Origin of the sequence: Bradyrhizobium barranii subsp. apii, from assembly GCF_011516635.5 — a bacterium.
In the GTDB taxonomy this organism is placed as follows: domain Bacteria; phylum Pseudomonadota; class Alphaproteobacteria; order Rhizobiales; family Xanthobacteraceae; genus Bradyrhizobium; species Bradyrhizobium barranii.
The window spans coordinates 57,672-115,342 of record NZ_CP096257.1 but is presented as its reverse complement, the minus strand read 5'-3'; the positions used below and the strand labels follow the sequence as shown (position 1 = coordinate 115,342).

The window sequence follows — 57,671 nt, the reverse complement described above, 5'->3', positions numbered from 1 at the left end:
GACGCCGGGGCACAGATCCAGCCAGTGGACGAGGTCGTCGCCATCGACGACGGATATTTCCTTCCAGATGCCCTCCGCGATCTTCTGCCGGCGCCATGTCTCCTTTTTCGGCCATCTTTGCGGCGTCACGAACACGTACGTGGTGTTCTTGCGGTCTATCGTCGTCGGTCCTTTCGAGCGCTTTTCATAATCCTCGTTCGCCTTCTCCGCGATACGGGTCCGCTGCGTTCCGACCTCCCAGACGGACACTCCATCGGAGACCTTGCCTCGACCGGTTGCGATGCTGCAGATGCCGTCCCACCCTGCGAACAGGACGCTGTCGCCGGCCGGAAACCGGAAATCGGCGGCGGGCCCGACCGTCGCAAGGATGAGCCGGCCGACCATTTCCGGAAGCCGCTCCTGTCCGTCGCGGCTCGAACCCCAGTTCGCGAGGTCCTGCGCTTCGATCCAGCGGAAGGGGTCGCCGGCCAGTAATTGGGGCGGGGCTGGCGCCGTCTCGACCGCGACGGAGCCGTCCGGCGCGAACCGGACGCCAAAACCCGCCATGGCACGCTCGACAGCTTGAGAATGCTCCCCGAGCGAACCCAGGAGACCCTGTTCGAAGTCGGAAAGCGTCCAGAAGTTGACGCCGGAGGCAACCGAGACGTCCTTGAGCGACTGCGCGGTCAAGGCACGTGCCGAGAGCAGGTTAATCCGGTTTATCGGGCTCTTCGTCATCGGCGCCTTTCGGATGAGGATTTCGGAAGGACGCACCCTCCGATGTCGGCTTGTCCGGCCGATTTGGTGATTGCGGGCCGCGTCGCAAGAGACGTCTCTTGCGATGACGGCCGGCGCTCGTCCCGATGGTCCTAACGCCCACGGCATCTTCATCCGAAAAAGATTCCGCCGCCACTCCATTGGTCGGACTCTCCGGTCTTCTTTTCGGAAACGATCGGTTGACGCCGCGGATATAGAGAAGGCTGGTCTTGTTAGCTTGATCGAGCATGAGATTTTCCAGATCATCCGAGGCGGAGGTGGCGCTCTAGGAAGGCGTAAATAGACATTCGCCTTACGGCTTTCGGTTGCGCCCGCAACGGTGAAGGTGGCCACCAGTCATCAGTTAACGATGACCAGTGATCCCAAGCTATCAAGGAATTAGATCTGTCAGCCAAGGCCGCGAGAATCATCGCGCGGTGCCACAGTCCGATGCTTGGAACGTCGCCAAAACCCTCATTTGGCGCCTTGGTCCCCGGGAAGTGCCGTTGCGATGGCAAGGGACAAGAGCCATTGCCAGCCGAGGATGAAACCGAGATTGGGGTGCCCCGTTGAATTGTCGCTGCAATTGCGACACTGCGATTGCTAATGACCATTGCCTGATTCCTCTCGACCCGATGACTAAACGCCCGCCGTCGCAAGCTGGAATATGCGAAACAGGACAAAGCCGCCGGCGGCGATAAGGTAGCCACGCAATACGGTCATCCAGATGCGGGAGGCGAGCGAAAGGCGCGCCGCGGAAACTGTTCCAAAGGCGGCATCCGCCAATTTTCACTGGCGCCGTTTGCGGTCGGGAATGCCGCCGCGGTTTTCCCAGGCCCCGTTCCTCGACGTAGCTGACCGTCTCGCTCACTGGCCTGCCGCGCAAAGCGGCAGTGGAAGTGAGCGATGTTCAAGAAACTCGCAGAATTCCGGCTTGTTCAGTCACGGCGCACCGTGCCGGGGCCGCGCGAAGCCATCATTCATCCCAATGACAACCTGCCGGGTTTTCGCCGCCCGGCGGCAACAGGCAAGCGTCGGCCTCGATCCCCGGCGCTGGCCTGTCATTGGTTCGACCGCAAGGGTCGGCTCGAATGTCACTGGCTGGTCGAGATGGACGCTGTGCCGATCGATGATTTCGATGAGCATGAGCATTGCATGACAGGCGGCGTTTCCAGAAGCCGGATGCGGAAATTCTTCAAATCACAAACCTCGGGAGGAGTTCGCTCACTTTTCTACGCGAAACTCTGGGGTTGCCATCATCCCTCGGAGTGCGGGGCGACGCCATTAGCGACGATTGAAACGACCAAGGCGGCCCGCATGCGAGGTACGTGGCGTTAGACTGGAGATACTGAGGGACGACCGTGTGGCAATCTCTACTCGATCACCGCCAACGAGGCGGCTATTCGCCGCCTCCTCGCCATCGAAGCCCTTCTCGCGCTCCTTGATCTTCTTGCGCACGCGCACCTTCACCTCCTTGGCGGGGTTCTCGGCGAGCAGTCCCTGATCGACGGCGAACTGGAACATGGCCTTGGTCGAGGCGAGGTAGACGTCCCGGACCGTGATGTTCTTCATGCCGCCTTCGAGCAGCGCGTCCTTCGAGGCGACGATGTCGGCGCGGGCGATCGTTGCGGCGTCGTCGTGACCGAGATGAGCGATCAGCCGGTCGACGGTAAGCGGCAAAGAAACCCCGTCTGGCGGAGTGGTAAGCGATCGGCTATCGGCTGCTGAGTTTGTGAGCCGATGTGAGGTTCTATGTCTGCGCCTAGTTCTGGAACTAGAACCTTCCATATGATCGAAGCGGTCGCCGACCGTCTCGAGGGAGCGCCGCGGCAGCTTCGCCGACGCTGGTCGGACGAGTTCAAGGCGCAAATTGTGACAGAGGCGCTGGAGCCTGGCGCGAGCGTCTCGGCGATCGCCCGCCGGATCGGCATTCACCCGTCGCAGCTGTTCGCTTGGCGCCGTGATGCTCGGGCCGAGCGGCATTATCGCTCGCGGCACTCGAGTTGCGAGGGCGTGGTGGCGTCTGTGGCAGGCACAGTGATTGAGATTGCCATTGGCGAGGTCGTCGTGCGTGCCGGCGTGGACGTCGACGAGGCGCACTTGCAGCGAGTGATCCGGGCGGTGCGTTCGGCATGATTCCCTCGGGCGTGAAGGTGTTCCTCGCCAGCCATCCAGTCGACTTCCGCAAGGGTATCGATGGCCTGGTTGCGCTTGTGCGCGATGCGGGCTCAGATCCGTTCGACGGTGCGCTTTATGTCTTCCGGGCCAAAAGAGCCCAACACTCGACATTCTGCATACAGTCTTCGAAGCGCGACAATTGCGTATCCGTGGCATCCGCTTTTTGGGCGGACGCTTCAGGTGGCACCGTTCCGACGCGGCAAGGAGCTGAAATGCATCTACACAGAGGAGCGGCGTGGGTTTAGCCGCGAAGTTCCCAATTGGATGCTCGACGAAAGCTACTGCGCCGGCATGGCGCTAGGACCGCCGCAGGTCAGTATTGAGGGGCTGAACGAATTTGCTGCTGTTCTGAAGCTTCTGGGCGCGACTCAGGCGTCGGGCGCACAATCCCGTCCTTCTTTGAAGAGGGAGAAAGGACGTGCGGAGAAAAAGCCAATATCGCGAGCCGATGCAACTGGGTCTGGATCTGGGTCTTCGGATTCCCCAGAACCCGCTGGGCGCCAATCCCAAAGGTCTGATCGAGGCGCTCGCCGATCTGTTGCTGGAAGCGGCTGGCGTCGAACCCGCTCAGATGTCGGGAGGTGACCATGAGTGTCAAGATCACACGTGATCACCTCGACCGCGCCGCCGTCGTCTATGTTCGCCAATCGACAATGTCCCAAGTTATGGGGAATCTCGAAAGCCAGCGGCGGCAATATGACTTGGCGCAGGCCGCGGAAACCGCCGGATTTAAGTCGGTGGCGGTAATTGACGATGATCTTGGCCGCTCAGGCTCTGGCAGCACTCAACGGCCCGGATTTGAGCGGCTTGTGGCGATGGTTTGTTCGGGTAACGTCGGTGCCGTTTATTGCATTGAGGCGTCGCGGCTGGCGCGCAATGGACGCGACTGGCATCACTTGATCGACCTATGCGCCCTCGCGGGCGCGTTGGTCATTGATCCCGACGGCGCCTATGATCCGCGGCTTGTCAACGACCGCCTGCTTCTCGGACTGAAGGGAACGATGTCGGAGTATGAGCTGAGCCTGCTTCGCCAACGTGGAATCGCCGCTCGGGACTCTAAGGCCAAGCGCGGCGAGTACCGCTTCATGCTTCCACCTGGATTTTGTTGGAGTGAACTCGGCAAGATCGAAATGGATCCCGACGAACATGTGGCGGGATTGGTTCGACTCGTCTTCACGAAGTTCCGCGAGCTCGGTAGCGCCCGGCAGGTCTTTCTTTGGCTGCGTGCTGCCGACATCAAAATGCCTGTGGTTCTAAAAAACGTTCAAATCTACAAGCTCAGCTGGAAGGCGCCGGCCTATCACACGGTGATGCAGATCCTGCACAATCCGCTCTATGCTGGCGCCTATGCGTTTGGCCGAATCGCCCAGAAGACACGGATCGTGGACGGTCGCGCCCGCAAGGTCAGCGGGTTCAAAAAGCCGCGGGAGGAATGGAATGTTCTCCTGCGCGACAATCATCCCGGCTATGTCAGCTGGCAGGAGTATGAGGACAATCAGAGGCTGCTGCTGGAAAACGCCCACATGAAGAAGAACTGCTCGCGAAAATCGGCGCGCGGGGGACGCGCACTTCTGACCGGATTGATGCGGCGCGGCCATTGCGGGCGGATGATGCGTGTGTTCTACGGCCAGGCCAAGGGGAATGCCCATCGTTATCAATGCCGCGGCGATGACGCCCATGTCGGCGCTGGCCTATGTATCGGCATCGGCGGGGTGCGGGTCGATCGTGCGGTCGCGCTGCAAATCCTTGAGGCCGTCTCCGATCGGGCTGTTGAAGCAGCGATATTGGCGTCCGACCAGGTTGAGCGCTCAAGACAAGAGATCATCACGGCCGTCGAACGGGAGCTTGAAGTCGTACGCTACGAAGCGTCTCTTGCTGCACGCCGATACGAGCTTGTGGATCCGGCCAAGCGCCACGTTGCCCGCGAACTCGAGGCGCGCTGGAATGGCGCATTGGAGCGGGTTGCCGAGCTTGAAGGTCGTATAAAGGAGCTGCGCACCGCATCGGCGGAAAGTCCCAAGATCGACCGCGCCCTGCTTCTGCAACTTGCGCATGATCTTCCGCGGGTTTGGAATGCACCGTCCACGGACACGCGCACCAAGCAGCGGCTGGTTCACATTGTGGTCCGAGAGATTGTTTGCGATCTCGATAGGAACACCAATGAGGCGGTTCTGCTCATCCACTGGACCGGCGGCCGGCACACGGAGGTTCGCGTTGCTCGCGTTAAGACGGGCCGATATCCGGGCGACATGGCACCGACTGCCGTTGACGCACTTCGTAAACTCGCTGGTCATTGGCCTGATCGAGAGCTCGCCGTGTCGCTCAATCGGATGCGCTGCAAGACCGGCGACGGCGAGACCTGGACGACTGTTCGCGTGCGGGAAATGCGCGAACGCCTGGGCTTGCCGGAATACGACCCCGCATCGTCCGACGGCAAAATGATCAGCCTTGCGAAGGCTGCGGCACACTTTGGAATTTGCGTCGGATCAGCAAAGAGCTTGGTGCTGAAGGACATCTTGCCGGCCACACAAGCAATCAAGGGCTCGCAATGGTTGGTTCCTGTCGACGCGCTGAGCTCGGAAACAGTACGTATAGCGGTGCAGCGCGTGATCGAGCGTCGGCCGAGAAACTACATTGATTATCAATATGATAGAATGATCCGCCTACCCGGTATCTGACAAAGGGACGTACAATGAAACGAGCTGTGCCGACAGAATAAAGATCGTATGGTGGGATGGCTCCGGCGTGTGCCTCTATTTAAAACGTCTCGAAAAGGCGAAGTTCTGCTGGCCGCGGATCGGGCATCATCGGGTGCAGATGAATCCTGCGCAGTTGATGGCACTGGTGGATGGAATGGACTGGAAGCGGGTCCGGACCGTGGCGGTCAAGCCGCCGGAGATTGTTGGGTAAAAGCGCTGCGGCGAAGTGAATCAGTGAGCTGAAAAGGCAAGAGAACCGGGGCAAAATGTGCTCTGGTCGGGCCAATGACGCCGCCCGATCTCAACCCCCCGAATGACGTAGAGACGCTGAGAGCCATGGTGCTTGCCCTGGCCGAGAGGGCGGCCCGCGCCGATGCTCTGGAGAGCGAAGTCGCCGATCTCAGGGTGCGCAACGCCGATGCCGATGCGCGTATCGAGCGGCTGACGCAGATCCTGAAGGCCTTCGACCGCGCCCGGTTCGGCCGACGATCGGAAAAGCTCGGCTCTGCGAACGGCAACGATGAACAGCAGGCCTTTGTCTTCGAGGAAATTGAGACCGGCATCGCTGCAATCAAGGCCCAGGTCAGCAAGGGCCGTGAGCAAGCGGATGGCAAGCGTGCACCGCGTCGGCGCAAGGGCTTTGCGCCCCATCTGGAACGGATCGAAACCGTCATTGAGCCGGAAGACCTTGCTGAGCATGCCGGCAAGCAGAAGGTGGTGATCGGCGAGGACGTGTCGGAGCGTCTGGATGTGGTGCCAGCGAAGTTCCGTGTGATCGTCACGCGCCGTCCCAAGTATGCCTTCAAGAACGCGGACGGCGTAATCCAGGCGCCGGCTCCGGCCCATATCATTGAAGGAGGCATTCCGACGGAAGCGCTTCTGGCCAGATCGCGGTCGCCAAATACGCCGATGGCATGCCGCTCTACCGGCAGGAGGCGATCTACGCGCGCGATCATGTCGAGCTCGACCGCCAGCTGATGGCGCAATGGATGGGCAAGCTCGGCTTCGAGCTCGAGATCATGGCCGACTACATCTTCAGCGAGGTCAAGAAGGCCGAACGGGTCTTTGCCGACGAAACCACCCTGCCGACGCTCGCTCCCGGCTCCGGATCGACGAAAACGGCCTACTTATGGGCCTATGCCAGAGATGACCGCACCTTTGGCCGCAGCGGTCCCCCGATGGTGGCTTATCGCTTCGAAGACAGCCGCTCCGGCGAATGCGCGGTCCGCCATCTCAATGGTTATCGGGGCATCCTGCAAGTGGATGGCTATGCCGCCTATAACAAGTTGGCGCGCGCCGATCGCGGCAATGACGGCATCACATTGGCTGGCTGCTGGTCACACAGCAGACGCAAGTTCTACGAACTGCATGTTGCAGGAAGCTCGAAAGTGGCAACGACGACGGTCGAGCGGATGGCAAAGCTCTGGCAGGTCGAGAAGACCGTGCGCGGTCAAAGTCCCCACGCACGCGTTGCCGCGCGTCAGCAAGCCTCCGCGGCGGTCGTCGCAGATCTCTTTGATCTCTGGCAGCAGACCTTGCGGCGGATCTCCGGCAAATCAAAACTGGCCGAGGCAATCCGCTATGCCGTCTCGCGCCGTGCCATCTTCGAGCGCTTCCTGACCGACGGCCGCATTGAGCTCGACTCCAACATCGTCGAACGCGCCATCAGGCCACAAACAATTACGAGAAAGAATAGCCTCTTCGCTGGCAGCGACGGCGGCGGACGAACCTGGGCGACCATCGCGACACTGCTGCAGACAGCGAAGATGAACAACGTCGATCCGTTCGCCTGGCTCACCCTCACGCTTCAGCGCATCGCCAACGGCTGGCCGAGCAGCCAGATCGAGGCGCTTATGCCATGGAACCACGCCGCGTGAACGGCCTCAGCTTGCCGCTTACGGTCGACGACCGGCGACCACCGCTTGACTGTGGCCGGCGAGAGCTGGGCTTCCTTGCCATAGGATTTGAAGAGGGTGCGCAGCGGCACCGGCGCCTTGTCGCTGGCGGCGACCGCGGTCGGACTGGCAAGAGAACGATCCGCCTTCGAAGGATCCGTCGGCGAAGAAACGGCGCCCGCCGGGATCGTGGCGGCCGGCCCCGCGTCCGAGGCGGACTTGCACTGGAGGGGCGCGAGAACGTGGCCCTCGCCGTCGATGATCGCGGCGTCGATCCCCGACCACGCGCGCTCGATCTTCGCTAATTCCTCGAGGCAACGGATAAGCGCGAGCTTGCGGTCGGTCGTGCCCAGCGAGAGTTTGATCTCGCGTTTGCCGACGATATGCTTAAACCGTTCGGGGACTCTCTTCCTGATCTGGAAGATGCCGCTATCCGGGTCTCGCCGTAGACATTCGAGCCGCATGTGTGCCGACCGTGTGTACCGACGGTCGGTCCGGAAACTCCTTGAGATTCAAGGAGCCCGCTGTTTTCTAGGGGTTTTCGAGGGGGGTGGCGGATAGGGAGGGATTCCGCACCGGCCAGAACCGAAACGTCGAAAACTCAGTAAAATAAGGCTCGCCGAATAGCCGGCTCTTCGACTGTGTACCACCCTTGTGTACCACCAGATGACGCACGCGGCTTCATTTTTCTGACCGAAATTCCGGCCTTGACGGGCTCGCCGCTTCCTCGTGGCCAGGTTTTCCGTTGCGAGCCTTCAACTCGGCCTCGGCCTGCTTGAGCAAACAGCCTCGACCTCAGCTCTTGACAGGGATCGCGCGCCCGCCCTCGCAAAGGCTCGTGCGGCGATCGCGGCCGAGAGCGCGAATTCGACCGATCCATTCTCCCGCGACCATTTGAATGTCGCATCCCCGGCCATTCCGCCTTTGTGGATTTCGACGCGGTAGAGCTGGTTCTCGCGGCTGCGGAACTGGCCGTCGGCCGGGATCGCGCAGGGGTCGAGATTGCGCGCGTCGAAGCGGGCGCGGGCGCGCATCAGCGGCCCGATCTGCTCCCATGTGTCGAAGAAGCGCTGCGCATCCGCGCAGGCCTTCTGATCCGGCGCGCCGGCTCCGAACACGTCGGCAAGTTGCCGCGCGGAATCTTCCAGCGCCTTGACGAAATCGCCGAGTTGGCCGTCCCTGTAGACGAAAGGTCGCTTGCATCCGCCGATGCCGATGGCGGCGCCCGTTTCGGACGTCGCGTCGACGATGCTGTCGGCGATGCAGATGTCGGCCGGCAGGCCGGCGATGACGCCGAGGATTACGTCGATCGTGCCGACGATGCTGTGCTCGACGCGAAGCCACAGGCGCGATCCGTCGATGACAATGCTCGGATCGTTGGGACGCAGCGGCTCGCAATCGTGGGCCAGCGCCCAGCCGGGCACAGCGTGCAGTGACGCAGCACGACTTCGCACAGGTCGCCCGCCGCTTCGCCGTCGCCATCCTCGCGCGGGGCGAAGTGCAGGCCGCGACCGGCGACCATCACACCGTCCATGACGAAACGGCTGCCGTTCCCGCCGCTGACCCGCAGCGCATCCTGCTGGCCGGCTTCGACGTCGCTGAGCCAAAGGACCGGACGTGTTCGCGGCGCCGCGACCAGCCAGATCGACTCCCCCGCCTTCAGTTCGATATTGAGCTGGTGGTGGACGCTCGTCCGCTGACGACACGACAGATCCACGAGCGGCTCGAAGGAACGTCCGAGGACTACAACTTCGACGCTGCGCATCGGATGCTGGTCAAGCGCCTGCAGGGATCACGCGTCATCTACCGTTGGCGGCCCAAGACATGGTGGATCCTCGGCAGTAACCGAGGCTGTTGAGTCAAGGGCCGCGTACGGCACTGGCCAAGCGGCGGAGGAACTCCCCCAAGCATATCGCAAGGGCGCTCGGCATCCTGAAGAACCGGGTGCGAGATGCAGCTCACCGAAGTTGTGGGACGAGTTGAAGGCACCTCCCGACTTCACATACGACTGGATGGCTCACGCGATGCGGGTCTATCTCCGCGCATGCCCGCATCACCGTGACGATCTCCGCAGGTTTCGTGGAAGTCAATCGGATCGCGGGGCCGCCGTCGGCCAACTCAATCCATCCGACACATTTGAGGAGCGCGAGGAGCATGAGCGGTATCGATCCGTACGGCTCAATTGCAGATTCGTCGGCAGCCTCGAGATGGGCGCCCAAGCGAAGAAAAACGTTGTACAAGAATAACGCGGCAGCTCGCGCTTCGTCGAGCAGTTCGGCGGCGAACCCAAACGAAACTATGCCGGTCAATCCAGAGCGCGTGGCTTCAAGTTTAAGGCAAGAAGGGCTCGACACACCGTCGGGAAAGAGAACCCTTCTTGCCCGGGGTCACGACCAAGTGAGCGGCCTTTTTCAACCAGGATAGAACATTTCAAATCTGTCATACCCGCGCCGAATTTCCCCGAGCAAGCTTTTCTTCATTTTCTTCCAACCGAATGTCGTTATGTATCTTATCAATCTCCGATCCAAGCATGGCCCATATTTGGAAAAAATAGCTTCGGCTTCTTCATTCGTCGCAGCTGCGCCAAGCATTGCAAGAAACAAATCTGCGTAGCCTAAGCGCCCGGCTACAAATACACGTTCGTACAATTCAAGGCGCATTGCGCTGATTCCTTGATACATCTCAGCGATCGCTTCATGAAGGACATCGGGTCGAATTGAGGTCAAGTCCGCGGCCTTATTTTGGACCAGCTTTTTGATCACCTCCCGAAACGCCCGTGCTTGTTCACTATCTTTGATCAGTCGCCTGATCTGTTCATGCTCCAAAATCTCCGATACCATACCTTCCACCGGCCGATTGCCTCCTAACGAAGCGATAACGTCAACAATTAACTGGGAAGCAACCACCGCAAGTTCTTCGGAGTCGTGGTTCGAACTATAGTTTCCATCTTGCTTGCGCTGAGCGACTAACTGATCAAGTCGCTGCGAAATCATCCATATCAGGGATCTTCCAGACGCATCGGAGGGGAGATCGCGGTCGCTCGAAAGCAACTGGCGCCCCATCGCCACAAATGGTTCTGCAGGCTCAAGCTTCATTTTTGAAGCAAATCTAATTACCTGCCATGTCGCGGGATTAAACGCAGCCGTCAGATCGGCCAGCAGATTACGGCACTTTGCCCCGCTATCGGCGCTTCCTGCAAGGACATGATCTCGGGCGGCTTCTTTGAAATGATATGCAGCCTCCGTAACCACGTCTCTGCGCTGGCTTCGCATGAATGGCAAGCCGGGGCTGCCCAAACCCAATAGGGAAGTTGCAAAGGATCTACCTGCCCGTTCATGCAGAGAGGCTCTTTCGCGTAGATTCGCAGGATGTCAATCGGCGTTCGACTGGGACCCCCTATCGGCATCCAAAAGGGACCCCTTTGATCGGCGTGCTCTGCTGGTAGCGCTCGGGTCGTCGGAGCTGGTCGGGGTTGCGGAGACGGCGCGAGCGCGGGTTGTTTGAACATCGTCGCGGCTTTTGAATCGCCAGCTGTCGTTGCCGGTCTCGACGATGTCGCAGTGATGGGTCAATCGGTCGAGTAGCGCGGTGGTCATTTTGGCATCACCGAACACACTGGGCCATTCGCCGAACGCAAGATTGGTGGTGACAATGATGGAGGTGCGCTCGTAGAGCCGGCTGATGAGATGGAACAGGAGCTGACCGCCGGATTGCGCGAACGGCAGATAGCCCAGCTCGTCGAGAACGATGAAGTCCATGCGGGTCAGATGCTCGGCGAGCCGTCCCTGCCGACCGTTGCGGGTCTCGGTCTCGAGCCGGTTGACGAGGTCGACTACGTTGTAGAAGCGTCCTCTGGCGCCATCGCGGATGCAACTTCTGGCGATGGCAATGGCCAGGTGGGTTTTGCCTGTACCGGTGCCGCCAACCAGCACGACGTTGCGTTGTTGGGCGATGAAGCCGCCGCCAGCGAGATCATTGACGAGAGTCTGATTGATCGGCGTGCCGTCGAACTGGAAGTCGGCGATGTCCTTGGCGAGCGGCAGCTTGGCAATGGTGAGCTGGTATTTGATCGACCTGGCTTGCTTCTCGTTGATCTCGGCGTTGAGCAGGTCGCCGACAATGCGTTGAGGCTCGTGCTGGCGCTTGACGGCAGTTGCCATGATCTCGTCGAAGGCAGCCTTCATGCCGTAGAGCTTAAGTTCGCCCATGAGGTCGAAGATTTGGGTTCGTTCCATCAGATGGTCCTCCGGAGGTTGTCGTAGCGGGCACAATCGGCGATCGGTGCATGACGGAGCGTCAGTGCGGCCGGCGTCATGATGTTGGCCGGTGGGGCGGGTTCACGTTGACGGGCCAGGATATTGAGAACGACATCGGCGGAATGGACGCTGTGACTGAGCGCTTCGGCACAAGCCGCTTCCACCGCGGACAGACCGTCAGTCAGCACCGCGGTGAGGATGTCGACCATCTGCCGATTGCCATCGTCGGTGCTGGCCAGCTTGCGCCGGATCCGCTCGATCGCGGCCGGCAGCACCCAGTCTTTGAAGGGAGCACCGTTGTGCATATTTCAGTGATCGTGAGCAGCGATTTCGCGCGATCATGAGCGCCGAATTCAGACGATCGTGAGCAGCCTCGCTCCGGCCGAGGCGGTGATAGGGTCAGCGTTCTGGCTGCTCGTCAAGGGTGATGGTTTTGGCGTTGCGTTTTCGCATGCTTTCGCCAGCAAGCTGGAGGCGGTGAGCGTTGTGGACGAGGCGATCCAGAATCGCGTCGCCTAGCGTGGGATCTCCGATAACTTCGTGCCATGTGTCCACAGGGAGTTGGCTGGTTACGATGGTGGAGGAGCGGCCATGGCGATCGTCAAGGATTTCCAGTAGATCGCGCCGCTCGGCAGCGGTGAGCACCGACAATCCCCAATCATCCAAAATCAGAACCTGGGCGCGGCCAAGGGTTTTGAGCAAGCGGGCATAACGTCCATCGCCCCGCGCGAGCCCCAACGCTTCGAACAATCTTGGGACGCGGTGATAGAGGACCGAGCGATTATCTCGGCAGGCCTTGTGGCCGAGGGCACAGGCTAACCAACTTTTGCCCAATCCGGTCGCCCCGGTTATGAGCAAATTCTCGTGGCGATCGATCCAGTCGCCGCTGGCGAGCTTGGCGAAGACGGCCCGGTCGATACCCCGCGGCGTGCGCAAATCGACGTCCTCCACGCAGGCATTCTGGCGGAGCGAGGCCAGCTTGAGGCGCGTGGTGAGCCGCCTGGTGTCGCGTTCCGCCGCTTCCCGGTCGACCAGCAGGCCGATGCGATCTTCGAACGGCAAGGCTTCGAGATCAGGCGATCGTCGCTGCTCCTCGAAGGCCTTGGCCATGCCGCTCAAGCCGAGCTCGATCAGGCGTTCGTGGGTGGGATGGTTGAGCATACAGGTCTCCTTGGCTTCAGTGAAAATAATCGCGGCCGCGGATGTTGCCGTGGCGCAGGGGTTGGTGTTCGGAGGGCTCGTCGAGAAAGGTACGATCCAGACCGTTCTGGAGGATGGAGCGGATCGAGGCGACGGATCGCGCCTTGATCAGAATGCCGCGCCGGCAGGCCGCTTCGACGCGCTCCGCGCTGTAGCTTTTGACCAGTGACAGAATGCCGAGGCAGGTGCGAAAGCCTTGCTCGGGATGCGGCCGGGCCGCGATCACGGCCTGGAAGAAGGCGGCGGTCGACGGACCGATCCGCTCGCCGGCGACGATCACTCCGGCGGGCGTCCATTGACCGTAGCGCCGATGGGCGCTGGGCATATGGTCGGCGATGGTGGTGTGGCCCCGCCGGTTGGGCGCGCGGGCGTGGCTGGCGATCCTGCGGCCGTTGTGGAAGATCTCGACCGTTCTGTCATCGATGCGTGCGTCGACAAGCTCACGGATGAGCCGATACGGCGCGGAATACCAGTGTCCATCGATCTCGATATGATAGTCGGGGCCGATCCGGCATCGCTTCCAGCGTGCGAAAGCGTAAGCCTGGTCCGGCAGCTTTGTAAGCTTGGGCTTGTCGAGCTCGGCGAACAGTTCGGCGCGACTGGCGCCAAAGTCGCGCATCTGCCTTGCATTGAGTTCGACGACGAGTGTTTTGATGGCTGCGTTCAGCTCCGCCAACGAAAAGAAGCGTTGGTTGCGCAGCCGCGCCAGAATCCATCGCTGGGCGACTTGCACCGCAACTTCGACCTTTGCCTTATCTTTTGGGCGCCGCGGCCGGGCTGCGAGAATGGCCGTGCCGTAATGGCTCGCCATCTCGGCATAGGTTCGGTTGAGGCCGGGATCGTGGCGGTCGGGATTGGTGACGGCGGCCTTGAGATTGTCGCAGACTACGAATGTCGGCACGCCGCCGAGGAAGGCGAAAAGATTGATGTGGACCCGGATCCAGTCGGCGAGCCCCTCGCTTGGACAGGCCTCGGCATAGGTATAGTTGGAGGCGCCCATCGCCGCGACGAACAGCTTCATCGACTGCACTTCCCCGTTTGAGGGATCGATGACGTCGATGGTGTCGCCGGCGAAATCCACGAAAACCTTCTCGCCGCCCAGATGCGTCTGCCGCATCGAAGGCCGGGCTCGCCCCTTCCAGGCCTCGTACGTCGTGCAGAACCAGGTGTAGCCGAAGCCATCGGGATGGGTGGCGCGATACTCGTCCCACAGCAGCCGACGGGTCACGTTGCGTCGGCGCAGCTCCTTGTCGACATAGCCCCAGTCGGGAACGGCCCGCTGGGGGCTCTGCGACGCAGGCCTCGGCGCCGGGAAAAGCAGCAGCTCCAGGTCCTCGTCGCTCATTCCGGCCGGCAACGGCCACTTCAGCCCGGCAGCCCCGGCTCGGCGTAGATAGCTGTGCACGGCGCCGTTGCTGATGCCCAAGGTGCGCGCGATGGCTCGCTCCGGCAAGCCTTGAACATGTTTTAAGCGGAGAACCTCTTTGATCCGGCGCATCGACAATCTCTGGGTGGGCATCGGCCTTCCTCGTTCACTGACGAGGCAGTTCCTAAGCCGGTTGAGTTGTCGGCCGAAGCGGGCTGAGTTGCTGAAAAGCTGCTCACGATCCCGCGAAATCCGTGCTCACGATCGTCTGAAATCTCTGCTCACGATCCCCTGAAATCCGTGCTCACGATCCCGCGAAACATGCAGTTGCGCAAGGCGCCGGGTTTGCGGGCGAGCACCGGCACATAATGCCAGGGGTCGTAGACGGTATCGCCGCGGCCAAAGGATCGCGGGTGCTCGGCAACGATACGTCCATCCTGACGGATCACGATGCGATCGGCATAGGCTTGAACCTCGACCGGTCGTCCGACTGCACTGGCTGCGACCGAGTACTTGTTGTTGTCGAAGCGCACCAGGCAGGTCTTCGAGACCGATGCTGTCACCGCATGGAAGCCGTCGAAGCGGCCGGCATAGGGAACGAGTTTGGGGCGTTCGGCTTCGAACACGTCCCAGATCGTCTGATCGACCAGCTCCGGATGGCGATGAGCCTTGGCGTAGGCGATGCACTTGTCGAGCAGCCAGGCGTTTAACTCGTCGAGGTTTTTGAACCGCAGCCGCGGCGTGAAGAAGCGCTCCCGGACCAGCCCGACCTGGTTCTCGACCTGCCCCTTCTCCCAGCCCGACGCTGGCGTACAGGCGACCGGATCGACCAGATAGTGGCTGCACATCTGCAGGAAGCGGCGATTGTAGAGACGGCCTTTACCGACAAAGATCGTCTCCACCGCGGTCTTCATGTTGTCGTAGATGCCGCGGGTGCAGGTGCCTTTGAACAGGGCGAATGCCCGGTCGTGGGCGTCGAACACCATCTCCTGCGTCTCCCGCGGATAGGCCCGCACGAACAGCATGCGACTGTGACAGAGCCGAACATGAGCAGCCTTCACCATCACCGTGGTGCCGCTCAGCAGGACCACCTCGTGGCTCCAGTCGAACTGGTAGGCTTCGCCTGGTGCAAAGCTCAGCGGCACATAAGCCGACGCTGTCGAGGTGCCGCGTTCCTTGGTCCACCGTCGGGCGTATCGACGAACCGCATCATAGCCGCCGGCATAACCCAGGCCGCGGAGTTCCTCGAATAGCCGGATCAGCGTCAGCCGTTCCCGCGCCGCCTTGCTCTCATTCCCTGCCAGCAACCGATCAAGCTCGGCACTCCAGGCACCCATCTTCGGGAGCGGCTGCGTCTCGCGCTCGTACCGGAACTCCGTCGCTTGAGAACGAATGACCTTGCGAACCACCTTCCGCGATACGCCAAGTTCTCGGCAGATCGCCTTGATCGGACGACCATCAACAAAGTAGGCGCGACGGATCTTACCAATCGTCTCCACCACCAGCATCCCAACCTCGGCTTCCATGACTCGATGGAAGCCACTGTGGACCCTTATCCCGGGGTCCCGATTGGATGCCGATCACCCCGAAACGGGGGTCCTTATTCCATGCCGAAACACATCGCAGGAAGCGGGGCCTTGCGGGTAAGTACCCAACTATCGGTCATGGGAGTGTATCTAGCAGCGCCTTTCTCTTGAAGGCCCCTAAGAAGCATCTTCGTGGCAGCTCCACGCCATTTTGTTTCGCTCACAACAGCCGATGCCTGCTGTTGTGTGAACTCCATCCTAAAAATCGAGAGTTCGGTCTGCGCCTTGTCAAACTCGGACAATTGCAAATTTCTTTCGGTTTCAAGGCGCTCTTGCACCAAAATAATTCTGCAACGACCGACGTATTCCGACCATTCTCGCCGACGGCCTTTATCGGAAAGGTCATCTCGAATCTCCTTCAGAAGTGTCGCCAAATTCGCCTCGGCAACCGGTTGCTCGGGGCTGCTGATTGCTTCTGGCTTGCTTATGAGGATCGTCAAGTCCGGCGCCTGACCAAACAAAGTTTCTGGACAATGCCGACCGGGCTGCAGCATATCGGTGAGAGATTTTTTTAGCTCGTCGGAGTCTTCAGCGTTGACCTTAGCTAGGTGACTTACGGGGTATCGAAGGGCCTCGCCAAGACTGAGCACGGCGTGCGATCCCGTCTCGAATTCCGTCAATCGCATGAAGAACTGACTAAGGCCGGGAGGCGCGGGATTGAGACTCGCAATCTCCCGACTGCACCACCGCAAATATGACGCGAGCTCGGTGATTGTGATCCAATCCGGCAAATCGTCGACGACTTCGGCCTGCTCGAACCAGTCTCTAATGCTGCCTCTCGACGCTTGATCGAGCGTTAGGGAAAAGGAGGCGTCCGGGCATCGTACCGAACGATAGCGTCGCCAGGAATTGGGAAAAGCTATATCCCAAACGTTGGAAAGCACCCCGCTCTCAAACATGTGAATTCGCTGGCTCTCTGCAGAATCCCGCGCCACGACGTCGCCAAAGCCGTTCTCCGTAGGCGCGTCCGATTCTTTCAGTTCGCCGGCGCGAGGAACGATCAAAGCGTCATATCCCTCGCCCAAGAAAACGTGGCTGATTTTCGCGTCGAGCCCCTCTTTGTGTACTTGCCCGATTTCAGGACCACGACGATTGTCAACCGGCCCATCCGCCGGCGTTACCAAATCGCCAATAATTGCGATCTTTGGCATCTGCCGGTTCATGATCGCGGCCGCGAAGGCGGTCGCGAACAGGGCCGATGCGCTTCTTCCGGCTGCAGGAATTGGATCGTGGTCTCTAAAGACGTGCGAGAGCACCGAATCGCAGGCGCCCAGATCAACCGATAGTGCGACCGACTTGATATATTGAACGCCTTCATCGCCAAGATGCCGGTTGTGGTTCAACAGCAAGGCTCGGGCGTGGTTCGCCCATTCGGTTGCGAAAGCACGCCAGCTATCCTTCGCCGGATTGTCCTCGGCCGTTTGGAGCTGATGATAGACCGGTACAGGTGCGATCAGGACGCGACCGTCAATGACCCTGCAACTTCCATCTCCATGGATCGATGTGGGATTCGCTTCGGCAAAAATCGGAAGAGCAAGAGCAGCTTCATGTCTAATTGTGTCCATAACAACGAGGGGCCAAGCAAACAAGCGATCCAGGGCCTCGCACTCGATGGCCCTGCATAACCTTCGCCACCGGCTATTGTCTTCGGTCATAGATAGCCAAACGCCGATTGACTCAATGATGCCCACCGGCCCTCGCTCGCGTATTGAAGCTCGCAATTGAAGGAACGCATTGCTAAATCTAACGAAGTCCTCGGGAGCCTTTCTTCGCAGATTTTTCGGAAGGCCATTCGGTTGAACCATGTTACCGATCCACCAAAGCGCTCGACTTGGGCAGAGCTGACCAAGCTCCACTGCAGCTAGAAACGATCGAGCCCACTGACGATACTTACCGAGGTCGCGCTCAACTGACCTCCGCGCTCCTTCGATTTCAAAAGAAAAATCAGCTGCATACGGAGTTCCCGACAAGGAAGCGAGCAGGCGGCTGCCAAGTGGCGAGCAGTCTAGCATTCCGTTGTGTCCGAAACGACTTTGGTCGCTGCGCAGCCAGTGCACGCACCGGTCTGCCAAATCAGTTCCGACGGTCGATTTCTGCTGAAGCAGGCTGAGCGCTACCGTCGAGCGGTGCCAAGGCAGCCATGCGGCGCTGCGCTCCAGAGCAGTCCAGTCGCGCAATGGCTCAAGATTATCTTCCATGGATCCTGCTCACATGGATTTCGATACCGTCCTTCCCGAGCAGCGCGACCGCCTCGAACGCCGCCCTCGCTTTTTTCCATCTCAGTCCGATGACGACCCAAACGATGGGCGAATCGAAGGCCCTGAGTTCATTTATGATGGCGACGTCCGACATCTCCTTCAGCGGGTAATCAACGCCATCTATCCTGGCCTTGGCGAATTCCAGGATCAGCTGTTCGGAACTTACGTCTCTTTGTGTCACCAGAAGCACCTCGCCGCCGCGTCTCAGACGCAATTGCGCGGCCGACATGCTGCGCCCGTCAGCGAAAATCGTCCCGGAGATCGCTACTTGCTGCGCCAGCTTTGCAGAACCTAGCTTGCCCTTTGCAACCAATCTGACGGGCTCGTGACGCCGGACCGCGCCAGCGACACGCGAAGCGCCGGCCGCGTCGATGACAGAAAGACTGGAAAGCACGTCAACGTGTCTATTTTGACGCGTTAGGCGACCGCTATCGAGAATGGTGCTGTAACGTTGATCGAGACCACCGCGAGTGCGCGCCCCCCGCGTCATGAGCCATGAGAAGAAGGCACCCACTTGAACTTGGTTCGCGAGGTTGGTCCGCCAGTGCGCTAGTTCCACGGCAGCGAGCCCGCGATGAATTTCGTCCGGACCGTCAGCCGCCAGCGCAACCAGCAGATCGCCTTGGAGCCGGTTGGCTTCGAAAAAATAGACGGCGCCGACTCGGCGAGCCTGCTGCAGATGTTCAATGGCTCCATCCACGTCAGGCGGCGTTTGCGCGAGACGTTGATGAGCCGCGAGAATAGATGCGTCCGCAATCCAAGGGTGGTTACGTGCTAATTCCTCGAGCCAGTAGTCGTTGTGGTGGAGCCAACCTAGTCGCAACATCAACACGCCTACCGCCACCGAGACCCACGGATCGTCGCTAATGTCCGCGCTCGCGTAGCGGGCCAGATGGGCAGGGCCATGCCCAATTTCGTTCCAGATGCCGGTAGCGATTTCGGTCGAATTGGAAGTTAGCGCCTGAAGTAGAGCATGCGTCTCCGGGCGGGCCGGAACGATGCTCAGCGTATCGCTGCTGAGATAGGGAGCCTCCATCGTGCGGAGTACGACTTTGACACCTCCGGCGAACAGAGGAACGAGTATGCGCTGAACACGGTTGGCCTCGATTGCAAACGAAAGTCTTAGGCGCGCTCCTGAATTGGCGGTCGGAAGTTTGTCACCGCGATCAAATACGACTTCGACGTCTCCCGAATCGGTACGGCGAGTCTTCACGATACTCTCTGCGAAGGGGCGCCATCCGCCATAACGAAGCGGCTGGCTGTCATAGGACAGGCCGAGACTGTAGGCCGCCCCGGGACTGGGATTAAAACTCATGGTGGAGCCTGCTGACAGATTGCCGTCGTCGGATCGACTTGCCGACGCAACGGCGTGCGTTTGAAGTATGTTGGGCAATGTCTGGAGATGGTCGGCCCCGGCGATCTTGTCGAGCTGAAGCTTGGCAAGGCTGGCGTAGAAGCCGTCAGGATACTGCGCGAGGAACGCGTTGAGCGCGCTCCTGTTGCCGACCTGCAGCGCCAGTTCGTAGTCGCGGCGGGCTTCAGCCTGCGTATTGAGGGTGGGCGCGGCTGGGGCGGTTGCCGCGGCGGGCGCCGGGCGAACCGGGGCCGGCACCAGCGGCCCATCTTCACCGAGTTCGATCGCCGCGATCTCCCCCGACACCGGCACAATGGGGCGTGCGCCCGCACTCTGGGAACGCTGAAGCCGCAGGGAATCGAGCCGAGGAGCCTGTAGCATCGAATTGTCCGATGCTACCGGAAAGTTCCATAAGACCTGCCCCGTGCCGAGCGATTCCAGACTCGCCGTGTAGGTTCCGGGTTTCGGCGCATCGAATTCGAACGTACCCGTTGGAAGGACCAACCGAGGCTGTACGAGCACGTGCCCGTCTGGACCGAACACGCCGATACGTACAACTCCGGCCTCCTTTGGCGGCTCTATGGTAACCTTTGGCATCATGTCACTCGGTGGAGAAGGACCGGGTCGACTCGCATTTCCGACAAGTCTACCCGCGTCAGCGATTGCGACTGATAGGGTACGTTAGGTCTATTGAAAGTCGCTTGGACGTAGCACAAGTCCATGCGCGCCTGCGCCTTTCCGATCCACTGTTCGGCTTGATCGGCGCGAGCGACGATCACATTATTGGCTGCGTCCCGCAGGCAAACCCGGTCGGCTTGGCTGATAGCGATGGCCGGATCGAGCATCACGGCAAACGGTACCTCGGGTGGGGTCTGATATCTCACGATCGGGCCGGAAGTCACGAGCGACCTGATCGGTGTCGGGTCGAACGCGTCCAAGGGCCAGCCGCGCAACCGATAGAGTGTGTTCATTGCTCGCGGAAGACCGTCCAGCAGCACGCCCCATTGTCCAGAACCCGTGTAGTTTCTTGCCCCGGCTCCGTTTAGCGCTTCAACAAGAACTTGGGTAAAGCGTCCTCCACCGCCTTGGCCGTCGTCATAGGTCAACTGCCCCATCGGTCCGGGCACCAGCAGCAGCACTTTGTTCTTTGTCGCCGCAACACTTTGGGGATAGAATCGCAGCGTGTCACCGATGCCCCCGGATGAATCGATCTGGCCAAGCACTACGTCGGTGATAAGTTCCTGACAGGCGTCAACGAAGAGATAGCCCTCCCGGAGTTCCGCTTGGCGAGACAAGACACCCGCGAGATACTGTACATCAACATGAGACTGCCAAGGAGTGCTCGTAGCGATAGGTCCCCCGGCAACATCCGACAGTAATACAACCGATCGCGTGGGCACCGCCGCACCGTGCCCGCAGATGTAAAACATGGCGACTTGGTTTGGAACGGCCAGAAGTCGCTGGGACCAATCGGTCCCGTCTTGTTGGATTGAGGCACCATCCGTCGACGATATTGCGGTCGAATTTCCGCGGGGATCAATGGCCGATGCATCCGCTAACCGCCCCTTCCATTCATACTGAGACGCCGATGTTGGCGCCGTGGGCGGCGCCGACAACGCGAGATGCACGCTCCCGAGGGGTGCCGGCAGACCATCCGCATGGCCGATCAACCAGTCGCAGAATAGTTTGGCGCCGACTGGCGCGCTATCGAGGTCTGGCACGTTGGAAAGTGCCAGAGGCGTGTTCGGTCCGAAGGGTGAGACTCCGGGCTTCGCGTAGGGATAGGAGCCGACTCCAATGACGAATGCATGGGTCGCCGGCCCGGTGATTTGTCTCTCGTAGACGAGGCTCATGCGCCGATACCGATTTCCTTGAGGCGCTCGTGCAATCGCGCGTAAAAGCGAGGGCGTTTGAAATAACTTGTATGCGCATTGATGAGCCCAGTTACCGAACTGAACTCGAAGTCGAGCACATCTTGAAACATAGGTGCGCAGCGGAACGATAGCAAATCGACGGGGTCATAAACGTTCCACCACGAGCCGATCGAAGGGACAAGCTGCACTTTCTGCGGCGCCTTCGTCGCGTTTCCCAGCAAGCTCATCTCCTGGAAAAGACCGGGCTGCGATCCAACTGTCGCCAACAGATCGATCTTGATGTTCTGGTCTAGGCCAGACGACGGATCTCCAAGCATGTCACGCAGAATAACGCCTCCTAGGCTGTGTCCTATAAGTACAACTTTGCTGCTTTGCTTCTTGGCTTCAATCGCCGCCGCGTTTACATCGGCGGCAACGATTTCACGGATCTTCGTTCGCTTCGACGGCGTTCCACGGTCATATAGGTAGACGACGATATCACCGAGAAAGCGCGCCACGAGAGGACTCGCTTCATCGCGAATGATCGGTGCGATACCGGATGACACCAAGTTGCGTGCTCGGTCCGCAAGCGATTTAGCCGCACTGGCGATGTCATCGCCCAATCCGAAGGACGCGGCTCCACTCGGGGCGACCCGTTTGCGCAATTCCGAGACGATCACCTGATCCGAAGACGCTCCAGTGGCCCAAGAAGGAGGGACGGCCGCATTATTCACCGCGTATTCGCCCGCGGCCCGAAACTTCGCGATTTGGTCGTCTGTCAGCGGCTTGCCGGCGGCCTCGGACTCTTCGATCATGGTAACGAAAATCGCGTCGACCGTGGCTCCGAAGTCGGTTGAGGCAAGACTGCTTAATGGCTGAGCTTGTACAACGGCGCCAGGCGTCGCAATTCCGCCGAGTAAACCGAAACTCGCCGACTTTGGACCGTTGCTTGGCAGGCAAGCAAGATCGTAACCGAATTGCGCGGCCAAGTCGCCCCAGTAGACGTTGTGGATGTTGACAGGCGCTCCCGCCCACGCCGTCTCCTTGAAGAGCCTATCGCGATTTTCGACCTCCAGACCATATCCTGCATCTTTGCGGGTGTTGACGCCATGTACGAAAACAAGTTGATCCATCGTATCCTCCTGGCTTTGTCTAAGTTAGGGCGCAACATGCCACATGATCATAAACTGACGTCAACAGCCGCCCGCGGGTCACGCGAAAACGCAGACGATGAACTCGCACTGACTCTAATTTGACCGGAGAATCTTGGCACCCAACTCGGAGTGCTGTTTTCGCCGACATCCGCTTTGAAACGTAGCTCCAACGCGTTGATGAGCGAGTCTAATTCGGCTTCGCCCTCGATTGACAACTTCGAGTTGGCTTTGGGACGGGATACGCCATGTCGATTGCATCATAAACCATTTGTTTGACGCTGAGGGGTATGCGACGCCTCAAGTTTTGAAGCTCGTCACTCGGCACGTAATTCATGCCCTTAATGGCTTTATCGAAGCTCTCAGCCGCCTCCCTTTCGTTGCCGACAGCGAATAACGTAATGGCGTATCGAAATAGCATCCCACCATCTTTTTCGGTGCGCTCCTTATCCTTTTCATAAAGGGCCTTGGCTTCAGGCATCCGATCCGTCTGCATGAGGATATACGCTTGCGTGTCACGGAAGGTTGAGAGCCAGTAATCGTAATCCTTGTCCTGGCTTCCCTGCCGTTTTAAGTCTTCGATAATGCAGATTGCTTCCCGCGCGGCATCAAGCGGATCATTCGCATCGGCTACGGCGTTGCACGACGTCGGCGTTTGTTGCGAGATTTCTCTGTCGATTCCCCACGTAGTCAGCGTCCACGCCATATCATTTAGCGCCAGCGCGCGCTCAAACGTGCCAGCGCTTGCGTCTGCGATGGGTTGCACAATCTCTTTGCGGAAGCGTTCGGAATTCCTCAGAGCTTGCCTAATAGCCTGAGCCTGTGCCGTACTCGCTGGCGAGTGACCTACGGACTGGGTTCTCAGATCTGGTTGACTCTCATTTTGAGGGTTGAGTAGTTTTTCAAAGTCGTGTGAATTCCATCCGACGGCGACCCACCAGGCCGTCTTCCTGAGCCAGCCATAGGTGCGATCATCCAGCGTTGCTCCCCAGAATGAGGCCTTTTGGAGATCGGCATTGGAAAAGTTCACGTCGCAAAGCAATGCTCGATCAAATACGGCCCGATAGAGATCGGCGCCAGCGAACGATGTCGTAAAGATCTTAGCGTCTCTGTATTGGGAAAATTTGAGTCTAGCGCTGCTAAATTCATTCCACGGCTTGCTCCGGTCCAGTCCGCCGTTTGCGGTACGAAACCACCGCCTAAAGTCATACCATTTAACGCTCTCGCTTTGTTGATTCGCGCTTCCAATGTTGATCGAACTTCCGGCGAATGAGGCGGAGGGCAATTGTGCCTTCGCCAAATTGACGTTGGTGAATTCTACGGTCGAGAAATTCGGCGCCTTCAATGGGGATGTCCCGATCGCTGTTGAACTACGTCGGGTCGACGTTGCCGGAATGAATATTACGCAGCCCTCGTGACGTGGGCAACGGACTTGATTGTCATGCGATCGTGGTGAGCTTGAAGGGCCGCACGCAGAACCGACAATTGCTTATGCGCCTTCAATCGTCGGAAGCCCTTGTTGGCCTCGATCATACCGGCCGCGACCCATCGCAAGGCCATACCGGCATCCCGCCAGCGTTTAACGTTGCGCGTGACGCGGCGAATGGTGCCCATCATGTTCTCGGCGATATTGGTACAGGCGAGCGATCGGCGAAGCTCCTTCGGCAACTTCAACCGGACGACAGTCAGGATTTCGTCGAGGCCTTCGAGGATACTGGCCGCAACGCCGGGCCATTGCTGGTCGAGTCGACGCGCGAGATTGCGGATCAATTTTTCAGCCTTGTCGGCGTCATCGAGCTCCCAGGCCTGGCGCAGCACCCGGCGGGTGGCCGCATGATGCTCTTTCGGCAGGCGTTCCATGATGTTGCGCGCCTTGTGGATCTGGCAGCGCTGGATCGCAGCGGCCGAACCGAAGGTGCGGCGGATCGCCTTCGACAACGCCTTCGCGCCGTCGGCGATGAACAGTCTTGGCACCGTCGGGTCGAGCCCGCGCGAGACCAGGTTGTCCAGCAGGGCCTGAACCGTTGCTGCATTCTCGGTCGCCCCTTCCACCAGCGCCAGCGGATGCTTGTTGCCTTCGCCGTCAACCCCGATCGCGGCCACCAGCACGAGATCGTCGTCGAGATGCAGCCCGTCGATTTGGACCACCAGAAGGTCGAGCGCGGACAGATCGGCAGCCATGAAGTCGGCCAGCCGCGCCGCCGACAGAGCCACGAACCTCCGCGAGGCCGCCGACTTCGAAATCCCCGATCCGGGCGGTGCCGGCACGTCACCCTCGGGCAGCCGGACGGCGCGGCCGAACCGGCGCGTCGACACATTGATCAGCATCAGGTTCATCGCCCAGCGACCGAGCCAGTCCTCCTGCGCCGCCGTTTCCCAGCTCGGGATCGTGACCTCGCGGCCGTCCATGCCCCGGACCCGCGGGCGATCGACCTCGATCTTGCCGCCGTGGAAACCGATCCGCCCCCGCGTTCGGCCCCAACGGTGCGCCCGCCGCGCCGCATCACGACCGTGGCGCGGCCCGCAGGCCGCTGTCACATCCGCCTCCATCATCGTGCCGAGCGCCTCGATTCCTGCCGCAAGGCAGAACCGATCGAAGCTCGCTCGCACTTCCGCAAATGATTTCTCCACAGCCCCGGTCGCCGGCCAACCAGCCGGTGTGATATCTCTCGTCATGGCGTTGCTCTCCTTTGTGGAATCAGCACCCCGAGCCTACCGGCTCAAGGTGGGCAACGCCGACCTCTTCAGAAATTCAACAGAACCCGGGACATCCCCGCCTTCAATTCAAGTTCCGGGTAATGGATGTTCGCAAGTTTTTCCGTTCCGGAAAAGTCGTATGGTGGCGACCACGGTTGGGAGAGTTCAAGCCACCAGAGACGTTGTATCTGAGTTTCGCTTGAGGTTGTCACTTTGATCGTGTGGATCCACGACTTGCTGGTTTGTGGAAGGGCGAAGAATTGCGAAATGAACACCGTCGCCAGAGATCCAAGCACCGCTAAAGCAGTCAGGACGGCATAGGCAATGTTACGCTTGCGTCTTTCTCTCGCATCCTCGCTCGCCTTGATGAACATATCGAGATTTCGGTCTCGGTTCTTAAACCGAGCGGCTTCCTCAATCGTCGCGCCCGTCAAGAGATAGCCGGACTGCTTATCGGAGTCGCGCCACTGCCGTGCCATGGCCGCAAGTCGAATGAGCGCGTGCTGATCATCCTTGTTATTAGCCGCAGCAGCCTCATCGCGCTCGTCGCGCTTTTGAGTTGCGTCAAACGGCGCCAACAGCACCGATTCAAATTCACCCAATGGAGCTTGCGAGGAAGCGGCGAGTTCAGCACTCCATAAGTCCAAGATGCTTTGCGCAACCCTCCGCTCTTGAGCGTCGGCGATGAAGGCTCCCGCCTTGCGCGCACCAGTCAAGAACGATCCGATCAACTGTTCCCGACTTGTGGGACCGGGCCGATCGGTTGACCCGGAAATCGAACGTCTCAGCGCCGAGTGAGCGGCTCGAAGCGCGGCCAGACTCTGGTATGACGAAGCCTCAGAATCTCGACTGGCCTCGCTAGACGGTATCGCCTGATGTTCGTGGGTCATTGGAAAGCTCGTTCAATATTTGCCTGAACGGGCCGCCCAACAGGTACAACGACCCGAAATCCATTCTCGTCGTATCGTCGATTTTAAGAAATGGCCCCCTGAACCAGGCCCGATAGGCTTCAAAATGTAGTCTGACGTTGTCGTCCAGCTTCTTTTCCCGGCAGAATTCGTTGTCGATTTCGAGAGCATATTTCTTCGCCTCGTCAGCCCACCCTTCGTCTGGCTCCAGTGCCGCCAGCCAGTCGATGCGCTCACGAACGGTAAGCCAGTCGTCCGCTATGCTCGTGACGTCATCCGGAAGGATGAAGTACTTGCTAATGAGGGCCATATTTGCCTCGGCGTCCTGCCACATCCTGCTCTTAAGTGAGCGCGCAAGAATGGTTGCTGTGACATCGCGGATGGCCTGCACCAACTCCTGGAATTCCGTGCTGTCCTGAATGTGCTGAAGTCTCGAGGGAAGCTCGTCCGTCAGGGCATCGAAAGAGAGGTCCTGAACGAGCTTGAATATGTCATTGTTCAACTGCGAGAGGCTCCTTCTGACCAGTCGCTGCAAATTTTCGATGACAACGACGGCATTCTCCGGCGCATCAGCCGAGGTACGGAGTGACGCTGCGAACTGCTCCAGCTTAGCAAGCTCGCCTTCGCTAATCGGTGGGGAGTCGGCATCGAGCAGCGAAAGAGTTTGTGGAACTTGTTCGATCGCCTGATCTATGTGGTCGGCTACGCTTCTTAGTTCTGGCGTGACGCCTTCAGCCCGGTTGGCCAAAAGCGCTTCATTCGCATTCAATGTGAACAAAAGCCTGAGAAGACATTCTTGCAGCGTCTTATAGGCGAACAGCGCGATGACACACTTCGGCATCCGGGCAAAGCTTCGTCGGCTTGGAAGCAGCCTATATTTCACCTCCCGTGGAAGCGGCACGCTTAGCACCTTCGATAAGTAGGCCAGAGCGCGCGTAACGTGATCGCCTGCTTTCGGCAATCCAATCAAGGTCTCGGGGAAGGCGTCCACTATTTTCTGCCGAACCATGTCCCCTGCAGTCGCGTGAAACATCACCCGCGTCAACAACCAGCGTTGGTTACCACGATCCCTCAGGAACTCGACGACTTTCTCGATCTTCTTTTTTGGAGGATCTCTTTCACCCACTAAATCGGTAATAGGAATTCCGGTCGACCTTTTGACGAGATCCTTTATGTCGTCGTCGCTAAAAGCGGCTCCGATCGCTGAATAGGCAAGGTCCGACTTGTCAGGCATTGCCGTATCTCCTCACTCGGTTTCAGCGGCCGAGGGCATTCTCGAATCCGCTGTTAATAATGCGTCGGCGGACCAGTTCGATCGGTACACCTTGGTTGAACCGCGCGTTCTGCCATTTGGGATCGCCGTAGTGATGCAACGCAACGATTTCCCAATCCATCGTGAATACCGGCGATCCGGACGATCCTGGATCGGTGTTGGTTCGATAACGCAGGCGCGTTCGGTTTCCGTTGAGCCCAATCACGGCCTGCGTATCCAGCGCCAGCTTCATCGGCGTTCCCTCTGGATGTTGCACTATGAGTATCGGGGCATCGGTCGGCAGCGGCAGAACCGAGTTCGGAAGCGTAATCCACCCGCGAGGTGCGCCTTCGATCTCCTCTTCGCCAACTGGAGCAGCCAGGCGCAGCAGCGCGTAGTCCAGTTCATTCACTGTCGGCAATGGAGCGTCTGGATAGCCGCTCTTTTCGGCGACACTGCACGGGCTGCTATCAAGGCCACCAACGCTGCTAAGCATGACCAGTTGGCCGACATCAGTTTGGCCATTCGGAAGGCGCACATAGTCGAATCGGCATCCGAGCTGGTGCACCCTGTCAGCGCTCTTGGCAATCTCGAACACGTGCCAATTGGTGAGAACGGTGTCGGGCCCGACCAGGAATCCAGTACCGAGTGCCTTACCGTCCATCTCGATACGGCACACCTGTCGCTCGATTTTTATCAACCGATCCTGCCACACGCGCACGTCTATTTTGGTGAGATATGGACGAACGTTGCGCTGCAGGCCCGGCACGATCGCATTTGTTGACGCCTCCGGTTGAGGGATGCCGGCCGCCTGCGCCGAAAGAGCGATCCTTTGATCGAGGACAGCGACCGCCTCGGGAAATTGCTTGACGATTTTGGCTCGGACATCTGGTCTCCCTGGCCGGTTGGCGTAGACGTAAGCTAGGAAGGCGCCGGTGGTCCCTAACTCCTCGAGTGCATTGAGCAAGCTGGAGATCGTGACAAGCTTGGGCTTGCCCTCGCCCACAAACGAATCGTACAAACGATCGCCCGTACTGGCGTGGACATAACTCTGAAGATCGTCAAAACTCAGCGTCCCAGAAAGTAGCGCAGCTAGTTCTCTGATAGACTCTCCGCTCAATGTACCCATGCTGGTACTCCTCTCGAGAAACTCCGCCACATCTCCTTCCGAGGCTGATGGCAATTCACAAGAGTTCGCGAACAGACCCATACTGCCGCTGATGTCTCGAGAGCAGAACGGGTTGACGCCAAGATTGTACCACAATCTCGCCACCCTTGGCGCGCGGAAAGCGCGAAGAAAGAAAAAACAACTGGCCGGAGAGTGAAGCATCTCACACATGGGACCGAAGGGTCGCTGCTATACTTCCGAGTTCAGCAATGGAGCGGGTTATGAGCAAAATGATCTTCATAGTCGCCCTTGCCGTGGTCGGCGCGGCGTTCGCTGTTTTCATGTTTGGCAGCCCTGAACTGGCCTTGGCGGGTTGCGGTTCAAGGTGCTGACGGCGAATTCGGTTTCGAATTTCTAGCGCAATGGCTCCGGCGTCCCTTCAAGCACCGCGAGCCGGGAAGCTGAGTAATGTTCGGCGAGCGCACTAGGTGCGCGAGCCTGGCTCGCTCTTAGGTCGAGGAGATGACGAATAGTGCGACTCCGATTTGGAGGTTGAATTGAGTGCGCTAAAGCAGCGACTTGCCCGGTTGCGCGGTTTCAATGCAGCGGTGCGTCAGGGCGATCCCAAGATTGCGGAGGAGAGCGCCGACCTGAACGGCCTAGAAACGCTGGAGGTCGAGCGGCCGCCCGAGGCGCTCCAGCAGGACATCGGTCTGGAAAGCATTATCATGCGTCGTCAGCGTCCGGTGCTGGCGATCAGGAACAACGAAACCCAACTGGTGTTCGAAGATCTCGGCGACAGCGAAATCTGGACGGCGCGCCTGACCCAAGCCAAATCGTTGCTCGAGAGCGCCATTCGTGCCGTCGGCCGCGTCGAGCTGAAGGGCTCCCAGCTCGAGTGGGTCGGCACCGGATGGCTGGTCGCCGACACCATTATGGTGACCAACCGCCATGTCGCGAACGCGTTCGCCATGCGCAAGGGCGCGGGCTTCACATTCCAGATCGGCAGCAACGGCCCGATCCGGGCATCGGTCGACTTTCTCCAGGAGATCGACAACCCCGCGATGCTGGCGTTTGAGCTGGTCAGGCCGCTGTACATCGAGAACGAGCCCGGCCCCGACATCGCGTTTTTCGAGGTCGCTGTGGTCGGCGACAATCCGAAACTCACCGCGCCGATCGAGCTGGCCACCAAGATCGTGGTGACCGAAAATGTCGCAACCATCGGATACCCAGCCTATGACAGCCGGATTCCCGAGCCGGACCTGATGGAGAAGATCTACGGCAAGATCTACAACAAGAAGCGGCTCGCGCCCGGCGGCGTGACGCGGGTCGAACAGACGCGCCTCCTGCACAACTGCACCACGCTGGGCGGCAACTCAGGCTCCGCCGTGGTCGATCTTGATAGCGGCAAAGCCCTAGGCCTACACTTCAGCGGCAGTTTCCTCGCCACGAACTACGCGGTTCGTGCCGACGTGGTGAAGAAGGTGCTGGACGATGTCCGCTCCGGCCGTGTTCGTCCAGAGGCGCCGGTTCGGCTGAATCCGCCGACACCCCCACCGCCATCACAGCCACCGGCTGGAGGGACGACGTCCGCAACCCTGCGCCGCCAAGGCCGCAGCGCAACCGTCACCATCCCGCTGACCGTGACCGTCTCCATCGGCGATCCGGGCGAACCCCTGCCGCCGTCGCGGGGGTATCCCGTCTCGACGGCTTCGGTGGCCGACGACACAGCCGCGGTTGAGACCGAAGCGGTCGCGGCCGACTACCGCGATCGCGAGGGCTATCAGGCCGATTTCCTTGGCAAGAAATTCAAGGTCGACCTGCCGTCGGTGGACCGCGATGCCGGGGACGTCCTGGACTTCAAGGTGGACGGCAACTCCGACACCGAGCTTCGTTACGAGCACTATTCGGTGGTGATGAGTCGCAGCCGGCGCATGTGCTTCTTCAGCGCATGCAACATCGACGGCAACCTGTCGAAGAAGAGCAAGCGGGTGGGGTGGAAGTGGGATCCCCGCATCCCCAAAGAACAGCAGATCATGCAGGAGTGCTACGGCTCGCCGCCGAAATTCAGCCGCGGCCACATGACCCGCCGGGAGGATCCGGGTTGGGGCAATGCGGCGATGGCCAAACGCGGCAACGAGGATTCGATGCATGTCACCAACACCACGCCGCAGATGCAGGCGTTCAATGCTCCGATCTGGCTGGCGCTGGAGGACTACGCGCTCGGCCACGCCAAGGAGGACGAGATGAAGATCTCGGTATTCACCGGACCGTATTTCCACGCAAAGGATCCAGAGATGTACGGGGTGCTTATTCCGCGGGCGTTCTGGAAGATCATTGCCTTCATTCACGACGACACCGGCAAGCTGTGCGCGACCGGCTATGAAATGAACCAGGGGCAGAACCTGCAGCCCGAAGAAGAGTTCGTGTTCGGCGCGTTCACCTCCCCACAGCTCCGTGTCGCCACGCAGGTGCCAATCCGCTCGATCGAGACGCGCGGCGGTATCAGCTTCGGCAAGCTTGCCAGCGTCGATCCGCTGGCCGGCAGTGACGAAGGGATCGGAGACGGGCCACGGATGCCGCTCGGTGCGCTCGAGCAGATCCGATTCATCCGCTGAAAGGGAATAAAATGTCGTCGACGAGTTTCCTTTTCCGTCCCAAAAGCCGACGGCTCAGGAACTGATGCCCATCATGGCGGGATTCTATCGGACCGAGCGTGAGGCGGTGCTGTTCACCCAGTCGTTCGGTATCGATCCGTTTCCCTCACCTCGTCGGGCATCAGTCAAATCGATACCCATCAGCCACTGGTTGGCGTGTTCATCGATGAGGAGTTCAGCGTCGGGCCTGGAATACGTTCTACGCTCCGCGAAGCAGTCAACAAGTACAATTTCGGCGTGGTCCTAGTCCAGCCGACGGGAAGCGGCGCCGTGATTGCTCCGGCGCTCGGATATGAAGGGTCATCCATCGTTTACGGTGTTCAGACGCAAGGAATCCTATAGCGCGGAAAGGCCAGTCAGATGGGCGCGACTCCAACGGGTGTGAAGCTATGGCCTGGCGGCATTGTGCCGTACGAAATCAATGCCGACCTCGGGAACATCGTCGCGATCAAGGATGCGATCAAAGCGCTCGAGCAGCAAACTAACGTGCGGCTCGTCGGCCGCTACCTGCAAAACGACTACGTCCGCTTTTCGAAGCAAACGTTGGACAACCCAAATTCCAAAACAGGCCGCAAAGGCGGGCGCCAGTTCGTCAACGCGTCGCTCAACGACGTTGGCTCGATTGTGCACGAGATCTGCCATGCCTTGGGCATGATGCACGAGCATTGCCGCAGTGATCGCGACAGCTACGTCATATTTCACGCCGATCGCGTTACCAACGATATGGATCAGTACGAAAAGGACGACACTAGTAACAAAACCGAGAAATATGATTACGAAAGCCTCATGCACTACCCAGCTGGCGACCCAAACAATCCAATTTTCGAGTCCGTGACGGGCCTCCCGGCACCTGGGGACATTGGCAGCAAAGGCTCGCTCACCATCACTGACAAAACGCTGCTCGAAGCCATTTACCCAGCAGCACCGGTCATTCGGCGCACGGATGGCGAGGGAGGGGCGGGCGCCGTACTTCAAACGTCAGCCATTGCCGTCATGAGCGTCAACAATACTGCCATCGTCGCGAACGCCGTCTCGAATGCTTCTGGCAAGTATCAGATCGTGCTGTGGAGGATCCGCGACAACGGCGTGGTGCTTCGTATGCCCGATCCTGTTGGCGCGACGGGCGGCAAGGCCACCGATGTGCGGATCGTCCCTGTTGGCCGTCTATTTGTCAGCGCAATGAAAAACGCGGCTGGCAAGCTTTTGCTCATCAGTCACGGCAACAACTTCGATCGGCTGCACGACAGCGCGGGCCTGGCTGGGGAAGCGAGTGACGTGGATATTGTCGCCATAGCGAACGATCGAGTGATTACGCCCTGTATCTCTGGATCGGACCGCGTCCTTTCGATCGTTTGGCAAATCCGTCCTGACGGTTCGATCGAGCGCTTTTTTGACGGCGGCACGGACGGGCCGAAAGCGAAGCGCGTCACTTCGGTTGTGATTCGGGACGACGGATCGATACAGATCGTCGGAATCCTGTACACGACGCCAGCGTCAAAGCTCGTGCTCAGCACTTGGAGAGTCGACGCGGGATCGATCACCAAGCTCGCGGACTCGGGCAACGTCATGGGCAAAGCCGACTTTGCGCAAGCTGTAAAGACTGACACCGGGCATGTCGTCGTGGTCTGCCGGGATGCGAGCAGCAGGCTGCTCCTGATCCCGTTCAAAGTTGCGGATGACGGAGCGCTTATCACGCGCTTGTCGGGCCTTGAGGGGCACGCCGGCAAGATCCGGGAAGTCTCCGCTGCGCCGAGACCTTATGGCCTACTTACCGCCGTGATCAGCGACAAGGGGCAGATCCTACTGATCAAGTGGGGCATCAATGCCGATGGAGCGTTGGAGAGGTTGGGCGACAGTGGCGATCAGGCAGGCCAAGGCAGCCAGTTGTCAGTCACCGCCCTGCCGTTCGCGGCGCAAGCCACCGTGTGCACGGCTGCGCGCGATGGTAGCGCCAAGTTGTTGCCAATTACTTGGGATGACGTCGATGGGCCAGGCGAGCTCGACGTGGTGTGACGGCAGCTCAAGGCCACCTTCGATGATATAGGCGGATTCGAATCCTGGATGGGTATGCCGCGCGATCGTCACGTCCGCTTCTTTCCGCTCCTACAGTGATCGTCACATATCCCGGCGTTCTCAATGCCCCGTCTAGAGCCGGTCGGGGCCCAAGCCGCGCCGCTCAACGGTCAATCAACATTGTCCCTTTTCCTCTCCGGACTGAAGCTCGCTGACGAGCCGCCCGAAAAGCTCCGCGCCGCGCCTCGTCTTTGATAACGCTTCGAGTTTATCCTAGGCCGAAAGCGCCCATCCAAGTGGAACTGCTTCAGCCCCACTCATAGCAAGATGATAATAAGACCCTCTGAGCTCGCAGGTGCGAGGCCGTCGAAGCCGCAGTCCGTCTTCTCCAACGTCCACATGACGTTCTTCCACCCGGGACGCTGCCCGAGATCCTTGATGGGGCGATGCGGCCGACGTCGGCAACGGACGTCCTATGTCCTCTCTGAGAAGCGGCTGAATGCAGTCAAGGTCTGCAGCCTGGGCTCGACGTCGGGCAGGTAGATTTCCGCCTTCAGAAACGCGATCTAGTCGTCGACCGCGGTCTCGCAGAGGTCGACGTACCATGACCTCGGACGACCGTCGCTTCCGCCGGCCGAAACAGGTCGCGAACGCAACGAAGGAAGCGCGCGAGGCGGCACGGACAACGCGGGCTGCCCAGGGCGTTGTGCCGGGGCTTCACGGCTCGATTAGTCCGTACATGACGTTGCCCGCCTCGCGATAGAGGATCTCGGCGCTCTTCGACCCACCGGGCGTCGGTGGCATCGCGAACGTCACAGGCGCCAGGTTCGGGACGAGACCGTTCGCGTGCAACTGCTGCAGCGACTGATGGAGCGCGTGCAGGAAGACGCCCGGCATCGGCGCTAGATTGCCTACGTACCGGTTGACGACCCGAAACAGCGCGCTGATGGCGGCCTGGTTGGTGGTGATCGAGTAGAGATTGCACATCGGTTAGGGTTCGGTTCGATGATGGCGCGGCTGCCAAGCTAGTTGTAGCAGGGTCGCCGCCGGGCGCCGGCCTGCCTTGGCGCATTTCCTGCAGCGCAGCCGGCTGGCCAGGTCGTGGACGAAGGTGGTCGGCGGGTGCTTCATCGTCGCGAGGTCGACGTCGCTCGGCGTCTTGCACCGGGCGCACCGGATCTCCAGCCAAGGAAAGCCACCGTTGATGGCCTGGTCGATGGTCGGCGACGGATCGATCGGCTCTCCGTCGCTCCACATCCGCTCGTTCCAGCTTTCGCAGAGCAGCCGATCGGCCTGTTGCAGCATGCTTTCCGCTTTGGCTCGCATCTCGGCCGACTGCGCCGCCAGGATGTGCGTCATTGCCCGCGCTTTCCCAAGCTCCTTTTGCAGAGCCTTGCGGTCTCCTCCGGATAGCGGCGTCGGGTGGTGCTTCGGGGCCATCCGGCATCCAAGGTTCAGGCAACGGGACCGACGGCGCGCCGGCGACTACTCGAACGAGGGCCAGCAGCCGTCCTCTTCGTGACGGCCGGTGCGTTGCTGGCAGGTATTGTCCAGGAGGCGCTGGCCCACGTCCTTCCAGATCGCCTGGGGGCCGGCCAGCCGGACAGCATCTGCCCTCTGGATCTCGACGGTCCGGCCGCAGCGGGAGCACCCCACCCGCAGAACATGCTGGGGAATTTCGGACAGCCGCAGCGTCCGGATCGAAGGGCCCGGCGGCACTGGACTGGCGTCGGCGAGCAGGTCGCGTAGGACAGACTCCCAGTATTCCGCGGGCATTGGATCGCCCGGACCTGCATTCGGCGTCCTACGGGGCTCCCTGCCGACGGCGGCAGCAAGCTTTTCCATCTGCTTCGGGCTCGGCATGCGCCAACTTGCGGGTCGATTCATCTCCCAAAAAGAACATATCATGAACACTGAGTCGAATCCGCCGATGGTCGGAAACCGAAAAATGATCGCTCGATGGGTCTTCGGGTGCGAGATCGACCCGCGCTATTTGATCCGTCCCTACTATCTCACTCCAGACGGTAAGGTAGGACACGACGCCTTCGCCGTCATCCGCGAGACCATCCGGGAGATGAACAAGATAGCGATCGGGCGTGTCGTGCTGACCAACCGCGAGCACATCATCGCGCTCGAGCCCTTCGACAAGGGCCTGATGGGAACGCTGCTGCGGTATCCCTACGAAGTCCGCGATGCGGCCGAATATTTCGGCGACATCCAGGACGTGAAGGTCACAAAGGACATGCTCGAGCTCGCCAGGCACATCGTGAACCAGAAAGCGGGTCACTTTGAGCCGGACAAGTTCGAGGACCAATATGAAACCGCCCTGATCGATCTGATCAACCAGAAGCGCGCAGGCAAACCCATCGTCGCGAAGGAGCGTCCGCGGGGCGAGAACGTCGTGGATCTGATGGACGCGCTGCGGAAGAGCATCGGTGGTGGCAGTGGCGCGGCCCGGCCGGAGCCGTCGAAGAAGCCGGTCAAGAAGTCAAAGAAAGCAGCGCCGGGCCAGAAGGAAATGCTGATGCCGATCGCCGGCAAGAAGCCGGCCAAGGAGGCCGCGGCGAAGAAGCCGGCGGCTAGGCCGCAGCGGAAGTCGGCCTGACGCAGCGTGAATCATCCGGTGACGCCGGACGGTCGCTACTTCGTCGTCCACGGGAGGCTGTGGCGGATGGCGGACCCCGGTCTCGACGAAGAGGAACGGACCGATCTCGTCGGCCGGCTAATGAAGGCCCGTCGCGCGGTCCGCGACGCCAAACGTGGCGCCGACCTCGAAGCGGAAGCCGCACAAGGCCGTAGACGAGGTGAATCGGGCGCTCGGCGAGAGGGGCCCATTGTGGTGGGACGACGGCTCGCCGGATCTCAACCGGCACATAGCGAAGAACACGACCTATGCCTACTGGTACGCGAAGATCGGGCGCTCCCGCCCCGGAGAACTCTGAAGTGCCCAAAACCGCAATCTTCGACGTGGACGGAACGCTCTTGGACTCCGTCGATCTCCATGCCCTCGCCTGGCACGAAGCGATGGTGAAGTTCGGTCACAACGTCGGCTTCGAGCAGGTGAGAGGTCAGATCGGCAAGGGTGGCGACAAGCTGATTCCCGTTTTCCTTTCGGCCGCCGAACAGCGGGACCACAGCGAGGAAATGGAGGAATGGCGCGGCAAGCGCTTCAAGACGGAATACCTACCGCTGGTACGCCCCTTCTCCGCGGTCCCGGACCTGCTTCGGCGGCGTGCGGCATGGCGGACTTCGCATTGCCGTCGCGTCATCCGCCAAGAAGGATGAGATCGAGAAGTATCTCGACATTGCCGGTATCGCCGACCTGGTCGACGTGACGACGTGTTCGGACGACGTCAAGGAATCCAAGCCTTCCCCCGACATCTTCGAAGTGGTCCTTGAGAAGCTTGGGATCGAAGGCGCCGACGCCGTCGCGATACTACGCCTCCTGAGCGGTTCGGGGACCGACCTCGCAGTTATCGTATCTGCAACATGATACCGGCCTGTGCCTCTTCCGTTTAGAACGTAGTTTGGGTGCGCAAAAAATTGGTTTCAACTTGGCATAGTGGCAAGGATCAGATACACTTCACTGACCCACTATTTCCTAGCGGCTCTTGCGATGTATCCGGTCAGGCTCGTCGAAGATGCGTTGCATTTCGGAGATTTTGTCCGCGTCTCCTTCCATCGCACCCTGCGTGTCCCGGAAACCGACAGAGATTATCCGCTCCCACCAACCTTCGGACGGTTTCCGCTCATCGAGTTTCCGAACGAAAACAGTAAGCCCGAGTTTGCGATCCCTATCCGCAGGCGCGAAGCGTTATGGATTGCGTTTGAAGGCCCGGACTGGCGACCGAGCGCAGTCAAGATTGGCATCGGCACTGTAAATGCGATCGACGGCCGGTTGTGGGAAGCAGGGTTACGAAGTAACCCGCAAAACTACATTGTCACCGGCACTCAATACTGGCTCGATGGGGTCAATGCCGGCGACAATTTCGTTCGGCAGTTCGTCGCGGCCCCGTTCGGCGAGGGACTGACGATCGAGGAGCAGGCGGCGCACATCCTGGAAGGTACCGTTCGCATCGAAGTATTTGACCCGAAGCCGGGCCGGTTTTCCGTTGCGCACGACAGGCCAGAGCCGTCCGAGCCAGTCTACGGTCCGGCAGAAGAATCTCCGCTCGGTCTTGGGGCCGGCGGTCGCATCCGGCAGACGATTCACACTGATCCACACGGTTACGACACGTGGGACCTGACCAGCCCGGCACTGGCCGTCGTTCGGTTGCTCGATGCGGCGTCATTCCAGAGCTTGAGCGGTCGTGTCGCGCCGCCAACCCCGATCGATGCCGCCACTTATTCGCGCCTGGGACTTCCCTGGTTCAAGCTGTACGAGGAGGAGGCGACGGACATTCAGCCCGCAGAACTTTTCCGTCACATCAGGACGGTATCGCCATTTGAGGCGGAAACGGACGTCGATGCGCTGCGCGTCCGTCGCATCCCGAATTAGCACCTATGACATTTTTAGAGGGAGAATTGAGATGTGCAATGATAGCGACAAAGGTAGCGATGCGCACATTTGCTTCGACATGCAGCTGGCGCAACAGGATTTGCTGAGAGCGGCCGAGAACGCGATCGCAGAGAATCCGGAGAATGCGCCGACGGGCGACATCGATGTCGTCCGCAAGTTCGGGGTGGATTCGACGTCGTCCTTCGAGGCTTTCGGCGCGGTGCTGACCGGCAAAAAATGGCAGCCGGGGCGGACGCTGCGCGTACGTCATATCGACGGTGACGAGCGGATCCACGCCAAGGTGGTACAATACGCCAAAAGATGGGAGGAATTTGCCGATTTGACGTTCGAGTTCGGTAACGATTCGGCGGCCGAGATTCGCATTTCGTATCACCACGACAACCGGTCATGGTCTTATCTCGGCACTGATGCGCTGACGATCGATCCGGATAAGGAAACCATGCATTTTGGATGGCTTGACCCGACGACGACCGACGAAGAATTCCGGCGCGTCATCGTCCATGAATTCGGTCATGCGATCGGCATGATCCATGAGCAGTCACACCCCGAGATATCGATCAAGTGGGACAAGCCCGCCGTCTATCGCCGCTATGAAAAGCAGGGTTGGAGCAAGGCGCAGGTCGATTCCAACGTTTTTTTTAAGTATAGCAAACTGGTGACGCAGTTCAGCGAATACGACCGCTTGTCGATCATGCATTATCCTATTCCACCGGAGCTCACGACCGACGGCGTCGCCGTTGGCTGGAACACCGATCTGTCGCCGATGGACAAGGCGTTCATCGCCAAGATCTATCCGAAGCAGCCTGTAGCGCTGGACGCTATGGGACCTCCGGGCACTGTCGATGCTCCGCCTCCAGCGCAGCTTTCGCCGGCGACGGGTGGCTTGATGCGCGTTCGCCGCACCTGGGGCTGAGCTGTTCGCGCACGCCAGCGTACGGGAGGTCTTTGCATGACGCTTGTCTGGGGTGATCCGCTGCATCCGCCTGGCGCCGGCCAGCGGACACACGCCTTCATTGTCGGCGTCGGACGCTATCGCCATCTGTTCGGCGGCGTAGCGCCGACGCAAGGTATTCCAGCACTTGGCCAACTGACTTCGCCGCCCATTTCGGCGCGAGCTCTTGCCGAATGGTTCATCAAGGGACGGCTGGCGGATGCGCCGGCGCCCCTCGGATCGGTGGAGTTATTGCTCTCGGACCGCACCGGTCAGAACTTTGCAGACACACAGGTCGCCGACGCCACCTCTCAAAACATTCACACTGCCTTCGGCCAATGGAAAGTGCGTTGTGACGCCAATCCAAATAACGTCGCGGTATTTTATTTCTGCGGCCATGGTCTTCAAAAGCACGTGATGTCGCTCCTGCCGGAAGATTTCGCAGTAAGCAAAGATAATCTCTGGAAGGACACCATCGATTTCAGCACGACGTACAACGGCATGGCTCGGTGCAAGGCGGGAACGCAATTGTTCATCATCGACGCTTGCCGCGAACTTTCCCAAGCCGCCATCATGGACGAGGACTTCGGCGGCACCGCACTGATTAGCCCGCGTTTGGGAGAACACAATCTCCGTACCGCGCCAATGCTGTTCGGGACGAAGGTCGGCTTGCAAGCTTTTGGCGACCGCAACGGGGTGAGCCGGCTCACGGAGGCGCTGATCGATTGCCTTGAGGGCCTCGGCGCGACGGAAGCAGGCGCCAATTGGGTCATCGATACGCAACATCTTGGCACAAACGTGCAAAGGCTGGTCAAGCATCAGAATGAAGTTCAAAAGATTCCCGAACAACATCGTCAAGTTGTCGTTCCGGACGGCGAATCAGCCAACGGACCACAGAGTCTGCGCGTTTTCCCCGCCGGGTCGCTGCCGAACGTAATCGTGAAACTTGGCTGCATTCCAGATTCGATCGAGCAGGAAGTCACATTCTTTGCCGACCCCGATCAAGGCCCTCGGCGGCCGGCACCGGGAAAAGGACCCTGGATTACGAAGCTCCCTGCAGGCCGTTACGTCTTCGGGTGCTCGTTCGATTTGCCGGAAGGGCACATAGCCGTCCCGGCTCCGCGTGCCTACGTCATTCCTCCGGTTTACGACACTCCAATCAACGTCCCGCGTCCACATCCGGTAATCAACGTCCCGCCTCCGCCTCAAGTCTGAAGGCCTGCCGATATGTGTGCTGGACGAACGCAAAAGGTTTCAGGTGGAGGGACACTCGCAATCGAACTCGCGCGCCATTCGCATATGGCCAGCGTACCGATTGTCGTCCAGGTTATCCAAATCCTTGAGCGCGACACCAAGGTGCTTTGGAAAGGCGCGATCCGCCTTGGCGATACTCATAGCCTGGACGTCGATCCGGGCGATTACCTCGTGCAGGCGACGCTGCCGAGCGGTGAGACAAAAACGGAGCAGAGAAGTGTCTCCGGACGGGATACCGTCCAGGTGAAAGTGGACGTCGCAAGCGCGTCGCCGCTTGAAAGTCTTGCATGGGCGCAGATAAGCCGACCCGAGATTCTCGAAAGCTCGAGCGATGCACTCTCGAGCTTGCAGTCCGTGTGGTTGCGGTTGTGGCGCAATGGCGGCGACGGAGTCTGGAATGTGGTGCCGTGGCCAGTCCAGCAAGCAATTCGCTATCAAGGGATCGTGCAGTACGAGCTCCGCTTTCTGGGGCAGCCTGGCCAATACTATGTTCAGATCGGCGGCCCGGATGTTCCGTGGCGGCTTGTTGCCGTGCCGGCCGACAATGTGCGCATCATCGTGAAGGGACGCTGGATAAGACCGGATGCCGACGACCCGGTGCAGCGTCGCATTGACCTCGAAGTCGATGGGAGAGGCAATGATGCCCTCGCGCCTATGCAGCGCTGCATTGACGTCGAGGTCGGCACGCTGGATACCAACGCCGAGGTGCTCCTCGGCTATTTGCGCAGCGGGCAAGTCGACTCGGCGGAGGAGGTCAGCAGGAGCTGGCAGGCTCAAAAGCTTCTGGAGCGAAAGACACAGAACCCGACCCTTGCTGCCGTGGCGGGTTATTTCCTCTTGAGCCTGCAGCATCTCGACGATGTGCACCGGATTTGGACGGACAATCTGGCCAACTGGATCAAGTGGCTGCCGGACGGCGCGGTCATCAACGCCCAGTATTTGCTTCGCGGCAACAAGGAAAAGGACTTTACAATAGCACGTGACCGCCTGATCGAAGCGACCGTCCGAGGGATGCCTGTCTATACGCGCGGGTTGCGGTTGTTGCGCGACGGTCTCACGTTGTTCGAAGACGACGAGAGATATGCTAATCCCGCGGTAAGCTCCGCGCTGAGACTGGTGCGCAGCTATTGTGCGGCCGCAGAATGGAACTCGACGACAACCGCCTTCGTCGGCCCCGATCCCATGACGCCCGCCAGGATCAGGGTTGGACGGCCGGAGGCACCGCTGCATGTCGTCTTTGCTGAACCCGACGCTGACGATTTGGCGTGGCTGAGGACGCCGGACAGGTCGTGGATCCGGACCTCGTACGGTTGGACCGCGTCGGCAGATGTACCCGCCGGGCCTGCTTCTATCGAGAGTCCGTCAGCCGCGGCGCAGGCGTCAATGCTTGAGCCCATACAGGTCCAATCAATCGCACCTCCACCGAATTCCGCCGTTCAGGGTGACCCGGCGGAAATCGAGCGCGTTCGCCGGGTCGCGAGAGGTGAGGCGCCGGAAGCGTTATCACTGGCAACGGTTGGTGTGGCGGAGTTACCGGAAGCATCGCCGAGCCCGGCGGCTGCCAGAAAGCTGGCGCGCCTGCGCACGACGCCGCGCGCCGGCGCCGCGCGGTCAAAGGACACAGATGAGCGAATCCAGGGACGTCTGTTACGCCTCGCCAACGAACAGACGGAATCCGAACAAATCGCAGGTACGACACCCGTTGCCGTGAATGTCGGCGCCGCGAGTCCCGCTCATCTCAGCGGCATCGCAGTCGAGCGCGTGCTCGGAACGTCGGATTTGCTCAGCACTACGTTTCTGGAGCGTGGTGTTGCGGCGGCGAGGGCCGTCGCCCGTATCAGCGTTCGCCGCAACGGTCATATGGTCACCGCCACCGGCTTTCTTGTGTCGCCGCGGCTGTTGATGACGGCGGCGCATGTCATTCCAACCGCACAGGATGCGGCCCTGGCCTACGCTGAGTTCGATTACCAGGATGGCCCCGATGGTTCGCTGTTGCCGATCACGCGCGTGCCGTGCGCGGTCGACCGGTTCTTCTTCGTGGATACACGATTGGACGTTGCGATCGTCGCGTTGCACCAGGAGGCAGGGAACCATTTTGGCTGGCTGCGTCTCGGCGCCAGCGAGAGCAAGGCGCTGCTAGGAGAGTATCTGTCGACCGTCGGACATCCATTGGGTGGCCCGAAGCAAGTCGCCCTTCGAGAGCTTCCGATCATAGATATCGGCGATCCCTATTTCTGGTGCACGAGCCAGACCGTACCGGGTTCGTCTGGTGCTCCCTTGTTCAACGACCAATGGGAACTCGTGGGCATGCAGCGCGCGAGCAGTTCATCGGCCAATGCACCGCCGCGCCCGCGCGCGCGTACCGTGCGACCCCGCGTCGCCGAGACCAGTCGGTATCTTGCCATCGAAGCTGTCAGAAGCAGCCGCATCGTCAAGGCAGTCACTGCGAGCGGAATAGTGTTTCCAGGCGATGGTACCGTGTTGATCGAGGAAATGCTCCACGCCAGGTCGATGGGTAGACCGGTCGAGTTGGCAGCGCCTGCGCAAGCCGTCACACGCCCGTTCGTCGATTTGTCGTCTGCCAGTGACAAGGTCACACGCAGCAAGAATCAACAAGGTCTCGTGGAGAAGAGGGACATCGTGGCACAACCGTATTTATCTAATTTGACACCGGAAAAAATCAGTAATTGGCTTCAAAACCTCGAGCGCTTCGATCCCGATCTTGCCAAGTCAATTAATGCCCGCACTGCTGCCATGCAGCCGGCCGCGCGCCGCACGGTGGGATTGGAGGCAACCGTCGCAGAGGCAGCGCCGCCGCTGGATGTTCCCATAGCGATCGAAACGATGGTGCGGCCTGGCCGGCCGGTTGTGCCGATCAAGGGAGACACGGTTGTGGGCGCGCCGGCCTTCATCGAGCCGCCGGATGGGGAGATGATGGTGCAACGGATCTTAGCTGCGGCCGACAAAATCAAGCCCGTCATTCCACTAGTTGGCCGCATCGATGTAGCCAACTTCCCACGAAATGCGAGCTTCATCGGTACCGGTTGGCTGATCGCGCCTGACATCGTCGTCACCAACAGCCATGTGGCCGAGTTGATCGGCCGCCGCGACGGCCGCCGCTTCACCTTCTTGCCCGGCCGGTTCGGCGATCCAATCGTCACCACCGTGAACTGGAAGCACGAGATGGACAGCGACTTGAGCGTCGCCAGTCCGGTCGAAAGCATCATCTTCATCGAGTCGCGACAGGTCGCCGACATCGCTTTCCTGAAGATCGGCCGCAGCAGCGACGGCGCTCGGCAGAACCGCGTCCTGCTGGCCGACACCGATGCCGCCGCGGGTACATCGGTGGCCGTCATCGGCTATCCGGCACGGGCGGGGGAGGATGTCATCCCCGATCAGGCCTGGATGGAACGTGTGTTCGGTGGTCGTTATGACGTCAAGCGCGCTGCGCCCGGCGTCATGATGCCGAATTCACGCGGCTGGGCGAGCCATGATTGCACCACGCTTGGGGGCAATTCGGGCTCGGCGGTCATCGATCTCGCGACCGGCAAGGCGGTCGCGTTGCATTTCGCAGGCGCCTATGTCCTCGAGAATTATGCCGTGCCGGCCTCCACCATCCGCAACTATTTGAAACGCCGACCGTGGGAGACCCCGGAAACAGTCGTAACCGACCGCGGCGGCAACGGTCAGGCAACTGCCGGCGTAACACAGGCACCATCCCCGGCAGCCACGGGGCAAGCCGCCTCTGTCTCGATCACACTCCCTCTCACGATCACGGTCTCGATCGGCTCCCCGATCGCCGGGGGTGGAATCGCGCTGGCAACAACGGAGACTGCTCCGATTGAGGACGCGGTGCGCCGCTTCGCGGCCGCTTTTCGGGGCGACGGCATCCTAGCCGTCCGCTCCGGCCTTGTCGTCAGCAACGGCGAGTTCACCGATACGGCTTGCGTCAATGTTGTCACCCATCCCGACAAGATCGCGGCGGTTCGCGCACGCGTTCCCGCGGCTTATCTCGGCCATCCCGTCGACGTCCGCGCAGCCGGCATCGTCGATATGCTTGGCGGCGCGGACCTCGTCAGCGAGGCCGCGGTCACCTCGATCGCTTACAACGACGAAGATCGAACCGGGGTCAACTTCAGTTTTGGTCAAGTCAATGAAGAGATGGAGTTGACCTGCTGTGTCGGGCCCGAACGTAGCTGGTCGGTGCTGTCGGACTACATCGCCAACGTCAAGGGCCGCATGGTGTCCTCGATGTACGAATTCCACGCCGAGCATATCGCTGACGCTATTGAGGAGCGGCTAGAGAAGGGCATCAAGATGGATCTGGTGATCGACAACGCAACGCGCGTCACCAGAGCAGGGGTCAAGGACGGCGACTTCAACCGCAAGACCGTGTTCCGGAAGTGGGCGAACAATTTCAGCTTTGATCGAATATACGCGCCGGAGGGGACGAACGGCCTGATCGCCGACTCCTACCATATCAAGGTGACGGTGGATGACGATGATCGGTTCTGGCTGTCGAGCGGCAATTGGAAAAATTCGAGCCAGCCCAATATCGACCCCGCTGACCTCAGCGATCTCCAGGCCATCAGGGCGAAGAAGGGAAACCGTGAATGGCACGTGGTGATCAAGAACAAGACGCTTGCCACCCGCTACCGCAGCCACATCCTCGCCGATCTGGAGTTCTCCAAGGAGAACGGGGGAACCGAAGAGGCGGTGATCGAGGACGTGCTGGTCGACGTTCCCGTTGCGATTGAGGAGTCCGTCGCGTTCGAGCTGGAAGCGCGCGCGGCATCGCGCATCTTCGATCCAATCACGATCAACCGTCGCGTCAAGGTCAAGCCGCTGCTGACTCCCGACAAGAGAGGCAAGGTCTATACCGATGCCGTGCTGGATCTCATCGAATCAGCGGACGACGAGCTGTTGTTCCAGATTCCCTATATCAACTCCTTCAAGGACAGCGCCGCGGGCAACCTCGAAAAACTGGTGAAGGCACTCATCAAAAAGTCGAAAGAGATCGAGACCGTGCGGGTTATCCTGCGCTCGGACCACGGCACCTGGATTCCGTGCGCTGAGGATCTCAAGAAGCGCGGGCTCAACCTGAACAAGTGCCTGCGGCACCTGCCAGGCACGCACACCAAGGGCATGATCGTCGACGGCAAGCGCTGTCTGGTCGGCAGCCACAACTGGAGCGGCAACGGGGTTACCCTGAATCGCGATGCGAGTCTCCTGTTCGACGACGGCGAGGTGGCCCAGTACTATCTTGAGGCCTTTGAACTCGACTGGGATCGTGCATCGCGGCCGATCATTCCGGAATCGGCAATCACCGAAGCGCCGCGCATCGCCGATCCCGAAAGCGCCGTCCCACAAGGCTTTCGCCGCATGACGTTGGAGGAGTTTCTTGAAGGGTGAGGGGTGTAAGTCGACCGAAGTGGAGCGCTGGACGACAACGCCGGCACGACCGTGAACAGTTGCCGCGAAGGCAATCTCTCCCCGCAGATGACCGCGAAAGCAGCAGTTATGCCCACGCGAGCGACGAAAGTTTTCGCCTACAGCACGCGGCTTCCGGTCGGCGCTAGGTACGGTCGTACTGCGGCGGCGCTCGCCGCCAGCCGGGTTCGAACTCCCCATCGCTGCGATTCGGGCTTCGACCAGATTCCGGATGCCGGATAGAAGGGCTAAGGATGTCTTTCGTCGAGGAAAACACGGCCTACGAGAATTGGATGAGGACAGTCGGCGACGTCGTCGAGGATGATCTCGATCGTAAGCACGACCGAATGAGCAAGAATGCCTTCAAGTTCTTGAGGGCCACATTCTTCCGGTGGGCATACGCCGTCAAGGCAACCGCTCCCGAAATCATTGGACTGCCTGCTCCCCTCGCCGTCGGCGACGCCCATGTCGAGAACTTCGGCATTTGGCGGGATGCTGAAACGAGGCTGGTATGGGGTGTTAACGACCACGACGATGCCGCCGAAATTCCCTATGCCTCCGACATCCTCAGGCTCGCGGTCAGCGTACGTCTCGCCAATTTCAGCGTGGGAAACCACGATGTCGCGTAAGCAATCTTCGAGGGCTATCGCGAGGGACTGCGCGACCCCGGTCCCACGTTGCTCGACCAAAAGGAAATGTGGATGAGGGACTATGTCATGGTCACGGACGAGCAGCGTGAGTCGTTCTGGAATGAGATCGACGGGTATCCCGACGCAAGCCCGTCGCCGGAGGCGGAAACGGCGCTGCTCGGGAGCTTCCCCACCGGATCCAAGTTCGAACGGTTCGCGCGCGCCAGCAAGGGAGCAGGCAGCCTCGGGAGACCGCGTTTCGTCGCGGTCGCGCGATGGCGGGGCGGTCGCATAGCTCGTGAAGCCAAGGCATTGCTGTCGTCGGGCTGGGACTGGGCGGCCGGAAACCCCGGCCGCGCGAGCAGACTAGATGACGCCCTGAACGGAGAAACATCCGCACCTGATCCTTTCCTGCATACGGATCGCGGGTTCGTTGTGCGGCGCATCGCCGCGGACACACGAAAGCTCGAGCGCGACTCGGACTTCGATGGAAAGTTGGACACGAGGTTGATGCGGGCGATGGGCTTTGAGATCGGATCGATCCACGCCTCGACGTCACAGCTCAGGCAGGCGATGCTCAACGATCTCGAGCGGAGGGATGCAGGCTGTCTTTACGACACGGCCAAGGCGACGGCGTCGGCGGTCGAAACCGACTTCGCAGAATGGAGTGCTTCGAACGCTTGAGCCGCCTCGACCGATGGTGGGAGGTGCTCCGTCGCTGGTCGCTTTTACTTTGGGTCATCTCTGGAACTTCGAAGTCGGTTGCCCCGGATAAGGTCGTCAACTAGAAGCAATGGAGGCTTGAATGGCGCGAAATATTCTGCTCGTAGCGATTGCTCTGATCGCCTGCCCCGCATCGGCTCAAACGCAGCAGAACTGCAATACTGCTCTCACGAGGATCGCCAAGAAAGCGGCCGAGAAGGCAATTGTAGACCATCAGAATGACGCTTGCAGCGGCCTGAAGAAGGGGCCGTTCGGAATCGACAAGACGAAGGCCCTCGAGCTCCGGGCTTTTTCGCTTTGCGAAGCTGGTCCGATCGTGTCTGCATCGATCACGGCTTACGCAAAGTGCGCGACGTCCGACAAGGCCGTGTTTTCGGCCGAAGCGGAGGGGGACGTTACGGCTACCGCGGCGGCGAATCTGGACACCTGCCAGGTTCTAGAAGTCGACGTCTCGTCCTCGGCATTCGTTGTCGAAACCGGAATACAGGTCGCGGATCTGAAGAAGAAGCTTCGCGAAGCCGCCGAAAAGCAGATCAAGGATTACTGCAAGTGATGACCGGCGCCGGCACATCGACGAGCCGGCGCTCGGGTCTTGCCGAGTGCCTCCACGGATGCTTCCCACGTTGACGTTTCGGTTCTTGCCTTTCCGATTGCAGAACATGGACGGGCATTTTTTGACTCTGCGCGCACTAAAGAGTCGGCGCCTACCGTGCGGCGCGACTGAGAAGGCGTCTCGGTACTCGAAAGATCGCCAAGATTGCGAGTATGGCCAGGACCAGGCCGACGCCAGTGAAGGCCGCAATGCCGATTGGCTCAAAAGCGGGAAAATAGGTGACAGCCGCGGGAGCCTTGTCAGCCTTCAGATGACCGTAACGAGTCGAATCACTTGCATTGGTGGACAGCGAGCGCGACCAGCGTGTCACCCCAGGATGAAGGCACCAGTTTCCCACGCAGTCGGTGAGGGTTTCCCCAGTGGAAGCGATTTTCGATTTGTCAATGTAGACAAATCCGTACGATCGGAATTGATCGGCAAAAAAGCACTGCATGTAAAGTGGTGCCAGAACGAAGAACAGGATGGACAGCACGGCGCCGATCCGCGACCCCCTTATTGACAAGATAGTCGGTATACGCTGCCACCACGGATGTTCGGAATAGTTCCGAGCGTAGCGCCAGAGGGCCCAGAATGACACCGGCATCATCAAGGGGTTCAGAAGAAGGCCCCAGAATGCATTGAGCACCGGGTTGCCGCCGCCAAAGGCGAGATCAAACTCGTCTATGCGGTTGGCCAGGAATTGGGCCAGGACAAGGATCAGATTGCCGATGGCGGCGAGCCGGAACAGGGCCGCCACATCCATTCCCATTTGTCGTGTCTCGATGGGAATGCCCCGAAATCTGCTGGCGATGGCATGAGCCGGCAGGAAAAACGCGATTTTCCGGTTCTGGTTGTCGAGTCTTGCCACGATCATGCCGATCGCGGCCTTGACATCCTCGCTCCACACGCGCCCGCCGCTGTAGCCGGGTTCGACAAAACTCTGGACAGGCGTGACGGGCTCGATCTGGGCGAAGCTCTGATTGGTTGCTCCGACATAGCGGCCATCGGTATGGATGGGCATGCTCCGGTTCAGCGGGCCGGCCCTCGCGCCGAAAACACTAACGCGCGAGCCCACCAGGTCGATCCCTTGAATGTCGGCTAGAATGCCGAAGCCGATCGTCTCTTCCGCCGGGACGTCGAGAAGAAGTAGCGCGACATCATCATCGGGCTCGCGGCCGGGCGCCTCGAATTCCTGCACGGAGGCCCGTGCCAGCGGCCGCGCGGGCGGAACTCCGGTTTCGGTGGACCGCGGAAAGCTGACCCAGATAAACTCTCCGATCGGTGACGCCCGACTCATTGGTTCTCGGTGCAGCGCAATGTTCACCACGTGGGCGCAGGTCACGATTTCCTGTGAGCTGACGAGAAGCCCCATGCCGCAGACAAACGGTTTCCCTTCATCCAGCGTCACGATCTGGACGAGGCCGGCGTCGATCCGGCTTGCCTCCGTCATCATGGTTGTTGCGGCGCCCGTGCGAGGCCCCAGCGGACGCCCGCCTTGTCCGGCTCCGGCAGCGACTCGCTTTCGACCTGTAGGTAAGGTCGGACATCTGTCAGTCCTGTCTTCTCTATCCATAGGCAAGCCACGCCACTCACATGGGGGGTGGCCATGCTGGTCCCACTCATGACGGCAAGGCCGCCATTTAGCGCCGCGGATACGATGTCGACCCCTGGCCCCGCCAGATGCGCCCCGACATTGGAGAAGGTCGCGAGCCGCTTGTCCGGCCGGACCGCGCTGACCGATAGGAAGTTCTCCGCATTCGCCGGCGGACTGACGCCGATCTGATAATTTGGCTTGTTGCTCTCGTTCCCAGCCGCGCCGACGACGAGCGCGGCGCGCTGGTCAGGGAACGCGCTAATGAAGCCGGATAGCTTATCGAACATCGCCATGTTGTTGCGATACGCGAACAGGGTCATCGCCATGGCTTGGTTCGGATGCATGGGCCGGTCGATCAGGCGCTTGTAGAAGCTGACCACGTCGAAGCCGAGCGACAGAGAGATCACGCGAGCACGATTGGCGACGGCCCAATTCAACCCGTTGAGAATGCCCTCGATGGATCCCGACTGCCCGTTTCCTGGCAGTACTTTGCCAATCAGGACTTCCGTCACGCCAGGAGCGACGCCGATCCGCGTGCCGTTCACCTCTCGACCAAAGATTGTTCCTGCGCAGTGAGTTCCGTGGCCATCACGGTCCCACCGATCGTCTCCGCTGCAGAAGATCTGCGGGTCCTCGACCAACGACACACCGCGAAAGGCCTGATGTGCTGAGAAACCTTCCGCGATGCCCGTATCCAGCACCGCGACGCGGACACCCTTGCCTGAGTAAGAACTCGTTTGGGCCCCCACCATCGTAACGCCGTATGTCACGCGATCAGCCAGCAGTCCGTCCGGCACCTGCGCGCCTTCGACGGACCGCGATGTCGGGGCGATGAGGGCAACATCCATATCAATGATCGGAACCTTCGACTCGGAAGCGTGCAGAGCGCTGACGTCTTCGGACGTGAGCTGCTTGCGAGTCACGGACAGTTCCGGCGGACCTGCCCCTACCAGCTCAGTATCGGGAAAACCGGCCTCGCCCTGGGGGAAAGCCTCAAGCTCCGACGAGTCATCTGGCCAATGACCACGCCTTTCCTTGCGCTCGACAATGTAATAGTCAAATTTGAAATCGTTCATGTTCGCCTCCACAAATCTGGAAACCTATCGAACAGGCGCATCGTCGATCGATATGCTTCAAGTGCTCCGGGGTAATCGGCTTCGACGAGGCGATCGACGAGAGCTGGAAAATCGATACCCAACGATATCGAGATAATATCGGCTTTCTTCTTGAGCGCCCACTCCAATCCAAGGATCACGACGTCGGCTGCCGCGTCCGCGCCCATAAACTTATCCGGGGTGAACAAGCCGCTTGGGGCCGAAGATCCGCTTAGTACGCAGACGACAAAGGGGGACAAGGTCACCGCGGCACTATCCCGCCTTATTCGCGAGAGGGCGCCTGAGAGGCTGGCGAGCGTGGTGTAAAGCGCTGATGCGGCGTAGGATTCGGTTGCGAAGCCAACCCCATCACCTCAACCGCGAACGCCACGCCCGCCATGACCGATGATACGATTCTGCCCTTCTCGTTTCCAGCCGTTCACGCCAAGAAAGTCACAGCTGCCTTCGATGGTGGACGCCTAACCTCGAATGGGGGCGTGATGCTTCTGGCGATGGCCGAGCGGCGTCTCGGTTTGGCCGACAATTTGGCCCGGGTGTTCCCGGATCGGCGCGATCCGACGCGGGTCGTGCACAGCCTTGTCGATATGTTCCGCGCGCGCATGTTCGCGATCTGCTGCGGCTACGAGGACGCCGACGACCTCGATCATCTGCGGTCCGATCCCGCATTCAAGCTGGCCTGCGGACGGCTGCCGGACAGCGGTCGCGATCTGTGTTCCCAACCGACGCTGTCGCGTCTGGAGAATGCTCCGCGCCTGCGCGACGTGATCCGACTGACCTACACTTTGGTCGACGCATGGATGGATAGCTACCCGCGCGAGCCGGCATCCGTCACGCTCGACATCGATGATACCTGCGATGTCGTCCACGGCCATCAGCAGCTCTCGCTGTTCAACGCTCATTATGACGAACGCTGCTTCCTGCCGATCCACGTCTACGACACGGAGAAGAGCCGGCCCGTGGCGGTCGTGCTGCGGCCCGGCAAGACGCCGGGCGGCGTCGAGGTGCGTGCCCATCTGCGCCGCCTGATACGGCATATCCGGACGCGGTGGCACAAGACGCGAATTACGTTCCGTGGCGACGGGCACTATGCTCGGCCGGAGGCCATGACGTGGTGCGAGAACAACGGCATCGACTACATCTTCGGTCTGTCCGGTACCAAGCCTCTCGCCAGAAAAGTCGACGAGGTCGCCGACGACATTCGCACGCGACGCGCCATCGAGAACCTGCCTGTTCTGCGCGGCTATACCGAGACGCGCCACAAGGCAAAGTCCTGGGATCACGAACGGCGCACTGTCGCCCGTATTGAGGCGACGATGCTCGGCCTCGACATCCGCTTCGTCGTCACCAGCCTCGATGTCGGCTCGGCCGAGTGGATCTACGACAGCCTGTATTGCGCGCGCGGCCAAGCCGAAAATCTGATCAAGCTGCATAAGACGCAGCTCGCCTCCGATCGCACCAGTTGCCGTTCGGCGCTCGCCAACCAGGTCCGTCTCGTTCTCCACACCGCCGCTTATTGGTTGATGCTTACCGTGCGCGGCGCCATTCCCAAAGTCCGGGAATTGGCCGCCGCCGAGTTCGCGACGCTGCGTCTTCGTCTCTTGAAAATCGCAGCCCGGGTCGTCGAAACCGCGAGCCGCATTCGCCTTGCGTTCGCCGCGGCATGCCCCGAAGCCGACCTCTTCCGCAGCTTGCCCGGCGCGCTGCTCCCGCTCGGCCCGTAACCGACCGGGCCTGCGCCCGCTCACCCGCCCCACTCCTCCAACGCGTACAAAACAGCTTGATGTAGAACCCGGTGACAAAAGGCCGGACGGTCACCCACGCCAGCCGCCAGCCCCAGTCAGACGTCAAGAACGACCGTGCTCTCGTGAATAGATCGGGTTAGCCCGCCCTATTCGTGAGAGCGCGGTATTTTGGTCCGACTGGTGCATCCGCACACCTCCGCTGACGAGGCGCACAGGATTGCCTTCGGCTTTTCACCGCCTGACGACCGGTACTTTGCAACGCGCTTGAGGGATGGGTTGGGTGAACGCGGGCGGACGCCCCACCGGTCAAGGACCGAGCGGCAGCAGCGCGCCGGGCAAGCTGCGGATCAGGTCGGCTTCGGGACATGCCGCGGCGAACGCAAGGCGAATGCGGCTCTTGGTCTCGACAACCCGGGCGGCGATTTTCAAGAGCCGAAGACGCAGCGTCGCGAACTCGGCAGTGGCCAATTCCCGGACTTTGGGAATGGCGTCGCGCACGGTCAGCATCAGCCAATAAGCGGCGGTATGGAGAACGAGGCGGACTTGATTGGCGAGCGCCGAACGGCAACTGGTGCGATCGGAGGCGAGCTGCGTCTTATGCAGCTTGATCAGATTCTCGGCTTGGCCGCGCGCGCAATACAGGCTGTCGTAGATCCACTCGGCCGAGCCGACATCGAGGCTGGTGACGACGAAGCGGATGTCGAGGCCGAGCATCGTCGCCTCAATACGGGCGACGGTGCGTCGTTCGCGATCCCAGGACTTTGCCTTGTGGCGCGTCTCGGTATAGCCGCGCAGAACCGGCAGGTTCTCGATGGCGCGTCGCGTGCGGATGTCGTCGGCGACCGCGTCGACTTTTCTGGCGAGCGGCTTGGTGCCGGACAGACCGAAGATGTAGTCGATGCCGTTGGTCTCGCACCACGCCATTGCCTCCGGCCGGGCATAGTGCCCGTCGCCACGGAACGTAATTCGCGTGTTGTGCCACCGCGTCCGGATATGCCGTACCAGGCGGCGCAGATGGGCACGCACCTCGACGCCGCCCGGCGTCTTGCCGGGCCGCAGCACGACCGCCACGGGCCGGCTCTTCTCCGTGTCGTAGACGTGGATCGGCAGGAAGCAGCGTTCGTCATAATGAGCGTTGAACAGCGAGAGCTGCTGATGGCCGTGGACGACATCGCAGGTATCATCGATGTCGAGCGTGACGGATGCCGGCTCGCGCGGGTAGCTATCCATCCATGCGTCGACCAAAGTGTAGGTCAGTCGGATCACGTCGCGCAGGCGCGGAGCATTCTCCAGGCGCGACAGCGTCGGTTGGGAACACAGATCGCGACCCGTGTCCGGCAGCCGTCCGCAGGCCAGCTTGAATGCGGGATCGGACCGCAGATGATCGAGGTCGTCGGCGTCCTCGTAGCCGCAGCAGATCGCGAACATGCGCGCGCGGAACATATCGACCAGGCTGTGCACGACCCGCGTCGGATCGCGCCGATCCGGGAACACCCGGGCCAAATTGTCGGCCAAGCCGAGACGCCGCTCGGCCATCGCCAGAAGCATCACGCCCCCGTTCGAGGTCAGCCGACCGCCATCGAAGGCAGCTGTGACTTTCTTGGCGTGAACGGCTGGAAACGAGAAGGGCAGAATCGTATCGTCGGTCATGGCGGGCGTGGTGTTCGCGGCTGAAGGTGATGGGGTTGGCTTTGCAACCGAATCCTACGCCGCATCAGCGCTTTACACCACGCTCGCCAGCCTCTCAGGCGCCCTCTGACGAATAAGACGGGTTAGTAACCTCCACGGGGGACATCGTGACAACGGAGCGACCATATTTCCGCACTCTAATTTTGGAGGAACAGTCAAGGACCATCGCCTTAATCTTCTCAAAATCAGGCGTGTTGATCGTCCCAATGAACTCGCCAACTTCCCTAGGGGACAGAGGGCGATGTTGCGTTTCCTCGAGGATGTAAGCTGCGTCCTTGAGAGTTGCTCCGACAGCCGCCGCGGACGTTGCGCGTAATTCATCAACTGGCACTTGGTACATTTATCTGGCCCTAATCGTTGCAGAATCGAATTCGACGGCAACAGAGCTGGTCCCGGTTGTTTGGACAGCGCCTCGCGAAAATTAAGTGGATTCCTGCCGGGTTATGCTGAAGGCGGGGCTTTACGATCTTGCTGTGGCGTTTTGCGGAGCCAGCTCTAACCTTCAATTTTCTTTCAGCCGTCCACTGTTGGCCTCCCGGGACCAAGTTCCTTGGCCACCGATCTGATCGAGCGGCCACCCGATGCAACCAGATCAACCGCTCGCAAGTTGGTAGTCTTTTTAGACATCGTCAGATCTTGATGCTGCACGGAGTCCAGCCCGAAAGGCTAGCGACATTTGACGGTACAACATCAACATTGGATCGGGCTCCTACCTATTCTGGGCGCGACCGGATCAAGTCAGAGGGACAGGCGAGGGCTCTATCGCGCCGAGCAGGATGACAACCGACGCGACGGCTCACGCCGTTCGAGGAGCAATCTGTTGCGTGGTTTGAGCCTTGGCGATGTCGTCCGCCAACGTCGTCGCCCAGGCTCTCACGGCTGATCCTCGCCTCATTTTTTCTGGGACAGATCCAGAGTCCGGCCGGGGGTCCTTCGTCTCCCGCGCTTATGTGAAGCACCTTCCCCTGCCAACCCTGCGCGAAGGCGACATCGTCATTCTCGACAACCTCGGAAGTCACAAGTCGAAAGCTGTCAGGCAGATGACCCAGGCTGCTGGCGCCAGGCTCTGGTGCCTGCCGCGATACTCGCCCGACCTCAACCCGATCGAATAGGCCTTCTCCAAGATCAAACACTGGATGCGGCAGGCTCAGAGGCGCACCGTCGAAGACACTTGGCGCCAAATCGGTCACCTCGTTCAGGACATCCAGCCTCGCGAATGCGCAAACTACTTCGCAAACGCCGGTTATGCTTCAGTCAAAATGTGAAACGCTCTAGTCTTACTGCGTCACAAACGGTGGTCTGTGAAATGGGCGAACTTGATTGCACAACAAGGACATCTCGACAACGTTCGGACCAGCCCTTGTTCGAGTCGCCGTCGCATCGTCGTGATCGAATTTGGAATGTGACGTTGGGTCCGTAGCGGCAGAACCGCGGGGTCTGTAATCCGCGGAAACGCGAGCGAGCGGGATCGGCCGGGCGCGCCGAGCGCCTGAGGGGGGAAACGCCTCCCGCTCGGAGATCAGGAATCCGAAGGCTGCAATGCACATCGTTGCGTGATGATGAAAGCCGCGCCAGCCGCGTCCCTCGAAGTGGCCAAGCCCGACCTCCTGCTTGAGTTCCTGATAGTCGCGTTCGATGCGCCAGCGCAATTTAGCCGTCTCTACGAGAGTCCGGAATGCCACATCCTCCGGCAATGTCGAGAGCCAGTATTTGGTAGGCTGGTCCTCGCCTTTCGGCCATTCGATCAGCAACCATTCCTCCAACCGCTGGGTGGTTTGCCAATAATCACGGTGCGCGGCACGGACCCGCACGCGGGCAAAGCGCGAGCTCAGCTTTTCGTTCGTTCCTTGCCGCCACGTGATGGTGCGCCAAGCTTTGGCCGGCAGGCCGATCGCGAGCGCTTTAACGGCGGCCGGCCGACGCTGACGGTTGCGGCGCATCAGTTTCGGGGGACGGCCGCGGCCCGACCATGGCTTCGGCGGCAAGGGACCGGTGCCGGGCGCCCATACCGTTGTGCTCGACAGAAGACCCGCCACATAGGTCAATCCCAGCGCCGTGATCTCCGTGCGCAGATCGCTGTTGTTGCCATAGCCCGCGTCCATCAGCACGACACCACGCGGAAGGCCGGTCGCACAGGCCCACCGCAACTGCTCCAGCGCGATCTCCGGCTTGGTCCGGAAGCCGACTTCGGCAGGAATGCCCACCTTGCGCCGCCGATCGCAATCCTCAGTCCATTCCTTCGGAAGATAAAGGCGGTAGGCAACAGGCAGGCTGGCGTGGTGATTGGCAATCGATAATGACACCGCCACCTGGCAATTATCCTGCTTGCCGAGCTGCCCGCAATATTGCCGTGCAACTCCAACCGAATGTCGCCCCTGCTTGGGAAATCCGGTGTCATCGATGATCCAAGCTTCGATCGGGCCCTGGCGTTCGATCGCCGGCAGGACCATCTCTCGTACCTTGCCCAGCACCTTCTCATCCGACCAGGCGCCGCTGCCGACGAAATGCAGCAGCGATTGATGTTGGGCGGCCGTCCGTTCCGGAGCCGTCATCGCCGCCATTGGCTCCACGCTCTTACGACCGCCACAGGCCATGAGGCCGACGCAATAGTCGCGCAGCGGTGCCTTCCGATCAGCATGACCGATGACGCTGGCAAGCCCTTCCAAATACGTCGCAAATCGCATCTCACTGGTCTTGGTGCCACGCCCGCTCATGTAGCCTCCTCGGCTGATGGTCCATGCTTCAACCATCGCTGATTCCGGCCGGATAAAGCCTGCGGTTTTGTGACTCAGTCGTACTAGCCCGCCCTATTCGTGAGAGCGCGGTATTTTGGTCCGACTGGTGCATCCGCACACCTCCGCTGACGAGGCGCACAGGATTGCCTTCGGCTTTTCACCGCCTGACGACCGGTACTTTGCAACGCGCTTGAGGGATGGGTTGGGTGAACGCGGGCGGACGCCCCACCGGTCAAGGACCGAGCGGCAGCAGCGCGCCGGGCAAGCTGCGGATCAGGTCGGCTTCGGGACATGCCGCGGCGAACGCAAGGCGAATGCGGCTCTTGGTCTCGACAACCCGGGCGGCGATTTTCAAGAGCCGAAGACGCAGCGTCGCGAACTCGGCAGTGGCCAATTCCCGGACTTTGGGAATGGCGTCGCGCACGGTCAGCATCAGCCAATAAGCGGCGGTATGGAGAACGAGGCGGACTTGATTGGCGAGCGCCGAACGGCAACTGGTGCGATCGGAGGCGAGCTGCGTCTTATGCAGCTTGATCAGATTCTCGGCTTGGCCGCGCGCGCAATACAGGCTGTCGTAGATCCACTCGGCCGAGCCGACATCGAGGCTGGTGACGACGAAGCGGATGTCGAGGCCGAGCATCGTCGCCTCAATACGGGCGACGGTGCGTCGTTCGCGATCCCAGGACTTTGCCTTGTGGCGCGTCTCGGTATAGCCGCGCAGAACCGGCAGGTTCTCGATGGCGCGTCGCGTGCGGATGTCGTCGGCGACCGCGTCGACTTTTCTGGCGAGCGGCTTGGTGCCGGACAGACCGAAGATGTAGTCGATGCCGTTGGTCTCGCACCACGCCATTGCCTCCGGCCGGGCATAGTGCCCGTCGCCACGGAACGTAATTCGCGTGTTGTGCCACCGCGTCCGGATATGCCGTACCAGGCGGCGCAGATGGGCACGCACCTCGACGCCGCCCGGCGTCTTGCCGGGCCGCAGCACGACCGCCACGGGCCGGCTCTTCTCCGTGTCGTAGACGTGGATCGGCAGGAAGCAGCGTTCGTCATAATGAGCGTTGAACAGCGAGAGCTGCTGATGGCCGTGGACGACATCGCAGGTATCATCGATGTCGAGCGTGACGGATGCCGGCTCGCGCGGGTAGCTATCCATCCATGCGTCGACCAAAGTGTAGGTCAGTCGGATCACGTCGCGCAGGCGCGGAGCATTCTCCAGGCGCGACAGCGTCGGTTGGGAACACAGATCGCGACCCGTGTCCGGCAGCCGTCCGCAGGCCAGCTTGAATGCGGGATCGGACCGCAGATGATCGAGGTCGTCGGCGTCCTCGTAGCCGCAGCAGATCGCGAACATGCGCGCGCGGAACATATCGACCAGGCTGTGCACGACCCGCGTCGGATCGCGCCGATCCGGGAACACCCGGGCCAAATTGTCGGCCAAGCCGAGACGCCGCTCGGCCATCGCCAGAAGCATCACGCCCCCGTTCGAGGTCAGCCGACCGCCATCGAAGGCAGCTGTGACTTTCTTGGCGTGAACGGCTGGAAACGAGAA

At 60.4% G+C, this 57,671-nt stretch carries 43 protein-coding genes and 8 pseudogenes (2 of these 51 cut by a window edge); 22 read left to right on the top strand and 29 right to left on the bottom strand.

Annotated elements, in window-relative coordinates:
- Both HAP41_RS49585 and HAP41_RS49580 read right to left on the bottom strand, forming a co-directional pair.
- Positions 1-717: the 5' end (the start) of a hypothetical protein gene (locus HAP41_RS49585; protein ID WP_166107193.1), read on the bottom strand. It extends 3,273 nt beyond the left edge of the window; only the first 717 of its 3,990 coding nucleotides appear in the window; the start codon lies at positions 715-717; its stop codon lies off the left edge, out of view.
- On the bottom strand, positions 689-985 hold the full coding sequence (locus HAP41_RS49580) for a hypothetical protein (RefSeq protein ID WP_166107191.1): 297 nt from the start codon (positions 983-985) through the stop codon (positions 689-691). The genes HAP41_RS49585 and HAP41_RS49580 overlap by 29 nt, the downstream gene beginning before the upstream one ends.
- Before the next feature lie 656 nt (positions 986-1,641).
- Between HAP41_RS49580 and HAP41_RS49575 the strand changes: the two genes are divergently transcribed.
- Complete coding sequence (locus tag HAP41_RS49575; protein ID WP_166107188.1) at positions 1,642-2,073, top strand: hypothetical protein; 432 nt, start codon at positions 1,642-1,644, stop codon at positions 2,071-2,073.
- Here HAP41_RS49575 and HAP41_RS49570 read toward each other — a convergent pair.
- Complete coding sequence (locus HAP41_RS49570; protein ID WP_166107186.1) at positions 2,020-2,415, bottom strand: site-specific integrase; 396 nt, start codon at positions 2,413-2,415, stop codon at positions 2,020-2,022. The genes HAP41_RS49575 and HAP41_RS49570 overlap by 54 nt on opposite strands.
- 108 nt (positions 2,416-2,523) lie before the next feature.
- Here HAP41_RS49570 and HAP41_RS49565 point away from each other — a divergent pair.
- Positions 2,524-2,697: pseudogene (locus tag HAP41_RS49565) on the top strand (transposase); the annotation flags it as partial.
- Positions 2,698-2,867: 170 nt separating this feature from the next.
- On the top strand, positions 2,868-3,158 hold the full coding sequence (gene tnpB, locus HAP41_RS50955) for an IS66 family insertion sequence element accessory protein TnpB (RefSeq protein WP_166107184.1): 291 nt from the start codon (positions 2,868-2,870) through the stop codon (positions 3,156-3,158).
- Positions 3,159-3,226: 68 nt separating this feature from the next.
- Here tnpB (HAP41_RS50955) and HAP41_RS49560 read toward each other — a convergent pair whose 3' ends face one another.
- On the bottom strand, positions 3,227-3,511 hold the full coding sequence (locus tag HAP41_RS49560; protein WP_166107182.1) for a hypothetical protein: 285 nt from the start codon (positions 3,509-3,511) through the stop codon (positions 3,227-3,229).
- Between HAP41_RS49560 and HAP41_RS49555 the strand changes: the two genes are divergently transcribed.
- The 3 genes and pseudogenes from HAP41_RS49555 to tnpC all read left to right on the top strand — a co-directional run bounded on the left by HAP41_RS49555 (position 3,501) and on the right by tnpC (position 7,489).
- Positions 3,501-5,591: a recombinase family protein gene (locus HAP41_RS49555; protein ID WP_166107179.1), complete on the top strand. Its 2,091-nt coding sequence runs from the start codon at positions 3,501-3,503 to the stop codon at positions 5,589-5,591. The genes HAP41_RS49560 and HAP41_RS49555 overlap by 11 nt on opposite strands.
- 67 nt (positions 5,592-5,658) lie before the next feature.
- Positions 5,659-5,823, top strand: coding sequence for an IS66 family insertion sequence element accessory protein TnpB (tnpB, locus tag HAP41_RS49550; protein WP_166107176.1), 165 nt, complete (start codon positions 5,659-5,661; stop codon positions 5,821-5,823).
- Between the two features lie 74 nt (positions 5,824-5,897).
- A pseudogene (tnpC, locus tag HAP41_RS49545) lies at positions 5,898-7,489 on the top strand (IS66 family transposase).
- Here the strand turns inward: tnpC and HAP41_RS49540 are convergent.
- Complete coding sequence (locus tag HAP41_RS49540; RefSeq protein WP_166107174.1) at positions 7,420-7,971, bottom strand: DUF6538 domain-containing protein; 552 nt, start codon at positions 7,969-7,971, stop codon at positions 7,420-7,422. The pseudogene tnpC and the gene HAP41_RS49540 sit on opposite strands and share 70 nt — an antisense overlap.
- 291 nt (positions 7,972-8,262) lie before the next feature.
- Complete coding sequence (locus tag HAP41_RS50505; RefSeq protein WP_166107069.1) at positions 8,263-8,961, bottom strand: DUF6519 domain-containing protein; 699 nt, start codon at positions 8,959-8,961, stop codon at positions 8,263-8,265.
- On the opposite strand from HAP41_RS50505, the gene HAP41_RS49530 reads away from it, so the two are divergent.
- Complete coding sequence (locus tag HAP41_RS49530; protein ID WP_166107172.1) at positions 8,940-9,365, top strand: hypothetical protein; 426 nt, start codon at positions 8,940-8,942, stop codon at positions 9,363-9,365. The two genes, HAP41_RS50505 and HAP41_RS49530, sit on opposite strands and share 22 nt — an antisense overlap.
- Positions 9,366-9,918: 553 nt before the next feature.
- Here the strand turns inward: HAP41_RS49530 and HAP41_RS49525 are convergent.
- The 15 genes and pseudogenes from HAP41_RS49525 to HAP41_RS49455 all read right to left on the bottom strand — a co-directional run bounded on the left by HAP41_RS49525 (position 9,919) and on the right by HAP41_RS49455 (position 28,517).
- A complete protein-coding gene (locus HAP41_RS49525; RefSeq protein ID WP_166107170.1) occupies positions 9,919-10,779 on the bottom strand; it encodes a hypothetical protein in 861 nt (286 codons plus the stop codon).
- A gap of 99 nt (positions 10,780-10,878) precedes the next feature.
- Positions 10,879-11,742 carry an IS21-like element helper ATPase IstB gene (istB, locus tag HAP41_RS49520; RefSeq protein ID WP_166107168.1) on the bottom strand — a complete coding sequence of 288 codons (864 nt, stop codon included), beginning with the start codon at positions 11,740-11,742 and terminating at the stop codon, positions 10,879-10,881.
- A pseudogene (locus HAP41_RS49515) lies at positions 11,742-12,068 on the bottom strand (IS21 family transposase); the annotation flags it as partial. The gene istB (HAP41_RS49520) and the pseudogene HAP41_RS49515, both read right to left, overlap by 1 nt.
- 94 nt (positions 12,069-12,162) lie before the next feature.
- Positions 12,163-12,924 (bottom strand): IS21-like element helper ATPase IstB, encoded by a 762-nt coding sequence (istB, locus tag HAP41_RS49510; RefSeq protein ID WP_166063422.1) that lies wholly within the window; start codon positions 12,922-12,924, stop codon positions 12,163-12,165.
- Between the two features lie 16 nt (positions 12,925-12,940).
- Entirely contained in the window at positions 12,941-14,482 is a 1,542-nt protein-coding gene (istA, locus tag HAP41_RS49505; protein WP_166063394.1) for an IS21 family transposase, read from the bottom strand.
- 173 nt (positions 14,483-14,655) lie between these two features.
- Positions 14,656-15,837: pseudogene (gene istA / locus HAP41_RS49500) on the bottom strand (IS21 family transposase); the annotation flags it as partial.
- A gap of 92 nt (positions 15,838-15,929) precedes the next feature.
- Entirely contained in the window at positions 15,930-18,113 is a 2,184-nt protein-coding gene (locus HAP41_RS49495) for a hypothetical protein (RefSeq protein WP_166107166.1), read from the bottom strand.
- Complete coding sequence (locus HAP41_RS49490; protein ID WP_166107066.1) at positions 18,103-20,124, bottom strand: hypothetical protein; 2,022 nt, start codon at positions 20,122-20,124, stop codon at positions 18,103-18,105. The genes HAP41_RS49495 and HAP41_RS49490 overlap by 11 nt, the downstream gene beginning before the upstream one ends.
- Complete coding sequence (locus HAP41_RS49485; protein ID WP_166107164.1) at positions 20,124-21,380, bottom strand: hypothetical protein; 1,257 nt, start codon at positions 21,378-21,380, stop codon at positions 20,124-20,126. The genes HAP41_RS49490 and HAP41_RS49485 overlap by 1 nt, the downstream gene beginning before the upstream one ends.
- Positions 21,377-22,513 (bottom strand): alpha/beta hydrolase, encoded by a 1,137-nt coding sequence (locus HAP41_RS49480; RefSeq protein WP_166107162.1) that lies wholly within the window; start codon positions 22,511-22,513, stop codon positions 21,377-21,379. The genes HAP41_RS49485 and HAP41_RS49480 overlap by 4 nt, the downstream gene beginning before the upstream one ends.
- Before the next feature lie 208 nt (positions 22,514-22,721).
- The gene (locus tag HAP41_RS49475) at positions 22,722-23,876 is read right to left on the bottom strand and encodes a pentapeptide repeat-containing protein (protein WP_166107160.1); all 1,155 of its coding nucleotides are present in this window, start codon (positions 23,874-23,876) and stop codon (positions 22,722-22,724) included.
- Positions 23,877-23,932: 56 nt separating this feature from the next.
- The gene (locus tag HAP41_RS49470) at positions 23,933-25,207 is read right to left on the bottom strand and encodes an IS256 family transposase (protein WP_166064748.1); all 1,275 of its coding nucleotides are present in this window, start codon (positions 25,205-25,207) and stop codon (positions 23,933-23,935) included.
- A gap of 68 nt (positions 25,208-25,275) precedes the next feature.
- Positions 25,276-25,944, bottom strand: a complete 669-nt coding sequence (locus HAP41_RS49465; protein ID WP_166107158.1) for a hypothetical protein — start codon at positions 25,942-25,944, stop codon at positions 25,276-25,278.
- A gap of 142 nt (positions 25,945-26,086) precedes the next feature.
- The gene (locus HAP41_RS49460) at positions 26,087-27,370 is read right to left on the bottom strand and encodes a hypothetical protein (RefSeq protein ID WP_166107156.1); all 1,284 of its coding nucleotides are present in this window, start codon (positions 27,368-27,370) and stop codon (positions 26,087-26,089) included.
- Between the two features lie 22 nt (positions 27,371-27,392).
- On the bottom strand, positions 27,393-28,517 hold the full coding sequence (locus tag HAP41_RS49455) for a trypsin-like serine peptidase (RefSeq protein WP_166107153.1): 1,125 nt from the start codon (positions 28,515-28,517) through the stop codon (positions 27,393-27,395).
- Positions 28,518-29,053: 536 nt separating this feature from the next.
- On the opposite strand from HAP41_RS49455, the gene HAP41_RS49450 reads away from it, so the two are divergent.
- Entirely contained in the window at positions 29,054-31,114 is a 2,061-nt protein-coding gene (locus HAP41_RS49450) for a DNA/RNA non-specific endonuclease (RefSeq protein ID WP_166107150.1), read from the top strand.
- 399 nt (positions 31,115-31,513) lie between these two features.
- Positions 31,514-33,166, top strand: a complete 1,653-nt coding sequence (locus HAP41_RS49445; RefSeq protein WP_166107148.1) for a M12 family metallopeptidase — start codon at positions 31,514-31,516, stop codon at positions 33,164-33,166.
- Positions 33,167-34,048: 882 nt separating this feature from the next.
- On the opposite strand, the pseudogene HAP41_RS49435 reads toward HAP41_RS49445, so the two are convergent.
- Both HAP41_RS49435 and HAP41_RS49430 read right to left on the bottom strand, forming a co-directional pair.
- A pseudogene (locus HAP41_RS49435) lies at positions 34,049-34,153 on the bottom strand (SOS response-associated peptidase); the annotation flags it as partial.
- Between the two features lie 3 nt (positions 34,154-34,156).
- Positions 34,157-34,606, bottom strand: coding sequence for a hypothetical protein (locus tag HAP41_RS49430; RefSeq protein ID WP_166107146.1), 450 nt, complete (start codon positions 34,604-34,606; stop codon positions 34,157-34,159).
- Positions 34,607-35,138: 532 nt separating this feature from the next.
- Between HAP41_RS49430 and ku the strand changes: the two are divergent.
- From ku to HAP41_RS49370, 11 genes and pseudogenes are all read left to right on the top strand, one after another.
- Positions 35,139-35,771 (top strand): annotated as a pseudogene (ku, locus tag HAP41_RS49420) (non-homologous end joining protein Ku); the annotation flags it as partial.
- A 6-nt stretch (positions 35,772-35,777) separates the two neighbouring features.
- Positions 35,778-36,108, top strand: a pseudogene (locus HAP41_RS49415) (hypothetical protein).
- Position 36,109: 1 nt separating this feature from the next.
- Positions 36,110-36,451, top strand: a complete 342-nt coding sequence (locus HAP41_RS49410) for an HAD family hydrolase (protein ID WP_248577279.1) — start codon at positions 36,110-36,112, stop codon at positions 36,449-36,451.
- Positions 36,399-36,659: an HAD family hydrolase gene (locus tag HAP41_RS49405; RefSeq protein WP_248577278.1), complete on the top strand. Its 261-nt coding sequence runs from the start codon at positions 36,399-36,401 to the stop codon at positions 36,657-36,659. The genes HAP41_RS49410 and HAP41_RS49405 overlap by 53 nt, the downstream gene beginning before the upstream one ends.
- A gap of 123 nt (positions 36,660-36,782) precedes the next feature.
- Positions 36,783-37,664, top strand: coding sequence for a hypothetical protein (locus HAP41_RS49400; protein WP_166107145.1), 882 nt, complete (start codon positions 36,783-36,785; stop codon positions 37,662-37,664).
- A 31-nt stretch (positions 37,665-37,695) separates the two neighbouring features.
- Positions 37,696-38,598, top strand: coding sequence for a M12 family metallopeptidase (locus tag HAP41_RS49395; RefSeq protein ID WP_166107143.1), 903 nt, complete (start codon positions 37,696-37,698; stop codon positions 38,596-38,598).
- A 36-nt stretch (positions 38,599-38,634) separates the two neighbouring features.
- Complete coding sequence (locus HAP41_RS49390; RefSeq protein WP_166107141.1) at positions 38,635-39,831, top strand: caspase family protein; 1,197 nt, start codon at positions 38,635-38,637, stop codon at positions 39,829-39,831.
- Between the two features lie 84 nt (positions 39,832-39,915).
- Positions 39,916-45,282, top strand: a complete 5,367-nt coding sequence (locus tag HAP41_RS49385) for a trypsin-like peptidase domain-containing protein (protein WP_166107138.1) — start codon at positions 39,916-39,918, stop codon at positions 45,280-45,282.
- Positions 45,283-45,554: 272 nt separating this feature from the next.
- On the top strand, positions 45,555-45,929 hold the full coding sequence (locus tag HAP41_RS49380) for a DUF2252 family protein (protein WP_224581108.1): 375 nt from the start codon (positions 45,555-45,557) through the stop codon (positions 45,927-45,929).
- A gap of 87 nt (positions 45,930-46,016) precedes the next feature.
- Positions 46,017-46,613: a hypothetical protein gene (locus HAP41_RS49375; protein WP_224581107.1), complete on the top strand. Its 597-nt coding sequence runs from the start codon at positions 46,017-46,019 to the stop codon at positions 46,611-46,613.
- Between the two features lie 121 nt (positions 46,614-46,734).
- Positions 46,735-47,205, top strand: coding sequence for a hypothetical protein (locus HAP41_RS49370; protein WP_166107136.1), 471 nt, complete (start codon positions 46,735-46,737; stop codon positions 47,203-47,205).
- 151 nt (positions 47,206-47,356) lie between these two features.
- On the opposite strand, the gene HAP41_RS49365 is transcribed toward HAP41_RS49370, so the two are convergent.
- From HAP41_RS49365 to HAP41_RS49355, 3 genes are read right to left on the bottom strand one after another with little or no spacing between them, the layout of a single operon-like run.
- The gene (locus HAP41_RS49365) at positions 47,357-48,697 is read right to left on the bottom strand and encodes a trypsin-like peptidase domain-containing protein (protein WP_176400494.1); all 1,341 of its coding nucleotides are present in this window, start codon (positions 48,695-48,697) and stop codon (positions 47,357-47,359) included.
- Positions 48,694-49,914 carry a S8 family serine peptidase gene (locus tag HAP41_RS49360; RefSeq protein WP_166107131.1) on the bottom strand — a complete coding sequence of 407 codons (1,221 nt, stop codon included), beginning with the start codon at positions 49,912-49,914 and terminating at the stop codon, positions 48,694-48,696. The genes HAP41_RS49365 and HAP41_RS49360 overlap by 4 nt, the downstream gene beginning before the upstream one ends.
- Positions 49,911-50,198, bottom strand: coding sequence for a hypothetical protein (locus HAP41_RS49355; protein ID WP_166107129.1), 288 nt, complete (start codon positions 50,196-50,198; stop codon positions 49,911-49,913). The genes HAP41_RS49360 and HAP41_RS49355 overlap by 4 nt, the downstream gene beginning before the upstream one ends.
- A gap of 132 nt (positions 50,199-50,330) precedes the next feature.
- Here HAP41_RS49355 and HAP41_RS49350 point away from each other — a divergent pair, with 132 nt between their 5' ends.
- The gene (locus HAP41_RS49350) at positions 50,331-51,674 is read left to right on the top strand and encodes an IS1380 family transposase (RefSeq protein WP_166065068.1); all 1,344 of its coding nucleotides are present in this window, start codon (positions 50,331-50,333) and stop codon (positions 51,672-51,674) included.
- Positions 51,675-52,001: 327 nt separating this feature from the next.
- Here HAP41_RS49350 and HAP41_RS49345 read toward each other — a convergent pair whose 3' ends face one another.
- Positions 52,002-53,345, bottom strand: a complete 1,344-nt coding sequence (locus HAP41_RS49345) for an IS1380 family transposase (protein WP_166053720.1) — start codon at positions 53,343-53,345, stop codon at positions 52,002-52,004.
- A gap of 983 nt (positions 53,346-54,328) precedes the next feature.
- Here HAP41_RS49345 and HAP41_RS49340 point away from each other — a divergent pair.
- A pseudogene (locus HAP41_RS49340) lies at positions 54,329-54,649 on the top strand (transposase); the annotation flags it as partial.
- A gap of 12 nt (positions 54,650-54,661) precedes the next feature.
- Here the strand turns inward: HAP41_RS49340 and HAP41_RS49335 are convergent.
- Together HAP41_RS49335 and HAP41_RS49330 are read right to left on the bottom strand one after the other, a co-directional pair.
- On the bottom strand, positions 54,662-56,098 hold the full coding sequence (locus HAP41_RS49335) for an IS701 family transposase (RefSeq protein ID WP_166105276.1): 1,437 nt from the start codon (positions 56,096-56,098) through the stop codon (positions 54,662-54,664).
- A gap of 253 nt (positions 56,099-56,351) precedes the next feature.
- A protein-coding gene (locus HAP41_RS49330; RefSeq protein WP_166053720.1) for an IS1380 family transposase crosses the window boundary here: on the bottom strand, positions 56,352-57,671 show its 3' portion. Its footprint extends 24 nt past the window's final position; only the last 1,320 of its 1,344 coding nucleotides appear in the window; the start codon falls outside the window, past its right edge; it ends in the stop codon at positions 56,352-56,354.

What these genes read in the sequence shown, in the direction of transcription:
- HAP41_RS49580 (WP_166107191.1), bottom strand. Translation starts at nt 985, where the DNA reads ATGCTCGATCAAGCTAACAAGACCAGCCTTCTCTATATCCGCGGCGTC.
- HAP41_RS49575 (WP_166107188.1), top strand. Translation starts at nt 1,642, where the DNA reads ATGTTCAAGAAACTCGCAGAATTCCGGCTTGTTCAGTCACGGCGCACC.
- tnpB (WP_166107184.1), top strand. Translation starts at nt 2,868, where the DNA reads ATGATTCCCTCGGGCGTGAAGGTGTTCCTCGCCAGCCATCCAGTCGAC.
- HAP41_RS49555 (WP_166107179.1), top strand. Translation starts at nt 3,501, where the DNA reads ATGAGTGTCAAGATCACACGTGATCACCTCGACCGCGCCGCCGTCGTC.
- HAP41_RS49540 (WP_166107174.1), bottom strand. Translation starts at nt 7,971, where the DNA reads ATGCGGCTCGAATGTCTACGGCGAGACCCGGATAGCGGCATCTTCCAG.
- HAP41_RS49525 (WP_166107170.1), bottom strand. Translation starts at nt 10,779, where the DNA reads ATGCGAAGCCAGCGCAGAGACGTGGTTACGGAGGCTGCATATCATTTC.
- istB (WP_166107168.1), bottom strand. Translation starts at nt 11,742, where the DNA reads ATGGAACGAACCCAAATCTTCGACCTCATGGGCGAACTTAAGCTCTAC.
- istB (WP_166063422.1), bottom strand. Translation starts at nt 12,924, where the DNA reads ATGCTCAACCATCCCACCCACGAACGCCTGATCGAGCTCGGCTTGAGC.
- istA (WP_166063394.1), bottom strand. Translation starts at nt 14,482, where the DNA reads ATGCCCACCCAGAGATTGTCGATGCGCCGGATCAAAGAGGTTCTCCGC.
- HAP41_RS49495 (WP_166107166.1), bottom strand. Translation starts at nt 18,113, where the DNA reads ATGGAAGATAATCTTGAGCCATTGCGCGACTGGACTGCTCTGGAGCGC.
- HAP41_RS49490 (WP_166107066.1), bottom strand. Translation starts at nt 20,124, where the DNA reads ATGCCAAAGGTTACCATAGAGCCGCCAAAGGAGGCCGGAGTTGTACGT.
- HAP41_RS49485 (WP_166107164.1), bottom strand. Translation starts at nt 21,380, where the DNA reads ATGAGCCTCGTCTACGAGAGACAAATCACCGGGCCGGCGACCCATGCA.
- HAP41_RS49480 (WP_166107162.1), bottom strand. Translation starts at nt 22,513, where the DNA reads ATGGATCAACTTGTTTTCGTACATGGCGTCAACACCCGCAAAGATGCA.
- HAP41_RS49470 (WP_166064748.1), bottom strand. Translation starts at nt 25,207, where the DNA reads ATGACGAGAGATATCACACCGGCTGGTTGGCCGGCGACCGGGGCTGTG.
- HAP41_RS49460 (WP_166107156.1), bottom strand. Translation starts at nt 27,370, where the DNA reads ATGCCTGACAAGTCGGACCTTGCCTATTCAGCGATCGGAGCCGCTTTT.
- HAP41_RS49455 (WP_166107153.1), bottom strand. Translation starts at nt 28,517, where the DNA reads ATGGGTACATTGAGCGGAGAGTCTATCAGAGAACTAGCTGCGCTACTT.
- HAP41_RS49445 (WP_166107148.1), top strand. Translation starts at nt 31,514, where the DNA reads ATGGGCGCGACTCCAACGGGTGTGAAGCTATGGCCTGGCGGCATTGTG.
- HAP41_RS49430 (WP_166107146.1), bottom strand. Translation starts at nt 34,606, where the DNA reads ATGGCCCCGAAGCACCACCCGACGCCGCTATCCGGAGGAGACCGCAAG.
- HAP41_RS49400 (WP_166107145.1), top strand. Translation starts at nt 36,783, where the DNA reads ATGTATCCGGTCAGGCTCGTCGAAGATGCGTTGCATTTCGGAGATTTT.
- HAP41_RS49395 (WP_166107143.1), top strand. Translation starts at nt 37,696, where the DNA reads ATGTGCAATGATAGCGACAAAGGTAGCGATGCGCACATTTGCTTCGAC.
- HAP41_RS49390 (WP_166107141.1), top strand. Translation starts at nt 38,635, where the DNA reads ATGACGCTTGTCTGGGGTGATCCGCTGCATCCGCCTGGCGCCGGCCAG.
- HAP41_RS49385 (WP_166107138.1), top strand. Translation starts at nt 39,916, where the DNA reads ATGGCCAGCGTACCGATTGTCGTCCAGGTTATCCAAATCCTTGAGCGC.
- HAP41_RS49380 (WP_224581108.1), top strand. Translation starts at nt 45,555, where the DNA reads ATGTCTTTCGTCGAGGAAAACACGGCCTACGAGAATTGGATGAGGACA.
- HAP41_RS49375 (WP_224581107.1), top strand. Translation starts at nt 46,017, where the DNA reads ATGGTCACGGACGAGCAGCGTGAGTCGTTCTGGAATGAGATCGACGGG.
- HAP41_RS49370 (WP_166107136.1), top strand. Translation starts at nt 46,735, where the DNA reads ATGGCGCGAAATATTCTGCTCGTAGCGATTGCTCTGATCGCCTGCCCC.
- HAP41_RS49365 (WP_176400494.1), bottom strand. Translation starts at nt 48,697, where the DNA reads ATGATGACGGAGGCAAGCCGGATCGACGCCGGCCTCGTCCAGATCGTG.
- HAP41_RS49360 (WP_166107131.1), bottom strand. Translation starts at nt 49,914, where the DNA reads ATGAACGATTTCAAATTTGACTATTACATTGTCGAGCGCAAGGAAAGG.
- HAP41_RS49350 (WP_166065068.1), top strand. Translation starts at nt 50,331, where the DNA reads ATGACCGATGATACGATTCTGCCCTTCTCGTTTCCAGCCGTTCACGCC.
- HAP41_RS49345 (WP_166053720.1), bottom strand. Translation starts at nt 53,345, where the DNA reads ATGACCGACGATACGATTCTGCCCTTCTCGTTTCCAGCCGTTCACGCC.
- HAP41_RS49335 (WP_166105276.1), bottom strand. Translation starts at nt 56,098, where the DNA reads ATGAGCGGGCGTGGCACCAAGACCAGTGAGATGCGATTTGCGACGTAT.